Origin of the sequence: Micromonospora sp. NPDC051006 (genome assembly GCF_044456245.1) — a bacterium.
GTDB lineage: Bacteria > Actinomycetota > Actinomycetes > Mycobacteriales > Micromonosporaceae > Micromonospora.
In genome coordinates, this window is sequence record NZ_JBITFP010000009.1 from 117535 (window position 1) to 172984 (window position 55450).

A 55450-nucleotide genomic window follows, 5' to 3' on the forward strand; every position below is an offset into this window, starting at 1 on the left:
GGTCATCGGCTGCGTACTGTCGATCTTCCCGATCGTCTGGTCGTTCATCATCGCCTCGCGGGACAACAGCGCCGTCTACGAGATGCCGCCCACGCCGGGCGGAATGCTCTTCGAGAACATCGAGCGGATGCTCGCCAACGAGGACGCCGCGTTCATCTACGGCCTGGTCAACTCGGCCGTGGTGTCGAGCATCGTCACCGTCTCGGTGATCTTCTTCTCCAGCCTGGCCGGCTTCGCGTTCGCCAAGCTCCGGTTCCGCGGCCGCAACGGTCTGCTCCTGGTGATCGTGCTGACCATGATGGTGCCGACCCAGCTCGGGATCATTCCGCTCTACCTGATGATGGTCGAGCTGGAGTGGACCGGCACCCTGCAGGCCGTCATCGTGCCGTTCCTGGTCCAGGGCTTCGGCGTGTTCATGATGCGCCAGTACGCGATGTCCGCGATCAGCGACGAGCTGATCGAGGCGGCCCGCCTCGACGGCTGTTCGACCTGGCGGATCTACTGGAACGTGGTGCTGCCCGCGCTGCGTCCGGCCGCGGCGATCCTCGGACTGCTGACCTTCATGCAGACCTGGAACGAGTTTCTCTGGCCGTTCATCGTGCTGACCCCGGACACCCCGACGGTGCAGTACTCCCTCAAGATCCTCTCGTCCGGTCTCTACCAGACCGACTACACCGCGCTCTTCGCCGGCACGGCCCTCGCGACCCTGCCGTTGCTGATCGTGTTCGTCCTGTTCGGCCGCCAGATCATCGGCGGGATCATGGAAGGTGCCGTCAAGTCGTGAGCAACCCCGCCAGCCCGCCCGCCGTCGGCGTTCTCGACCACGGGCCGGCGCTGAGGTTTCCGCCCGGCTTCCGGTGGGGCGCGGCGACCGCGGCGTACCAGATCGAGGGGGCGGCCGCCGAGGACGGTCGCACGCCGTCCATCTGGGACACCTTCAGCCACACCGCCGGCCGGGTGGTCGGCGGGCACACCGGCGACGTGGCCTGCGACCACTACCACCGGCTCGGCGAGGACGTCGCGTTGATGGCCGGGCTGGGCCTCAACGCGTACCGGTTCTCGGTTTCCTGGCCCCGGGTGCAGCCCGGCGGCGCCGGCCCCGCCAACCCGGCCGGGCTCGACTTCTACCGCCGGCTCCTCGACGAGCTGCTGGGGCACGGGATCGAGCCGTGGCTGACCCTCTACCACTGGGACCTGCCGCAGCCGCTGGAGGACGCCGGGGGATGGCCGGCCCGGGACACCGCGGCCCGGTTCGCCGACTACACCGCGCTGGTCGCGGAGGCGCTCGGCGACCGGGTGCGGCACTGGACCACCCTCAACGAGCCGTGGTGCTCGGCATTCCTCGGCTACGGCTCCGGGGTGCACGCGCCGGGCCGTACCAACGGCGCCGAGGCGGTCCGGGCCGGGCACCACCTGATGCTCGGCCACGGCCTGGCCGTGCAGGCGCTGCGCGCGGCCCGGCCACAGGCCGAGGTCGGCGTGACGGTCAACCTCTACCCGGTCACGCCGGCGAGCGACGCGCCCGCCGACCGGGACGCGGCGCGGCGGATCGACGCGCTGGCGAACCGGTTCTTCCTCGACCCGCTGCTGCGCGGGGCGTACCCGGCGGACCTGCTGGCCGACCTGCGCGAGGTGACCGACTTCGGCCACGTGCGCGACGGTGACCTGGCCACCATCGCCAGCCCGCTCGACCTGGTCGGCATCAACTACTACAGCCGGCACGTGGTGGCCGCGCCGGTCGCGCCAGCCTCGTCGGCCTCGTCGGCCTCGTCGGCCGAGCCGGGCGGGCCGGCGGCGTCCTGCTGGCCGGGAAGCGAGGACGTCCGGTTCGTCCACCGGGGCGTGCCGGTCACCGACATGAACTGGGAGATCGACGCCCCCGGCCTGGTGGAGACCCTGCGCCGGGTGCACGAGGAGTACACCGACCTGCCGCTCTACGTGACCGAGAACGGCTCGGCCTTCGTCGACGAGGTGGTGGACGGGCGGGTCGACGACATCGACCGTCTGGCGTACTTCGACGCCCATCTGCGTGCCGCGCACGCCGCGATCGGCGCCGGCGTGCCCCTGGCCGGCTACTTCGCCTGGTCATTGATGGATAATTTCGAGTGGGCCTGGGGTTACACCAAGCGGTTCGGCATGATCTACGTCGACTACGACAGCCAGAACCGCATCCCCAAGTCCAGCGCCAGGTGGTACGCCGAGGTGATCCGACGCAACGGTCTGGCCGCACAATAGGCGAGGGCCAGCCACCAACGGGCGGCCCCGACGTCCGCCCCCGCGCGGGTGGACGTCGGGACGACCCGACGTCGGAGGAGCAGACGATGACAACGCAGCGCACCCGGTCGCTCGGGCGCCCGACCCTCGACGCGGTCGCTGCCCGTGCCGGTGTGGGGCGCGGAACGGTCTCCCGCGTGGTCAACGGCTCCCCGCAGGTGAGTCCGGAGGCCCGGGCCGCGGTGCAGCAGGCCATCGCCGAGCTGGGGTACGTGCCGAACCGGGCGGCCCGGGCGCTGGTCACCCAGCGGACCGACTCCGTCGCGCTGGTCGTCTCGGAGTCCGGCGAACGGATCTTCACCGAGCCGTTCTTCGCGGCGATCGTGCGCGGCATCAGCTCCGCCCTGCTGGAGACGCCGATGCAGCTCTGGCTGGCGATGGCCCAGTCGCCGGTGGAGCGGGAGCGGGTCGAGCACCACCTGACCAACCAGCACGTCGACGGCGTACTGCTGCTCTCCCTGCACGACTCCGACCCGCTGCCCACCCTGCTCGAGGAGCGGGGCCTGCCCGCGGTGCTCGGCGGGCGGCCGGCGCGGATGCTGCAACCCGAGGCGCAGCCGGCCTGGTTCGTCGACGTCGACAACGTCGGCGGCGCCCGGCACGCGGTGGAACACCTGGCCGGCCGCGGCCGGCGGCGGATCGCCACCATCGCCGGCCCGCAGGACATGGGCGCCGGCCTCGCCCGCCTGACCGGCTACACCGAGGCCGTCCGGGCCGCCGTGGGCACCGTCAACCCGGACCTCATCACGTACGGCGACTTCAGCGAGGAGAGCGGCGCGGCCTGCATGCGCCGGCTGCTGGAGGTCTGTCCCGAGCTGGACGCGGTCTTCGTCGCCTCCGACCTGATGGCCTTCGGCGCGCTGCGTACCCTGCGCGAGGCCGGTCGACGGGTGCCGGAGGACGTCGCGGTGGTCGGCTTCGATGACGCGCCGATCGCCCGGCAGGCCGACCCGCCGCTGACCACGGTCTTCCAGCCGGTGGAGGAGATGGGTCGGCAGATGGCCCGGCTGCTGGTCGCCCGGATCCGCGGTGACGAACTCCCCGCCCCCCACATTTTGCTCGACACCCAACTGATCGAACGCGCCAGCGCCTGACCCCGCCCCCGCGTCTGCCCCGACCCCGGCCGCTGATCATGAGCTTGCCGGCGACGGATCGGGCATATCGCGCCGCAAACCTCGGGATCGCCGGACGCTCGGCCGAAGATCGCGCTCGATCCTGGATGTAGTGGGGTGCTGCGCGGGCCGAGGCCACTACATCCGGGATGCAGCACGATCTTCCGGGGCGGGGCGGGGCGGGGCGGGGCGGGGCGGTGTGGCTGTTCGGGGTCAGGCGGGGGTGGGGGACCAGCGGCGGAGTTCGCGGCGGGCCAGGGAGGCGCGGTGGACCTCGTCGGGGCCGTCGGCCAGGCGGAGGGTGCGGGTCTGCGCCCAGAGGGCGGCGAGTGGAGTGTCCTGACTGACCCCGGCGCCGCCGTACCCCTGGATGGCCTTGTCGATCACCCACTCGGCCATCGCCGGCGTGGCGATCTTGATGGCCTGGATCTCGGTGTGCGCGCCCTTGTTGCCGACGGTGTCCATCAACCAGGCGGTCTTGAGGACCAGCAGCCGGGCCTGCTCGATGCGGACCCGGGACTCGGCGATCCACTCGCGGACCACACCCTGCTCGGCGAGGGGCCGGCCGAACGCGATCCGCTCGGTGGCTCGCCGGCAGAGCAGCTCCAGCGCCCGCTCGGCCATCCCGATCAGGCGCATGCAGTGGTGGATCCGGCCCGGGCCGAGCCGGGCCTGGGCGATGGCGAAGCCGCCGCCCTCGGCGCCGACCAGGTTCTCCACCGGCACCCGTACGTCGGTGAAGTCGATCTCGGCGTGCCCGCCGTGCGACGCGTCGGAGTAGCCGAAGACCGTCATGCCCCGCCGCACCGTGACGCCCGGGGTGTCCCGGGGGACCAGCACCATGCTCTGCTGGCGGTGCCGCTCGGCGTCCGGGTCGGTCTTGCCCATCACGATGAAGATCTCGCAGCGCGGGTCCATCGCCCCGGACGACCACCACTTCCGCCCGTTGATCACGTAGTGGTCGCCGTCGCGGGTGATCCGGGTGGCGATGTTGGTGGCGTCCGAGGAGGCGACGTCCGGCTCGGTCATGCAGAACGCCGAGCGGATCTCCCCCTCCAGCAGGGGCAGCAGCCAGCGCTCCCGCTGCTGCGCGGAGCCGAACTCGGCGAGCAGCTCCATGTTGCCGGTGTCCGGCGCGGCGCAGTTGAGCGCCTCGGGCGCCAGGTGCGGGCTGCGCCCGGTCAGCTCGGCGAGCGGGGCGTACTGGAGGTTGGTCAGCCCGGCACCGAAGCGCCGGTCGGGGAGGAAGAGGTTCCACAGCCCGCGCTTGCGCGCCTCGACCTTCAGCTCGGCGAGCACCGGAGACCGCGCCCACGGGTCACCGGCCGCGGCAACCTGCTCGGCGTGCACCGGCTCGGCCGGGTAGACGTGCTCGGTGAGGAAGGCGGCCAGCTCGGCCCGCAGCTCCTCGGTGCGGCTGTCGTACGCGAAGTCCATCAGCGCTCCCCGGCGGCGGTCAGCCCGTACGCGACCAGCGGTGCCACCATCTCGCCGATCCGGTCGAATCCCTCGCCGAGCGTCTGCCCGAGCGTGTGCCGATAGTGGATCCCCTCGCAGATCACCGCGAGCTTGAAGCAGCCGAGCGCGATGTGCCAGTGCAGCGGGCCGACGTCGACGTCGCTGCGACCGGCGTAGCGCTCGATCAGCTCGGCGCCGGTGGGGAAGCCGGCTCGCGGGCCGAGCCCGTCGGCGACCGGGTTGCCGGCGGCCGACTCGCTGCCGCCGAGCACGTCCCAGTAGGTCAGCAGCAGGCCCAGGTCGGCCAGCGGGTCGCCGAGGGTCGCCATCTCCCAGTCGAGCACCGCGCGGACCGCCACCGGGTCGACGGTGGCCAGGAGGTTGTCGAGCCGGTAGTCGCCGTGCACGATCCGGCCCGCGTTGGCGCCCTCGGGCACGGTCGCTGCCAGCCGGTCACGCAGTTCGTCGATGCCGGGCAGCGGCCGACTGCGGGAGCGGTCCAGCTGCCCCGCCCACCGGCGCACCTGACGCGCCAGGTAGCCCTCCGGGCGGCCAAAGTCGCCGAGCCCGACCGACGCCGGCTCCACCCGGTGCAGCGCGGCGAGGGTGTCCATCATCGACATCGCCAGTTCCCGACGCCGCTCGTCGCCGAGCGGGTCGGTCTGTGCCCGGGTGCGCAGGACCTCGCCGGCCACCCGCTCCATCAGGTAGAACGGCGCGCCGATCACCTCCGGGTCGGCGCAGAGCAGCAGCGCCCCGGGCACCGGCACGTCGGTCGGAGCCAGCGCGGAGATCACCCGGAACTCCCGGCCCATGTCGTGGGCGGTGGCCAGCACGTGCCCGAGCGGCGGGCGGCGCAGCACCACCTCACGCTCGCCGACGCGCAGCAGGTAGGTGAGGTTGGATTTGCCGCCGGCGATCAACTGGGCCCGCAGCGGGCCGCCGGCCAGGTCGGGCCGGTGGGCGGCGAGGTAGCGGGCGAGCCGGTCGAGATCCAGCCCGGCCGGCGTCGCGGCCTCGCCGCTGTCGCCCGGATCGGTGGCGGCCGATCGGGAGGGGTCGGCACCGGTGGGGGTGGCGGGGGTGGCCCCCGGCCGGAGCGCGTCGACGGCCGGATCGCTCATCCGAATAGTTGATGGCAGCTCCGCCATGTTGTCAAGGTCGGATTTTGCTCCCGGGACATGCCGCGGCAACAGGGACGAAATGGGCAACGAGCAGGCTGGTGCCCAGCCTGCCGGCCACCACCGCCGGCCCGCCGAGCGGAGGGACAACCATGCTGCTGCGTCTTCGGGTCACCCTGCCGGACCGTCCCGGCACCCTCGGTCAGGTGGCCCGCACCCTGGGCGTCTCCGGTGCGGACATCGTCCAGGTGGTGGTGCTGGAACGGCTCGGCGGGCGGGCGGTCGACGACTTCACCGTGGTCTGGCCGGGCGCCGCCCGGGTGGAGCGGATGCTGGCCGGTCTCGGGGCGATCCCGGGCGTCCGGGTGGACGGGGTGTGGCGGGCGATCGGCGCGCCCACCACCACCGGCCAGGACGCCGAGCTGCTGGCCCAGGTCGCGGCGAACCCGGCCGACGGGCTGGCCACCCTGGTCGACGCGGTGCCCGGGCTGCTCGCCGCCGACTGGGCGGTGGCCGCGGTGGTCCCGGTGGACTGGGCGTCCCGAGCCGGTGGCGGGGACGCGACCGTCGGGCACGCCAGCTGGCGGGCCCCCGTACCGCCGCAGCTGCCGGAGGTGACGCCGCTGCGCGCCCGGTCGATGACGACGCCCGACGGCACCCACTACGCGGTCGCGCCGTTCGGGCGGGCCGGCCTGGTCCTGGTGGTGGCCCGCGAGCACACCGACCCGCTCACCGCCGCCGCGTTCCACTCCACCGAGGTCGACCGGCTGGCCCAGCTGGTGCGGGCCAGCGCGGTGATCCTCGGCGACCGGCTCGACCTGGTGGGCACGCCGTCGGTGACCGTCGGCTCCTGAGCCGGTTCGCGCCCGCGACGTGAGCTGTGCCACCGGTCGGCAGCCGTCACCCCGGAGCAATCGGCCGGCAACAGCCGGCGGCCATGGTGGTAGCGGGGAAGGGAGCCAACCATGACGTTGTGGCGGATCCGAGCGACCGTGGACGACCGACCGGGCTATCTGTCGGTGCTCACGGCGAGCCTGGCCCTGCGCGGGGTCAACATCCTCGCCGTGCAGGTGCACACCACCGAGCGAGGCGCGGTCGACGACTTCCTCGTCGACGCGCCGGACGCGCTGGGCGAGGCCGAGCTGGTGGCCGCCGTCGAGCGTGGCCGTGGGCGGGACTGCTGGGTGGCGCGCAGCGAGGCGCGCGGGCTGGCCGACCAGCCCACCCGGGTGCTCGGCCTGGCCAACCGGCTGGTCCGCGACCCGGACGCGACGGGCGAGGTGCTGCGCGCGCTGCTCGGCGCGGACACGGTCACGTGGCGACCGGACGAGGCGGCCAGCGCTGGGATCACCGACACCACGATGCGGCTGGCCGACCCGGGCGGCGGCACGTTCACCCTGCGCCGGGCGGCGCCGGAGTTCACCCCCGCCGAGTACGCCCGCGCCCAGGCGCTGGTCGAGCTGGCGGCGAGCGTGGTGCGCCGGGCCGCCGAGCAGGTCACCGTGGTCCTGCCCGACGGCGCCGAACTGGCCGTACGGCCGGCGGTCGCCGACGACCTGCCGGGCGTGCTCGACCTGCACGACGGCTGCTCGGCGCGCAGCCGGCAGCGCCGTTACCTGGGCGGCGCCGCGCTGCCCGCGCCGGCCCGGCTGCGCCGGCTGCTGGAGCCGGCCCGTGGGTTGACCCTGCTCGCCACGACCACCGGCTCCGACCGGGCGGCGGAGTCGGTGGTCGCCATGGCCAACCTGCTCGGCGAGGGGGACGAGGCCGAGGCGGCGCTGCTGGTGCGTGACGACTGGCAGCGCCGCGGGCTCGGCTCGGCGCTGCTGCGCCGGCTGGTCCGGCACGCCGACCGGTCCGGGTACGCCGCGCTGGTGCTGCACGTGCAGGCGGAGAACGGGCCGATGCTGCGGACCGTGCGCCGGCTGGACCGGCCGACCGCGACCGACCGGGACGGCTCGGTGGTCACCCTCACCGTTGCGCTGGCCGCGCCGGCCCCCGCCCGCCGTTGACCCACCTCGGCCCGGGGCGCGCGCCCCGGGCCGGGCCCTTCGGTGTCAGGTGGTGGGGTAGCTGCTGTAGTCGGGGAAGTTGCCGTAGAGGCGTCCGGCGCCGCCCTGGGTGACGGCGTGCACCAGCAGGTCGCCGCCGACGAACGCGCCCTTCCAGGAGGCGCCCCGGCCGCCGAAGGGCTCGTCGCGGTCGCCCCGGGAGCGGGGCTTGTTGATCCCCACCTTGAACGCCTGGAGGTCCACCGCCAGCTTCGCGGCCTCGTCGGTGTCGTCGCAGGCGAGGCTGGCCACCAGCGCGCCGTTGGAGGCGTTCATCGCCGCCAGCAACTCGTCGGTGGTGTCCACCACGACGATCGTGTCGACCGGGCCGAACGGCTCGGCGTGCATCAGCCGGGACCGCCCGGGCGGGGCGAGCAGCACCGACGGCGCCACGTACGCCGAGGTGTCCTGCCCGTCCAGGAACGGTGCGCCGGCGAGCTTGCCCCGGTGCAGCGGCACCGCGCCACCGCGGACCGCCTCGTCCACCTTGCGGCGCAGCTCGTCGGCCTTGGCGGCGCTGATCAGCGGCCCGAAGTCCAGCTCGGGCAGCGGGTCGCCGGTCGACCAGTCGTCGCCCACCGCGAGGGGGTGTCCGAACCGGACCGAGCGCACGACCGGCAGGTACATGTCGAGGAACTCGTCGACCAGGTCGCGCTGGACCACGAACCGGGGGTACGCGGTGCAGCGCTGCTTGCCGTACTCGAAGCCCTTCTTCAGGTGCCCGGCGAGCAGGTCCCACTGGGAGAAGTTCCAGATCCCCCAGGCGTTGAGCCCTTCCTGCTCGATGAAGTGCCGCTTGTCGGAGTCGAGCAGCGCGGCGGCCACCTTGCCACCGTTGGACCGGCCGCCGACGAAGGCCACCGCGCCGATCTCCGGTGCCCGGACCAGCACCTCGGAGAGCTCCTCGCCGCCGCCGGACACCAACGTCGCGGGCAGCCCGGCCCGGCGCATCAGCGCGTGCGCGACGGTCAGGCAGACGGCGCCACCCTGCGACGGGGTCTTGGCGATGACCGCGTTGCCGGCCAGCAGCTGCACCAGCTCCGCGTGCACCAGGACGCTCATCGGGTAGTTCCACGAGGCGATGTTGCTGACCGGGCCGGGCAGCGGCTCGCGTCCGTCGGCGAGCATCCGGTCGATCTCGCCGACGTACCAGCGGACGCCGTCCAGCGCCCGGTCCACGTCCGCGCAGGCGAGCCGCCACGGCTTGCCGATCTCCCAGACCAGCAGCAGGGCGAGCAGGTCACGGTGGTCGGTGAGCGCGTCCAGGGCGTCGGTGACGCGGGCCTTGCGCTCGGCGAGCGGGGTGTCGGCCCAGTCGCGGTGCGCGGCGGCCGCGTGCGCGACCGCGGCGCGGGCGGTGTCGGCGTCGAGCCGGGCCAGGTTGATCAGGACGGTGTTGTCCACCGGGGTACGGGCCGGCGTCGGTACGCCGACCGCCCGCCACTCGCCCTCGACGAGATTGTGCAGGGTGCTGACGCCGTCGACGGGGGCGCCGAACGCCTCCGGGGTGGCGGCCACCGCGCGGGCGAGGGTGTCGGACCAGGCGGTGCCTTCGGCGAGTCGTAGGGCCATCGCGTTCTCCTCAGGGTTGACCGGGGAGCGGCGGCGTCGATGGCACCGCTGGTGTCGGGTACTGTCCCGCGTTGCGTGACGGCCCAGCAACCGTACGTTCGTACGGCGGGACGCGTCGCGCCGCCGCCTGTGCGGCTCCCGGCCCAGCTCTGTCCATGCTGACCTGGGCGGGACGCGGTGAATCTATTTATACCCGTCGATTATGTGAGCTTCCCCCGGGCGTCGTCGGCCAGTTACCCGTCAGTACGGATCTCCGGTCGTGGCGGATCAACCCGGCCCGGAAACGGCAACCGGCCGCCGGACCGATGTCCGACGGCCGAGCCCCGATGGTGTCTCTCAACTGGTGAAGGTGATCCGGTCGCGCCGACGGCGCAGCCAGGTCAGCGCGAAGCCGCCGCCGATGAGGGCGAGACCGGTCAGCGCGATGCTGGTCGCCGCCACTCCGGTGATCGGCAGGCTGCCGCCGCCACCCCCGCCGCCGTTGCCGCCACCACCGTTGCCGCCGCCACCGTCGCCGCCTCCGGGCGTGGTGGGCGGCGGTGTTCCGGGCGTGGTCGGGGGCGGGCTGTCCGGCGTCTCGCACGGCTGGAGCCAGAACACCTTGTGCTTCGCGTCGGACGATTTGCCGTCCACCAGGTCCACGTCGAGCTTGAGGTGGTAGCCCTGCTTGGGGTGGGCGGTGAGGCCGCCGAGCGCCAGGTCGGTGGCGGAGAGGCGGATCACCTCGTCGTGGTCGTTCTCCGCGCCGCCGGCCGCGTCCGTGCTGATGACGCGGTTGCGGACCGACCAGACCACGATGTCCTTCCCGGACGGCGGCTGGGCGGTCAGCGTGATGTCGGCGGCCTGGTTGGCGTCGAAGTTGAAGAACTCCAGTTCGAAGTCGCACGTCACGTGCGGCTGGTTGTCGACCTTGTCGCTGAACGGAGCGCCGTCGATCTTCACCGTGCCGTTGTCGCCCGGGGGATTGTGGCCGCCCGGCGCCTGGGACAGGGCCGCGGCGTTGGCCCACCCCGGAGCGGCGACGGCGAGGCAGGCAGTGGCGGCGGCCGCGGTGAGGGCGGCGCGCGCCACATGCCGACGTTGAGGCATGAGGAATCCTCCGAGATCGGTAGAGGGGACGGCACATGATCCCATGAGCGGGATCGGCAGGCGACATCGGACGATCGGTCTGAGCTGGGACAACGCGCGGGCTCGACGGCAAAACAAGGCCGAACTTTCCGCCGATCCTCGGTGTGTCGGTGTAACACGTACGAGCCGCCAGACGCTGCGCCGTCTCCGAGTCGACGAGGCGAGATCTTGGACAGTTACCGTTCGCCGTTAACGGCAACTGTCCAAGATTCAGGGATTCAGTCGACGAGTTCGTCGGCGAGCAGGTCCATCAGCAAGCCGTCGTGCCAGCGTCCGTCCGCACCGCGCTCATAGCGGCGCAGCACCCCGACCGGGCGGAAGCCGACCTTGGCGTAGCTGCGGATCGCCGGGGTGTTCGCCGCCGCCGGGTCGATGGTGAACCGGTGGTGGCCGTACGCCTCGATCAGGTGCCGGACCAGGGTGCGGATCGCGTCCGGGCCGAGGCCGCGGCCCTGCACCGCCGGGTCGAGGAAGACGTCCAGGCTGGCGTGCCGGTAGTCCGGGTCCTCCTCGGCGTACCACTGGATGGCGCCGACCACCTGCCCGTCGTGTCCGATGGTGTAGACCGTCAGCGACTCGTCGGTGAGGTCGGCGCGCACCGCGGCGGCCAGGTCGTCGTCGCCGCGCCACCAACGGCGGACCGTCGGGGCGGCCCGGATCGCCGCGAGGGCCGGCACGTCGGCCGCGGTGGCCGGCCGCAGTGTCACCGCGCGACCCCGCAGCTCCGACATCCGGGTCAGCCCCGGATCTCGCCGTGCTCGACGCAGACCGCCGACCAGCCGACCGGCAGCACCTGCACCTTCATCCGGCGACGGCAGTGTGCGCAGAACCGCGGCGGCTCCAGCGCCCGGGCCCGGGCGCACGCGCCGTGCGCGCCGACCCCGGCCGCCTCACCGCAGCGGTCGCACCAGGTCGGCGCCGTGCCGTTCGTCACCGCCGACCCCGCAGCGTCCGTCACCGTCGAACTCCTCACAGCGTCGCGGAGAGCGCCTTGACCGGCATCTTCAACTCGTCCAGCATGGCCAGGTCCTCGGTGGCCGGCCGGCCGAGCGTGGTGAGGTAGTTGCCGACGATCACGGCGTTGATGCCGCCGAGCAGGCCGTCGCGGGTGCCCAGGTCGCCGAGGGTGATCTCCCGGCCGCCGGCGTACCGGAGGATGGTGCGCGGCATGGCCAGCCGGAACGCGGCGATCGCCCGCAGCGCGTCCTTGCCCTCGACCACCGGCTGGTCACCGAGCGGGGTGCCGGGGCGCGGGTTGAGGAAGTTCAGCGGCACCTCGTGCGGGTCAAGTTCGGCGAGCTGCGCGGCGAACTCGGCCCGCTGCTCGACGGTCTCGCCCAGGCCCAGGATGCCGCCGCAGCAGACCTCCATGCCGGAGTCGCGGACCATCCGCAGCGTCTCCCACCGCTCCTCCCAGCTGTGCGTGGTGACCACGTTCGGGAAGAAGGAGCGGCAGGTCTCCAGGTTGTGGTTGTAGCGGTGCACGCCCATGTCGACCAGCTCGTCGACCTGCTCCTTGCTGAGCATGCCGAGCGAGGCGGCGACCTGGATGTCGACCTCGGCCTTGATCGCGGCCACGCCCTCGCGCATCTGCTTCATCAGCCGGGCGTCCGGGCCGCGCACGGCGGCGACGATGCAGAACTCGGTCGCCCCGGTCGCCGCGGTCTGCTTCGCCGCCTCGACCAGCGAGGGGATGTCCAGCCAGACCGAGCGCACCGGCGAGGTGAAGAGCCCGGACTGCGAGCAGAAGTGGCAGTCCTCCGGGCAGCCGCCGGTCTTCAGCGACACGATCCCCTCGACCTCGACCTCCGGACCGCACCAGCGCATCCGCACCTCGTGGGCGAGCTGGAGGGCGGCGGGCAGGTGCTCGTCGGGCAGGTTCAGCACGGCGAGGACGCCGGCCTCATCGAGGCCGACGCCGTCACCCAGGACCTGGGTGACGGCCTGGTCGAGGATCTCTGGCATGGCTCGTACCCTACAAGGCCGGCTGGGCGGCGGACACGAGCGCGCCCGCCGGTGGCCCGGCCGTCGAGGCGGCGAGTCCGGTCCGCGCGCGCTGGCGCCGGTCGGGTCGGCGGCGCCGCGACCGGGCGGTGGGCAGGCTGAAGTTTGGTTGAGGTCAACCACACGTACCGAGTGGATGCGCCGGCCCGCTGGTGGCGGGTGGTAATTTCGCCCGGCGGGACGGTCGGCTCGACCGGCGCGGGCGTTGGGGAGGGTGACGGTGGCGGACTGGCTGGCGGCGCTCGACCGCCGCGCCGAGCTACGGGCGAAGGCCGGGCTGACCCGGCGGCTGCACCCGCGTCCGGCCGGGGAGGCGGTCACCGATCTCGCCGGCAACGACTACCTCGGCCTGGCCACCCATCCGGAGGTCGTCGCCGCGGCCGCGCGGGCGCTCTCGGCGTACGGGCTGGGTGCGACCGGCTCACGGCTGGTTCGCGGTTCCACCGACGCCCACCACGCGCTGGAGGACGCGCTCGCCGACTGGCTCGGCGCCGACCGGGCGCTGGTCTTCTCCTCCGGCTACCTGGCCAACCTCGGCGCGCTGCGCGCCCTGGTGCAGCCCCGTACGCTGCTCGTCTCCGACGCGCACAACCACGCCTCGCTGATTGACGGCTGCCGGATCTCCGGCGCCGAGACGGTGGTCACCCCGCACGCCGACGTGACCGCGGTGGCCGCCGCCCTCGCGGTGGCACCGGGCCGGCCGGCCGTGGTGGTCACCGAGTCGATCTTCTCCGTCGACGGCGACCTCGCCCCGCTGGCCCGGCTGCACGCGGTCGCCCGCCGCTACGGCGCCCTGCTGCTCGTCGACGACGCCCACGCGCTCGGCGTCACCGGCCCGGCCGGCGCGGGCGCGGTGGCCGCGGCCGGGCTCGCCGGCCAGCCGGACGTGGTGGTGACCGCCACCCTGTCCAAGGCGCTCGGCGGCGCGGGCGGCGTGGTCGCCGGTCCGGCCGAGTACGTCCGGCACCTGGTCGAGACCGGGCGGACCTTCATCTTCGACACCGCGCTGCCGCCCGCGGTCGCCGCCGGCGTGCACGCCGCGGTCGTCCTCGCCCGCGCGGGCGACCCGCTCCGCGCCGAACTGGCCGAGCGGGTCGCGCTCGCGGTACGGCGGCTTCGCGACGGCGGTCTGACCGTCTCCACGCCCGACGCCGGGGTGGTCTCGGTGACCGCTCCCGGCCCGGAGGCGGCGACGGCGTGGGCCGCGCACTGCCGGGACCGGGGCGTGGCGGTCGGTTGCTTCCGGCCGCCGTCCACCCCGGACACCCGCTCGCGCCTGCGGCTGACCATCAACGCCGGGGTGCCCCGGGCCGACTTCGACCGGGCCCTGGACATGATTCTGGAGTGTGCGCCATGAGCGCGGGTGTGCCGTGGCGGGGGACAGTCGTGGTGACCGGCACCGACACCGAGGTGGGCAAGACGGTGGTGACCGCGGCGATCACCGCGGCCGCGCAGGCCGCCGGGCTGCGGGTGGCCGTGGTCAAACCCGGCCAGACCGGTACGGCGACGGGTGAACCCGGCGATGTGGACTCGGTGCAGCGGCTGGCCGCCCCGCTCACCGGCCGCACCCTGGCCAGCTACCCGGATCCGCTCGCCCCGCTCACCGCGGCCCGGGTGGCCGAGCTGGAGCCGCTGGAGCTGTACACCGCGGTCGACGCCGTCCGTGAGGAGGCGGAGAAGCACGACCTGGTGCTGGTGGAGGGGGCCGGCGGTCTGCTCGTACCGATGGGTCTGCGTCCCTCCGGCGAGCCGTGGACGGTGGCCGACCTGGCCGTCTCGCTCGGTGCGCCGGCGGTGGTGGTGGCCCGGGCCGGGCTGGGCACGCTCAACCACACCGCGCTGACCATGGAGGCGCTGGACCGCCGCGCGGTGCCCGCCGGGGTGGTCATCGGCGCGTGGCCGAACGCGCCGGAACTGGTGCACTGGACCAACCTCAGCGACCTGCTGCCGAACCTGCTCGGCGCCCTGCCGGCCGGGGCCGGCGCGATGGACCCGGGAGTGTTCCGGCGCTCCGCGCCCGGCTGGCTCACCCCGGCGCTGCACGGCGTGCTGGACGACTGGCGCGCCTGGGCCGAGGAGATCGGCTGAACACCTGACTTTCGTCGGTGCCCGCTCCGTCCGGCGGTGGGTAGCGTGGCCGCCGTGACCAGCTGGAGGTGGGTGCGCGAGGCCCGGCACGCGATGGCCGATCGGCCGCGCGTGGCGCGGGACGTGCTGCTCTGGGCGGTGCTCGCCGCCCCCGTCGGGTACGCCCGGATCACCCCGCCCCACTCGTGGCGCGCGCTGTGGCTGCTGGTCGGCGGGCTGCTGCTGCTCACCGCGGCGGTGGCGGTGAGCCGGAGGCGTCCGCTGGCTGCCCTCGTGCTGGTGGTGCTCGGCTCACTGGTGGACGGCAACTTCGTGTTCGCCATCCCGGTCTTCAGCTACCTGACCGGGCGGCGCAGCGCCGGCGCCGGCCCGGCCGCGGTGGTCTTCGCCCTGATCGCGGCCGGCGGCACGGCGCTCAACCTCGGCCTGCTCGGCTCCGGCCCGGCGACCTGGTTCCTGCTCGCCTCGGTGCTGCTCTTCGCCGGGGTGTTCCCGTGGCTGGTCGGCCGCTACCGGCGGCAGCAGCACGAGCTGGCCGAGGCGGGTCGCCGGCACGCCGACGCCCTGGTCCGCGAGCAGCGCGGCACCGCCGAGCGGATCCGGCTGCGGGAGCGGGCCCGGATCGCGCAGGAGATGCACGACTCGCTGGGACATGAACTCAGCCTGATCGCGCTGCGGGCCGCCGCCCTGGAGGTCGCCGCCGACCTCGACCCGCGGCACCGGGGCGCGGCGGGGGAGTTGCGGGCCAGCGTCGCCACCGCCACCGAGCGGCTGCACGAGATCATCGGTCTGCTCCGCGAGGAGGGCGGCGCCAGCTCCACCCGGCCGTCCGACGAGACGGTCGCCGACCTGGTCGACGGCGCCCGCGAGGCGGGCATGGTGATACACCTCGACGACGCCCTGGACGCGCCGCAGCTGCCGGCGCTGACCGGGCACGCCGCGCACCGGGTGGTACGCGAGGCGCTGACCAACGCGGCCCGGTACGCCCCGGGCGCGCCGGTCGAGGTGCGCCTCTCCCGCGCCGGTGACCGGGTCGAGGTCGCCGTCGTCAACGCCCCGCCGCAGGCCGGGCCGCCGCCCGTCGGCAAGTCGCACGGCAGCGGACTGCTGGCGCTCGGCGAGCGGGTACGCCTCGCCGGCGGGACGGTGGCGGCCGGTCCGTGTCCCGACGGTGGTTTCGCCGTGCGGGCCTGGCTGCCGGTCACCGGCCCGACGCCGAGGCCCGCGACCGGTCCGGCGGACGAGCGGGTGGACTCACCGGTGGTCCCCGATTCGCCGGGGCCGGAGCTGCGCGAGGCCCGCCGGCGGGTCCGGCGCAGTCTGCTGGTGGCGTTCGGCGCGCCGGCGGGGCTCGCGCTCGCCCTGTCGCTGATCTACTACCCCATGGCGACCGCCGGCACGGTGCTCGACCGGGCGACCTTCGACGGGATGCCACTCGGCGCGCCCCGGGCCGACCTGCCGGGGCTGCCCCGCCGCCAGCTCGACCGGCCCACCGGAGCCGACCAGGCCGGCTGCGAGTACTACACCGACGGGAACTTCCCCCTGGCCCAGCCGACCTGGCGACTCTGCTTCGCCGACGGCCGGCTGATCAGCAAGGAGCGGATCGACCAGTGAGCACCGACAGCGCCGAGGACGTCCCGGTCCGGGTCGTCCTGGCCGACGACGAGGCGATGATCCGGGCGGGTGTTCGGGCGATCCTGGCCGCGGACCCGGGGATCGAGGTCGTCGCCGAGGCGGGCGACGGCCGCGCGGCGGTGGAGCTGGTCCGGGCGCACCGACCCCAGGTCGCCCTGTTGGACATCCGGATGCCGAGGTTGGACGGGTTGAGCGCGGCCGCGGAGATCCGCCGCCTGGTGCCGCAGACCGCCACGATCATGCTCACTACCTTCGGCGAGGACGACTTCGTGGCCCGGGCGCTCGGGCACGGGGCGAGCGGCTTCCTGCTCAAGTCCGGCGATCCGCGCGAGCTGATCGCCGGGGTGCACGCGGTCGCCGACGGCGGGGCGTACCTGTCGCCGCGGGTGGCCCGCCGGGTGATTGAGCTGGGCGGCGGACGGCTGGCTCGGCGACCGGCGGCCCGCGAGCGGACGGCCGGCCTGACCGACCGGGAGCGGGAGGTGCTGGCGCTGGTCGGAGCCGGGCTCTCCAACGCCGAGATCGCGCGCCGGCTGTACCTGGTCGAGGGGACCGTGAAGGCCTATTTGACCAGCATCTTCACCCGGCTGGAGGTGCGTAACCGGGTGCAGGCGGCGATCGTCGCTTACGAGGCGGGGCTGGTCGAGCAGTGACCGCGCCCGGTCAGTTCACGTAGTCCTCCAGCAGCGCCGGGGTGAGCCCGGAGCGGTAGATGGCCTTCAGCGCCCCGAGCAGGTCGTCCATCAGCGCCGGCCGGAAGTGCATCAGCAGCACGTCGCCGGGCTGCACCACCTTCGTCGGGGTCTGGTAGCGCACCTTGCCCTTGTCGACGGTCTGGCTCCAGTGGAAGACGGCCTTCATGCCGCAGTCGTGCGCGGCCCGCAGCGTGCTCGCGTCGCGGTTGCCGAACGGTGGGCGGAACAACGTCGGCCGCTTGCCGAACAGCTCCGCCAGCTTCTCCGCCGCCCCGCAGATCTCGTGCTTCTGGAAGGCGTACGACCGGCCCGACAGCGACGTGTGGGTGATCGTGTGGTTCTCCACCACCCCGCCCGCGGCCTCGATCTGCTTGAAGTAGTCGGTGTGCGCCGCCGCGGCCGGGGAGTTCAGGAACATGGTCACCGGGATGCGCGCCTCCCGGATGAAGTCGATCGCGGCGGGCGGCCGGGCCAACCCACCGTCGTCGATGGTGATGAAGGCGACCTTCTGCTCGGTGGGTACCCGGTGCCAGAACGGGGCCGCGCCGCTCGCGGGCAGCGGCACCCGCTGCGGGGGCGGGGCCTCGGGGAAGTCCGGGACCTGGGCCAGGTACCAGGCCAGGCTCTTGTAAGCGGGCGGCACGCCGGCCGACGGCGAGGTCGACGGCGTCCCCGTCCGCCCCGCCGAGGGCTGGGGCGGGGCGGACGGGCCGCGCTGGTCCGCGGTGAAATGGCGAGCGGTGTACGTGGGGCGGGCCGCGCAGCCGGTCACGGCGAGCAGAGCCAGGAGCGGGAGCACGGCAAGGAGGCGACGAGCGGGGGCGGATGGCACGCCGGCAACCTATCGGGCGAAGGTGAAGATCTGTCAGCCGGACGCCCCGGGCCCGGCCGGTTCAGGCGTCCCGGCGGCGCAGCGCGGCCCGGCCGAGCACGAGCGCGGCGAGCGCCCAGCCGGCGAGCAGCAGCAGCCCCACGACCGCCGGATAGGGGTCGGTGTCGCCGGCCAGGAAGTGTCCGCCGGCCACCCCCGGGAAGCCGTCCGCGACCCGGTTGAGCACGGTGATGTCCGGCTCCTGGAGCGAGAGCGGCACGATCATCAGGACGGCGACCAGCACGGTCAATGTGAGCACCGCGCTGCGCAGGGCGGCGCCCAGGCCGAGCGCCAGCACCCCGATCAGCGCCAGGTAGCCGGCGACCGCGAGCACGTCCCGTGCCGTGCCGGCCGCCGGGGCGGTGCCCCACTCGCCGAGCACCGGCCGGGCGACCAGCGCGCCGACACCGCCGACCAGCAGCCCGACCAGGAACGTCACGGTCCCGGTCACCACGGCCTTGGCCAGCAGTACGCGCCCGCGCGACGGCGTGCAGCGCAGCGTCGTACGGATGGTGCCGCTGGTGAACTCGCTGGTGATGGCGAGCAGCCCGAGCGCCAGCACGGCGTACTGGGTCAGCTCCATCGAGCCGATGACGATGTGCCCGACGGTGACGATCCCGGCGTCGTCGGCCGGGTCGTCGTTGGTGTTCGCGTTGGCCGCGTAGATCGCCAGTTGTCCGGCGGCGGCCACGGTCAGCACCAGCGCCGCCAGCAGCGTCCACCAGGTGCTGCGCACCGACCAGAGCTTGGTCCACTCGGCGGCGACCGTGCCGCCGAAGCCGGCGAACCCGGCCGGCCCGGTGGGACGCGTGGTGGGTCGGGTGCGGGTGAGGGTGCTGCTCATCGGGCGGCCTCGCTTCCGGTCGGTACGCCGGCGTACTCGACGCTGTCGGCGGTGAGTTCCATGAAGGCCTCCTCGAGCGAGGCGCCCTGCGGGCTGAGTTCGTGCAGCCGCAGCCCCAGCTCGTAGGCCAGGTCACCGACCCGGTCGACGCCGGCGCCGGTGACGGTCAGCTCGTCCGGGCCGGTCGCGTCGACGCCGGCCCCGGTGGCGGTGAGCCGCCCGGCGAGCGCGGCCAGCCCGTCGGGGTGCGGGCTGCGGACGCGGACCGCGACCGGGCTGCCCGCGACCACCTCGTCGACGGGCGCGTCGGCGAGCAGCCGCCCCCGGCCGATGACGACCAGTTGATCGGCGGTGAGCTGTACCTCGCTCATCAGGTGGCTGGAGACGAAGACGGTGCGGCCCTGCCCGGCCAGGGACCGCATCAGCTGCCGGACCCAGCGCACCCCGTCCGGGTCGAGCCCGTTCACCGGCTCGTCGAACATCAGCACCGCCGGGTCGCCGAGCAGCGCGCCGGCGATGCCGAGCCGCTGGCCCATGCCGAGCGAGAGGGTGCGCCCCGGCTTGGCCGCGGCCCGGTCGTCCAGCCCGACGGCGGCGAGCACCTCGTCGACGCGGCGGGCCGGGATGCCGTTGCTGCGTGCCATCGCCAGCAGGTGCGCCCGGCCCGAGCGGGCCGGGTGGATCGCCGTCGCGTCGAGCAGCGCCCCCACCTCGTACAACGGGTGCCGCAGCTCCCGGTACGACCGGCCGCCGATCAACGCCTGCCCGGCGCTGGGCCGGTCCAGGCCGAGGATCATCCGCATGGTGGTGGACTTGCCGGCTCCGTTCGGGCCGAGGAAGCCGGTGACCCGGCCGGGCGCGATGTCGACGGTCAGGTCGTCGACCGCGGTCGTCCCACCGAACCGTTTCGTCAACCCACGTAGTGTGATCATGCGCTGACGCTAGGCGCGCGGGCCGCCGTTTCGCCGTGCCCGAACGGCACCACGGCACCCTGACTTTCGTCAGCCCCGGGCCGGGTCGAGGGTCGCCGCCGCCTCCGTTCGTTCGCTCGCTCGCTCGCTCGCGATGCGAGCCGGGTCGAGGCGCTGCCGGCTGTCGAACTGCCCCATATCTGGGCCGGTGTCGGGAGCGCCGGGTGGCCGCCGCGTCGGATTCGGGGGCCGTGCCGGGATGGGCCGTTGCGTCGGACCAGCTCCGGGCGGTGCACCATCTCCTGCCCGGTCGGCCACCTACTCGGACATGGGGCAGTTCGACAGGAGCACGTGCCTGGTGTCGGGTCCGCTCGGCTGGCTGCTCGCCCCGGGTGGACCCGTGTCGGCCGGCCGGGGCCGTGCAGATGGTGGCGGTCGCTCGGTCGCGCCGACCCGGCGGACGACGAAGGCGTCGGGCATCCGGAAGGTGAGGTTGTCCGGGCACCACGGCGGTCGGACGACCGTCACCCCGTCCAGCAGCGGCGCGGCCTCGGCCACCACCACGGCCGCCTCCATCCGGGCCAGCACGTCGCCGACGCAGCGGTGCGCGCCGGCCCCGAACGCCAGGTGCCGGCGTGAACCGCGCTGGCCGGGGCGGAACTCGTCGGGCGCGTCCACGGTCGCCGGATCGCGGCCGGCCCGGGCCAGCCAGAGCACGACGCTGCTGCCGGCCGGCACCGTCGTGCCACCCAGCGTGGTGTCCACCGTCGCGACGCGGCGCCAGGTGACGATCGGCGGTTCGAGCCGCAGCCCCTCCTCGACCACGTCGGCGACCGCGACCTCACCGGCGCGCAGCCCGGCCCGCACCGCGGGCTCACCGGCCAGCCGGTGCAGCAGCAGAGTGAGGAACTGCGAGGTGGTCTCCTGCCCGGCCACCAGCAGGAAGAAGAGCGCGCCGACGACCACGTCGGGCGAATGCCCGGCCGCGCGCAGCTGGGCGGCCAGTCCGCCGCCGGTCGCCGCGAAGCCGCGGAGCACCCCGTGGAACCGCCCGACCTCGGTGGCGAGCGCCAGTTGCCGGTCGGCGTCCAACGGCGCCCAGAACAGCTCCAGGGCCGCACGGGCGAACTCCTTGACCGCACCGACCGGCGCGTCCGGCAGTTCGACCAGCCGGGCCAGCACCAGCAGCGGCAGGTCGGCGGCGAGTTCCGCGTAGAGGTCGACCGGCTCGCCGGTGTCGAGCGTCGCGCTCAGCCGGGTGACCCGCTCCCGGACCAGCGCGGTGAGCCAGGGACGCTGCGCGGCGACCCGGGAGGGGTGCAGCGCGTCGGCGACGATGGCCCGGATCTCCGGATGGCTGGCCCCGGAGTTGTTCGCCAGCGTCGGCGGCAGCCGGAACCGGTGTCCGGCCAGCACCCGCAGCGCCGTCACCGGCATCGGGGTCACCGCGTCGAGCGCGTTGTCCGGCCGGAAAGTGACCGGGTCGGTGAGCACCTGGCGGACCAGCGCGTGCCGGGTGACCACGAGATGCTCCACGCCGACGTGGTCCGCCACCCGGGCCACGTCCGGCCACCTGGTGTCGGCGACCTGCGCCCAGCTGCGGAACAGCACGCCGACACGCTAGTCGGCGGCCTTCGGCAGGCCGGGCCGCAGCTGCCAGACCGTGGTGCGCTTCACCCGTACGGTCTCCAACGCCGGCGGGACCGGCACCTCGTAGACGGCCAGCTCGTCGAAGCGGTCCCGGGGCAGGAACGCCCGGCCGGGGTCGCCGACCAGCACCAGCGCCCCGGCGCGGGCGGCGCGCAGCAGGAACCGCAGCACCCGGTTGGCCATCGCCTGGCTGTAGAAGACGTCCCCGGCGAGCACCACCTGCGCGTCGCCGGCGTCGCCGTCGAGGATGTCGGCGAACTCGGCGTCGACGCGTACCGCGTTGGCCTCGGCGTTGAGCGCCACGGCCGCCACCGCCAGCTCGTCCACCTCGACGGCGCGGACGGCGGCCGCGCCGGCGCGGGCGGCGGCGATGGCGACCAGGCCGGAGCCGGAGGCGAGGTCGAGCACCCGGCGCCCGGCGACCAGCTCCGGGTGGTCTGTCACGTAGCGGGCGAGCGCCTGGCCGCCGGCCCAGGCGAAGGCCCAGAACGGCGGCGGCCGGTCGCTGCTGAACTCACCCTCGGTCAACTCCCAGAGCCCGATGGGCTCGTCCGCCTGGTGCAGCCGCACCTCGGGGACGAACGCCACCGGGGTGAGCCGGGCGTGCAGCCGGACGAAGGCGCTGGAGAGTTCGGGCATCCGGCGATTCTCTCCCACCGCGTTTCGCTCGCGTGGAGAGAGTGTCGGGTGACCGGTTCACCACGTTCGGTGAAATCAGCCCTTCTCCTTGGCGACCGGTGCGAAGACACCCGTCTGGCCCGCCCACCCCGGTGCTCCTAGCGTTCCCGGGAGGGACGAGGAGAAGTGAGGCGGTGGTGATCGTGTGGCGGTACGCGCTGCGGCTCGGGGTGGTGCTGGCCTGCGTTACCGGGGCGGCGCTCGCCCAGGCCGGGCCGGCGCAGGCCGCCTTCAGCACCCGGCTGAGCGGGCTGCCGGAACGGTTCACCGCCGGCGGCGAGGTCCGTACCGTCTCCGCCGTGGTGTCCCGCACCGACGGCGGCTGCGTGAAGGTGCGCTGGTCGCTCGTGCTCACCGTGCGGGACATCCGGCTGGACCAGGTGAAGGTGGACCGGGTGGAGGAGGACGGGTCGTTCCCGCTCCAGATCCGCACCGACGGCGACGTGGCCCGGCTGACCGACCGTCAACTCGACCCGGGCACGCTCTGTCCGGGTCGGACGGTCACCGCCCGCTACCGGGTGGCCTTCGCCGAGGACATCGACCGCGGCCGGGTCACCCTCGCCGCGGAGGCGTACGACGCCCGGCTGCGGCTGCTCTCCCGGCAGGCCGCCACCCGGACCGTGGTCGGCGCCGAGGCGACGCCGAGCGAGTCGGCACCGGAACCGACCGGGAGCGTGGCCGAGCCGACCGAGCCGGCGAGCGCGGGGGGCGACGAGGAGACCGGGGCGAGCGAGGAGCCGCTGGCCGCGGAACCGGCGGCCGGAGCGGGCCGGTCGGTGTCCGGGTCCGGGGGCTTCGGGACGGTGCAGGCCGCCTTCCTGCTCGGCGGGCTGCTGCTCTCCCTCGGGCTGGGTCTGCTGCTGCGGCTGCGGCACCTGACCCGTACGTCCGGCGCCGCGGACGAGGACGAGGCGGTGCCGGACGGCCGGTGGCCCAGCCCTGGCGGCTACCGCAGGCGGGAACCCGTCCGCTGGTGAACGGCCGCCGGCCCGGGCGGAATCCGCCCGGGCCGGCGCGAGGTGCGTCGCCGGGGCCGGCCGTGGCCGACCCCGGCGGGAGTCACTTCGAGAACGCCTGGAACTCGGCGATGCGGACCTGGTCGCGTGCCGGGCTGGCGGTCGCGCAGTCGGTCGTGGTCGCAGGGTCGTTGTCCTGCTCACCGGCGTACGCGGGACCGCCCGTGCACTGGCTGTCCAGCACCTCCAGCCGCAGGTGGGTGGCGAGGGTGGTGGGCACCGGGAACGAGCGCAGGTTGATGTCCCGGGTGTACGCCCGGTACGCCCCGCCTGGGAAGGCGTCCGCCGCGCTGGTGTGGATCCGCCGGAAGTTCGCCGGGTTCGCGCAGTCGGTCGTCTTCGCGTTGCAGGCCAGCACCGCGAACGACCGCAGCGCGCTGAGCGCGTTCTGACTGCCGGCGTCGGCGTCCCCGGTGATCGCAGGGCGCAGCATGGCGCTGACGTTCACCCGCTTCACCACCTGCGGCGCGTCCCCGGGCAGCGCCACGGTGACCTGCTTGCCGGTCACCCCGTCCAGCGCGGCCCAGTTCGTCGCCTCGGTGTCGTCGCCGAGCCGGTCCAGGTTGACCCCGTCGCCGCTGATCGTGGCGCCGGAGGCCGTCGAGGCGAGGTTGCGGCTCATCCGCAGGTCGATGTAGCCGTCATGATCGGCCTTGGCGACCACGCTGAGCCGCTGGTGCCCGAACCCAGGCGCCACCGCGAGCAGGTCGTACGTGCCGGCCACCAGCTCCACGGTGTCCGGCAGCGGGGTAGCCGGGTCGGTGTCCGCGATCGGCGTCGCCCGGGCCTCGTACACCCCGACGTAGAGCCGGATCGGCGCCTCGGCGCTGTCCCCCCGGGGGCGGAGGGTGAACGTCGCGTTGCCGCCCTGCGGCGCGGCGAAGCTCGGCGTCGGGTCGGTGTCCGCGGCGCCGTTGGTGACGGCGTCCCGGCCCATCCCGGAGCGGGCGAACTCGGCCCAGATCAGGTCCTGGTTCGCGCCGCCGAAGCGGAGCTGGTCGGCGGTCAGCATGTTGTCACGCATGTCGAGCATGCTGACCTGGCTCGCCGCCTGCAGCAGGAACGAGTCGAAGACCAGCTGCGACCAGCGCCGGTTGCCCGGGCACTTGTCCGCGGCCACCTTGCCCTGCGCGCACTCCAGCTGCCGCTGGGGCGTGCCGAGGCCGTACCGCTTCACCAGGGCGGAGCGGACGCGGTAGTTGGTCGCGCCCCAGATCTCCCCGTCGGCGTGCACGGCCGGGCCGCCGGTGTTGTAGCCGACGTCGGAGTAGTTCAGCGGGCTGCGGCTGAGGTCGTAATTCCGGATGCCGCTGACCAGGTTGCCGGTGACGTAGCCGCCGATGATGAACGGCGTCTCGCCGGGGGCGCGCAGGTTGTGCTGGAACAGGTACTCGGCGGCGAGCAGGTCGCTCCACGACTCACCCATCGACCCGCCCTGGTGGCCGCCGATCCCGCTGTCCGGGCCGGCGATCATCCGGTTGCTGATCGCGTGGGTGTACTCGTGGCCGATCACCGTCATGTCGTAGTCGCCGTCGACGCAGGGCGGGTAGGGCCCGCCGGCCTGCGGCTGCCACAGGTACATGTTCGTGGTGGGCGGCAGGCCGTCGCGCGGCGTGCCCTGGTTGGCGTTGTTCCGGTTGCCGCTGAGCGCGCCCTGCTGGGCCCGACCCTGCTCGGCGTCGTTGCCCAGGCCGTCCGGGGTCAGGTTGACCGCCTGCAGGTTCCAGGCCGACTCGGTGAAGCCCAACTGGTATGCCCAGTCGTGCATCCGGTTGTGCATGGCGAAGAGGTTGCTGATCGCGGCGTCCGCGTCGTTGCGCTGGGCGGAGGTGAAGACCTCCGGGTTGCACTTCGACTGGTGCCACTGGTCGGTGAACGGGTACTCGTAGCGCCGCTCCGGGCTGGTCGTGGCCGGCACGGCCGGGGTGCCAGCGCCCCAGGAGACCACGTTGTTGGCGGAGTTGCCGCGCGAGGTGAAGGTCGGCGTGCCGGTGGCCAGGTCGACGTCCCACGGCTGGCCGCTGGCCGGGTCGCGGAACGCGGCCTGGCAGCCGGGCGCGGGGTCGCCGCACCAGCGGACCCGCGGGTCCTGACCCGGGCCGAGGTCCCGGGGCGGGGTGGCCGGGAAGACCGCCCAGCTCGGATTGTCCGAGTCGAAGTCGACCAGGTCCTCGCGGACCAGCACCCGCCCGGTGATCCCGTCGACGTACGTGGTGAACGCCGCCGGGTGGTCGGTGTCCGATCCGATGAGGGTGACCTCGTAGGCGCTGCGCGGACCCTCCAACGGGGTGGGTACGGCGACCGCGCGGACACTGTGGCTGGCCACGCCGGCGGCGTCCAGCCCGGCGTCGGCGAGCGCGGCCGCGTACGCCTGCTCCTCGGTGAGGGTGGCCGGCGCGGGGGCCGCGGAGTCCCGGGCGAGCGAGGAGCTGACCGAGATGACCTTCCCGCCGGTGACCGCGACGGTGACCAGACCGTCGTGCCCGGCGGGCAGGTCGCCGAAGCGCTGTCGGAGGGTGACGACCGCGCCGCTGCCGATCGGGCGGACCAGCACCCTCTCCATCTCGGCCACCGCTGCGGCGTCCAGCCCGAAGAGGTCGCGCTTGTCGGCGAGGTAGGCGCGGGCGGCGGCCTCCGGGTCGGCGGGCAGTCCGGTGGCGAGCGGTGCGCTGCTGGGGCCGAGCGCGTGCGGGGTGCCCAGCCGGTTCCACCGGACGTCCGGGTCGGCCTGGCGGGCGAGCCCGCGCTGGCGGGCGTCCGGGGCCGCCGTGCCGGCCCGGTTGTCGACGTCGGCGTGCTGGTGTCCCTCCGCGAACGGGCCGGAGCGACGTTCGGCGGACGCGGCACCGGCCGGCGCCGCGGCGCCGACTCCGGTGGGCAGCAGGGCGGCGACCACCGCGCTCGCCGCCAGGACGGGAATGAGCCGGCGTCTAGGCCGGCTCATCCAGGTTGACCACTCCGGGTGCGGCACAGGACCTCCTCGTGGGAGCGGGATGGCCGGCACACCGCCGGCCCCACGCTGCGCGATCACGCATGCGCATCTGTGGATACCAGCCCACTCGGTCGGGGGACAAGGCCCAGGCCACTGCGGGATGAGATGCCGCCGCTCCGCCGCCTCCTGCGGAGGGGGTCCGGTTCAGTCGGCGGGGGCCCAGTTCGGGTCACGGCCGAAGGCGGCGAGGAGCCGATCCTGCTCGTCGGCGCCCGGGGGCAGCCCGACTTCGGAGCGGACCAGCTGGTCGCGCCGGTAGTCGCCGACCCGCCCGGTGAACCAGCGCGCGCATTCGCGGACCGCGTCGGGGTCGAGCCGGGGCTCGGCGCCGATGGCCACGGCGAGGTCCCAGCCGTGGATGAGGTGCTCGGCGAGGAGTTGGTGCAGGTACTCGGCGGCCGGCGTCTCCCCGGCGGAGAGGTGCACGGTGCGCTCGATCGCCCCGGGGTGGGTGGCGGCGATCTCGGCCTGCGCCGCGGCGTCGCGGGCGGCGGCGATCGGGTCGTCGCCGAGCTGGTCGCCGTCGAACCGGTCACCGACCTCCGCGATGGTGCGGCCGGCGAGCAGTGGGACGCTCCACCGGTCCTCGCTGACCACGTGGTTGACCAGCGTCCGGACGTCCCAGTCGGGGCAGGGGGTCGGCTCCGACCACTGCCCGGGGCCCACCTGGTCCACCCGGTCGGTGAACTCGGCCAGGCTGCGGCGGTACGTCTCCAGCAGGTCCATGCCGTCGATTGTTCCGGCCATCTGGGCGAGATAAGCGATTTTGCCTGCTTCGTACCAGGTTGGCCAGTCGCGATCCACCGGGTCGGTCAACAGGCTCGCCCGCGTCGTCGGGTCGGCCCGTCCGCTCGTGGCGGCGTCAGTCCAGCTCGGTCGGGTCCAGCCCCAGCTCCCGGGCGGTGACCAGGCGTACCCACTCGGTGAACTGTCGCCGGGAGATGACCCGGTCGTGCACCGCCAGCTGCACGGCCAGCCCGTCCATCACCGCACTGATCCGCCAGGCGGCACCCGCCGGGTCGGCGCAGTCAAAGGTGCCCTCCCGTACGCCGTCGGCGATGACCTCGGCGAGGTCCTCCCGCCACCGCAGGTCGAGCCGCCGGGAGACCCGCTCCAGCTCGGGCGTGCGCAGCGACTCCGACCAGCCGTCGATCCACATCGACCAGGACGTCGGGCGCCCGGCCGGGGTGTAGAGCTTGATGATCCGGCGGAGCTTGGTCAGCGGCGGGGCGGCGGAGCGGACCACCGCGTCCAGCCGGGCCAGGTCCTGCTCGACCGCGTACGCGAAGGCCTGGGCGAGCAACCGTTCCTTGGTCGCGAAGTGGTAGAAGACCAGGGCCTGGCTCACCCCTGCGGCCTGCGCGACGTCGGCCGTCCGGGTGTTGGCCAGGCCGCGTTCCGCGATCACGTCACAGGCCGTGCGCAGCAGGGCATCCAGGCGGATCTCGGCCGCACGTCTCGTCACGACGGTTACCGTAACCCATCGGCATGAACACGGGCAGTTACCGTGATGGCCTGAATCGCTGCGAGAACAGTCGGAAGCCGGACACTTCTCACCGGCTCTGGCCAGGTCATCCTCCTCCCATCATCGGCTCGTCGGACTTCAGTCCAGTCTCCTAGGAAGCCTTAGGGAGGTCGCCCCTCCGCACGGGCTGCGGGGAATCGGCCGGAACGGGACGGGACGCGCCGAGAGGCACCCCGAGTTGGCAACCGTTCCGCGGCTCGGCTAGAGTTCTCATCCGTCACCGGGAAACGCCGATGACACGCGGACGTAGCGCAGCTGGTAGCGCATCACCTTGCCAAGGTGAGGGTCGCGGGTTCGAATCCCGTCGTCCGCTCGGAGCTGCCGCCACGCATGACGGGGGCAACCTCGGTGGGGTGGCCGAGAGGCGAGGCAACGGCCTGCAAAGCCGTGTACGCGGGTTCAAATCCCGTCCCCACCTCGGCAAGACGAACAGACGCGGGCGATTGGCGCAGTGGGAGCGCGCTTCCTTGACACGGAAGAGGTCACTGGTTCAAACCCAGTATCGCCCACCAGATAGGCACAGCTGGACGGCTCGTTACCGGTAACCGGTAGCGGGCCGTTTTGGTTTCCGCGCCGGCACCGCACGCCGCCGGGCAGAATTCGGTTGGCGCCTTATGAAACTGTAACGGTGGGACCACTATCGGTGCTCCGCCGAAAAACTGCCGATTGCGCTATCGGGTCGTCCAATCAATTCGCTTATTGCCGACCCGGCTTATTCGGGTGAGATTCTTCACGCAGGCGTCCGCGTCACAGTTGCCAACCGGCTTTCCGGCATCGACGCCGAGCGACGCGCGCCCTGATCGGCGGGGGTCGCAATCCCTTTGTTGGCTTGGGAATCGGCGCGATCCGGCGCCATCCGGCGTCCTCTCCGGAAAGCGCGACGTCCGTGGGCGTCGACTCGTCGCCGTGCAAGAGACGCGATCTTGTCACGCCTATCCTGAGGACGGGGGGAGTGTCCACGGCCATCGCGGCAGGTGGCGGCGTGGGCAGCCAGACGGACCCCGAGGTTCAGGGAAAGGCAAAGAAAAATGACGGGTCCCGCCACGCGGAACTGGGACGGCCTGACGGTCCCGGCCTCCGGCACCTATCTGCTCGACCAGGCGCACAAGCGGATCGGTTTTGTCGGCCGGCACATGATGGTGAGTCCGGTGCGTGGCGAGTTCACCGAGGCGGAGGCCCAGATCGTCGTGGACGACGACCCGTTGCGCTCTTCGGTGACCGCCACCATGCGCTCGGCGAGCATCGTCACTGGGCACGACGATCGGGACGTGCACCTGAAGAGCGCCGATTTCCTCGATGTGGAGCGCTATCCCACGCTCGAATATCGCAGCACCGGGGTCAAACTGCAGGACCAGACCGACTCGATTTTCTACTGGGCGCGGCTGCGCAGCAGCAACCGGCTGGTGGGTCGCCGCGGCGGAGTCGACCTCGCGTCGCAGCCGGCCCGCACCTCGGGGCGGTTCGTGCTCACCGGAGAGTTGACCATCAAGGACATCACCCGGCCCGTCGATCTTCAGGTGGAGTACGGCGGGGCCCGGCGTGACCCCTATGGGCAGGACATCTTCGGGTTCACCGCGCGAGCCGAGATCGAGCGCGAGGACTACGGGCTGCTCTGGAACGTCGCGCTGGAGGGCGGCGGCGTGCTGGTCGGCAAGAACGTGCGTATCGAGATCGCCGGCGAGGCGATCCGCCAGTCGTGACCGCGGCCGCGGGTCAGAACGACAGCAGCCGGAACGTGCCCACGGTGCGGAAGCCGAGGCGCCCGTAGAGCGACTCACCGGCGGCGCTCGAGGTGAGAGCGGCGGTGCGTACGCCCCGCTCGCGGGCCAGGTCGAGCGCCGCCGCCGTCATCGCCGCGCCGACGCCCCGGCGGCGGTGCTCGGGCTGGGTGCCGACGAAGTAGAGCGTGACCAGGCCGTGGCTGAGCCAGGCGACCGCCGTCCCGGCGATCCGTCCGTCGTCGAAGCGCCCGGCCAGCCTGATCACCGTGCCGTCTGCGGTGAACGCCTTCTCCCGGTCGATCGCGGTCGGCACGCCCTCCGGCGGGACTCCGGAGACCCGGGCGTAGGCGGGGACGAACTCGTGCGGGTCGGTGCTCTCGCTGATCCGCAGCCCGGCCGGCGTGGGCGCGACGGTCGCCTGGTCGATCGTCGTGGTCATGATCGGCAGGCGGGCGACCTCGACGGCGCCGAGGGAGAGCAGGCCCTCGGCCGTGCCGGGGTCGCTGTCCGGGCCCGCCCACCAGATCCGCGACACGCCGTGCAGGCGGTGGCGGGCCTCGACGAGCGCGTCGCGCGGCGCACATCCGGTCACGCGCAGCACGCCGTTCAGGGGCGCGTGCGGCACCTCGCTGCGGTAGGTCAGCAGGTCCGGGCCCCCGACGGTGCCGATGTTCCAGCCGAGGAGATAGGCCCGGTGCGCGGCGAGCACCGTGTCGAGGGACTCCATGAGTTGGATCTTAACGCGGGGTCGAACCCGGCTGACCAGCGACAACGCGTCGTCTCGCGCCGGGTCGCCAAGGAATACGCGGCCTCAGCCGGCGGCGGAGAGCAGCGCCTCGGCGAGGTCGGTACGGGAGCTGAGCAGTGCCCGGCCCCGCCGGTGGGTCACCACCAGACCGGCCGCACGTAACGAGGTGAGGTGCTGGGAGACCCCGCCGGGTGACATCCCGGTGCGCCGGGCCAGCTCGGTGGTGCTCACCGGCGAGGCCAACTCGGTGAGCAGCCGGGCCCGCCCCCGGCCGATCACCGCGGCCAGCGCGTCCGGGACGGCGCCCGGGCGCTCCCAGAGCGCGCCGAGGCCGCGGGCCGGATAGGCGAGCTGCGGTACGTCCCCGGCGGAGACGCTCAACACCGACGGCCAGACGAAGACCGAGGGGACCAGCACCAGACCCGGCCCGCTCGCAACGTCCGGGGCCAGGCAGTGCCGCTGCGCGATCAGCAGCGTGTCATCCTCCCAGCGGACCTGCTGGTGCAGGTCGTTGAGGAGCCCGGCCGCGCCGTCCTCGGCCAGCCGGCGGGCGCGGGCGGCGATCTCGGTGTCGAGCAGCAGCCGCAGCCGGGGCCACTGCGGGGCGAGGGCGATCCGCCAGTACGCCTCGATCTCCTCGGCCAGCCGGCGCAGCCCGGCCGGCGGGTCGGCGTACAGGGCGGCGACGGCCGGGGCGCGGTCACCCGGGCAGAGGTCCAGGTGGGCCCGGACGGTGTCCGCCGGGGTGGCGCGCAGGGCGTCGAGTTCGGCGGCCAGGTCCGCGTTGAGCCCGGCGGGCGGCGGGGTGAGGAAGTCGGCCAGGTAGCCGGGCGGCGCCGGCACGAGCTGCCAGAGCAGCCCGCCGTCGGGGCCGACCAGCCCGGCACCGGTCAGCTGCAGACGGACCCGGCGTACCCACGGCAGGTGGATCGCGTGGTCCCCGGGGTCGCGCAGCACCCGGACGCTCGCGACGACCTCCCACAGGCAGGAGACCGCGAACCGGATGCGGGCGACGGCGCCCGCCGACAGGCCGATCGCTACCACGGCACCCCCGGTGGATTCAGCTGGGACTGAAACATTACTGCGGCGCGGTGGGGTGGCCGAGACTTGCCGGGTGAGCGAACACCACACCCGAGCCGAACTGTTCCGATCCCTGCACACCCCCGGGTCGCCGCTGGTCCTCGTCAACGCCTGGGACGCCGCGAGCGCCCGGATCGTGGCGGCTGCGGGGGCCCGCGCGGTGGCCACCACCAGCGCCGGCGTCGCCTGGAGCCTGGGCGCCGCCGACGGCGACGTCCTCGGTCGCGACGCGGCCGTCGACCTCGTACGCCGGGTGGCCGCCGCGGTGCCGCTGCCGGTCACCGCCGACATCGAGTCCGGGTTCGGCGCGACGCCGGACGAGGTCGCCGCGACCGTACGGGCGGTGATCGCGGCCGGTGCCGTCGGCGTGAACGTCGAGGACGCCCGGCGCGACGCCGGAACGCCGCTACGCGACCTGCCCGACCAGTGCGCCCGGCTCGCCGCCGTCCGGGCCGCGGCCGACGCGGCCGACCTGCCGCTCTACCTCAACGCCCGGATCGACACGTTCCTCAGCGGCACCGGGGGCGTCGACGAGACCGTGGCCCGGGCCAGCGCCTACCTCGCGGCCGGCGCGGACGGCATCTTCGTGCCCGGGGTGGTCGACCCGGAGACCGTGGGCGCGCTGGTGCGGGCGATCCCGGCCCCGCTGAACGTGCTCGCCGGCCCGGGTGCGCCGCCGATCGCGGAGTTCGCCCGGCTGGGCGTGGCCCGGGTGAGCCTCGGCTCGGCGATCGCCGAGGCCGCGTACACGGTCGTCCGCCGGGCGGCGGACGAGGCGTTCGGCGCGGGCACGTACGGCGCGCTGGCGGATGCCCTCGACTACGGCACGCTCAACGCGCTGATGCGCTGAGCGGCGGCCCGGTCCCGGATGGCCGCTACCGTGCCGGGCCGTCGGGCCGGGCGATCAGGCGCGGCGGGCCGGCCACCTAGGTCGAGGTGGCCGGCCCGGGCGGGTCAGCGTTCGGTGCCACCGGCGAGGGCCGGCGGTGTGGTCACAGCGGAGGGGCGACGTCCCGCCGCTCCTCGACCCGCCGGTACTCGACCGGCTCGCTGGTGGTGACCACCTCGCGTCGGCGACCCCAGACGAGCGTGGTCATGATGAGACCGAGCACGCCGGCCGCCATCAGGATCCAGCCGACGACGTCGAGGTTGATGCCGCCAAGGCTCGCGTCGAGCGCGAAGGTGAGGATCGCGCCGACCGCGATCAGGAAGATGCTGGTGCCGATACCCACGACAGCCTCCTTCTCCTGGGGATGTGGATGTGGTGCGCTGTCGAAGGGCTTCAGTACCCCGCCGTTGAGCAGCGCAACCATGCCCGGCCGGGTCGCCGCGCCGGGCGATCTTGGCATCGGGTAGAGTTCCACCCGTCGCCGGCTGACGCCGGCGGCACGCGGACGTAGCGCAGCTGGTAGCGCATCACCTTGCCAAGGTGAGGGTCGCGGGTTCGAATCCCGTCGTCCGCTCGCGACCCGCCCCGACATGTGCCCGGCTTACCGGGCGTCGGCGGTGACCACGGGCGATTGGCGCAGTGGGAGCGCGCTTCCTTGACACGGAAGAGGTCACTGGTTCAAACCCAGTATCGCCCACCACCTGTACCGACACTTTGATCGGCTCGTCACCGGACCTGCGGTGACGAGCCGTTCTGCTTGTGCCGACTGCTGCCGACGGCTCCGGGTGTTCTGCCGACGGCAGATCCGCTCACCGTGAACATCGCGCCGATCCGTGCCCGTCAGCGGGCACAGTGGCCGGATGAGACTTCTGGTGCTGGGTGGTACGGGCTTCGTGGGCGGCGCGACGGTGGCGGAGGGGCTGCGCCGGGGTTGGTCGGTGACGGTCTTCAACCGGGGGATGCACGGGACGGTGCCGGCGGGCGTACACCGGCTGCGGGGTGACCGGACCGCGCCCGGCGGCCTGGCCGCACTGGCCGGCGGCGAGTGGGACCTGGTGGTGGACACCTGGGACGGCGCGCCGCGCGTCGCCGGCGACGCGGCCCGCGCGCTGGCCGGGTCGGTCGGGCACTACGTGTACGTGTCCAGCGGTTCGGTCTACGCCGAGCCGGTCGAGCCGGGCTCGGACGAGGACGCGCCACTGGTCGAGGCCGCCGCGGACGCTCACGACGGTGACTATCCGCGCAACAAGGCCGGCGCCGAGCGGGCGCTGCGCGAGGTCCTCGGCGAGCGGGTCCTGCTCGCCCGGGCCGGGTTGATCCTCGGCCCCGGGGAGGACATCGGCCGGTTGCCGTGGTGGCTCGGGCGGATCGCCCGGGGCGGCGACGTGCTGGCCCCCGGCCCGGTCGACCTGCCGCTGCAGTACATCGACGTGCGCGACCTGGCGGCCTGGCTGCTGGACGCGGGCGCGCGGGGGCGCGGCGGAGCGTTCAACGTGGTGAGCCGGACCGGCCACGCCACCATGGGCGAGCTGCTCGACGCCTGCGTCGCCGTGACCGGCTCGGACGCCCGGCTGCGCTGGACCGCGCCGGAGCCGATCCTGGCCGCCGGCGTGGTGCCCTGGAACGATCTGCCCATCTGGGTGCCGCTGGGCCACGAGTACCGCTGGTTGCAGGAGCGCGACGTCGAGCGCGCGCACGCCGCGGGACTGACCTGCCGCCCGCTGGCTGAGACGGTCGCCGACACCTGGCGGTGGCTGGGCGAGGTGGGCACCGTGCCGCCGCGCGCCGGCCGCCCGGCCCGGTCCCCGGTCGGCCTGGACCCGACCCGCGAGGCGGCGCTGCTCGCGGCCATGCCTGCGGCCTGACCGGTCCGGGGTTGACCGGCAGGACGAATGCGCGGCGGGCCGACCGACGGGGGCGGTCCGCCGCGGTGGCGGAACACACCACGGCGCGGCCGGTCCGGCTCAGGGCGCCGGCAGGTCGAGCACCTCGTCGACCGGGCGGCGCGGGGTCGGCCAGCCCGGCTGGCCGTACCCGATCCGCAGCACCATCTGCGGGGTGCCGAAGCGGCCCAGCGAGAGCCGCAGCTGCTCGCGCGCGGTGTGCACCTCGATCGGTTGGGAGAGCAGCGACGCGCTCAGCCCGGCGTCGGTCGCGGCGAGCAGCACCCGCTGCAACGCCTGCCCGGCGATCACCTGGTCGATCGCCGTGTTGCCGACCGAGCCGAGCACCGCCACCAGCGGCTCCGGTTCGAAGTCCCGCCCGGGCGCCCGGTCCCGCCCGCCGAAGCCGCGGGACGGCAGCGGGTCGTGCGGCTCGCCCCGCGGCCCGCCGGAGGCGACCGGCACCCCGTCGGGCGCGGGCGTCACGCGGACCCACTCGTCGCGTTCGGCCCGGTAGCCCGGGTCGCGTTCGAGTACCCGGTGGGCGCCGCGGGCGATCTCGGCGAACGCCGCCACCGCGCTCACCCCGATCAGCAGCTCCAGCCAGCACTGTTCGGCGCGGGCCGCCTCGCCGAGCCGCCAGCGGGCGTCGGCGGGCACCGGGTCCGGCCAGAACGGCGCGCGGTTGCTGAACCGGCGGGGAATCGCCGCGTACAGAGCCTGCTCGGCGGGGGTGGGTCGGCGCGGGGTCTCGGGGTGCAGCCGGGCCAGCACGTCCGGCTCGGCCGGGTACGGGCGCAGCCGCACCGAGGCGGGGATACCCGCCACGGCGAGCGCGAGCCGCAGGTTGAACAGCGCCGCACCGCAGGCGATCCGGACGCCCCAGCCGCTCGGGTCGGTGGCCGGCAACCGGCGCGCCGGGTCCGCCAGCACCTCGATCCCGCCGTCGCGCAGCCGGAACCGCCAGGGCTGGCTGTTGTGCAGGGAGGGCGCCCGGACGGCGTCCGCGGCGGCAGCCCGCAGCTGCGCGGCGGTGTAGCGGGTCTCCATGATGCTGCTCCCTCGGGGCTCGCCGAGCTGGTCGTCGCGGCCGGTGACGATGCGCCGGCCGGATGGTGCAGCTCCACGGTGCGCCCGGCGGCCGGCGGCGGGCAGGGCCGGACGTCCCGACCGACCGGGACCGACCGACCCGCCGCAGGTCAGCCGGGTCGGGACCTTCGGCCCGTGCGGCACCCGGTGGGCAGCGGGTAGAAACGAGGGATGATCCGGGTGTTCCTGCTCGACGACCACGAGGTCGTCCGTCGTGGCCTTGCCGACCTGCTGACCAGCAGCGGCGACATCGAGGTGGTCGGTGAGTCCGGCTCCGCGCCGGAGGCGACCCGCCGCATCCCGGCGCTACGGCCGGACGTGATGATCCTCGACGCACGGTTGCCCGATGGCAACGGCATCGACGTGTGCCGGGACGTCCGCGCCGTCGACTCCGGCATCAAGGGGCTGATCCTCACCTCCTACGAGGACGACGAGGCGTTGTTCGCCGCGATCATGGCGGGCGCGGCCGGATACGTGCTCAAGCAGATCCGCGGCACCGACCTGGTCGACGCGGTACGCCGGGTGGCGGCCGGTCAGTCGCTGCTCGACCCGGCGATCACCACCCGGGTGCTGGAGCGCATCCGCAGCGGGGTGGAGCAGCCGCGGGAGCTGAAGTCCCTCACCGACCAGGAGCGGCGGATCCTGGAGTACGTGGCCGAGGGGCTCACCAACCGGGAGATCGCCGGGAAGATGTTCCTGGCCGAGAAGACGGTGAAGAACTACGTGTCCAGCGTGCTGGCCAAGCTCGGGCTGGAGCGCCGCACCCAGGCCGCCGTGCTCGCCACCCGCCTGCTCGGCCAGCGCCGCTGAGCGGCGCCGAACGGAGCGGTCCCCGCTCGGGCTGAGCGCGGTGGCGACGCCCTGTGCGCGCGATACCTCAGAGGCATCAATATGCCGCTGAGGTATCTCGCTCCGGCGCACCCCGCCCGGTCACGCCGGTTCGACCCGGCCTCAGTCGCGCAACGGGGCCGACCAGCGCAGCTCGGTGCCGCGCGGGTGCGCCGCCCGCAGCGTGAACTCGCCGCCGTGCCGCTCGGCGCGTTCGCGCAGGTTGACCAGGCCACCGCGGGCGGCGGACGGTTCGCAGCCCACCCCGTCGTCGGTGACGGTGACCGTCACCTCGCCGGCGTCCACCCGGACGGCGACGGCCACGTGGTGCGCCTGCGCGTGGCGGACCGCGTTGGAGAGCGCCTCCCGCAGCACGGCGGTGAGCTCGGATCGCAGCGCGTCGGGTACGGCGCTGTCGACCGGCCCGGTCAGCTCCAGGCTGGGCCGGAAGCCCAGCGACTCGGCGGCGAGCTCGACGGCCTCGCGGATCTCGGTGCGCAGCGCGGCGGTCATCGGGGTACGCAACTCGAAGATGGTGCGGCGGATGTCCTTGATGGTGGCGTCCAGGTCGTCGACCGCGGTGTTGATCCGCTTGGCAAGCTCGGGTCGGGCGCTCATCGGGGCGGCGCTCTGCAGTTGCAGGCCGGTGGCGAAGAGCCGCTGGATCACCACGTCGTGCAGGTCCCGGGCGATCCGCTCGCGGTCCTCCAGCACCACCAGCAGCTCCCGCTCCTCCTGGCCGCGAGCCCGCTCCATGGCCAGCGCCGCCTGCCCGGCGAAGCTGCCCAGCATGGCCACGTCGTCGTCGGTCGCCACGCCGCCCCGCTCCGGCCGGTGCGCGATCACCAGCACCCCGTGCAGGGTGTCGGCGGTGGTCAGCGGGGCGATCACCGCTGGCCCGGTGCGCAGCAACGCGGGCCACGGCGCGGCGTGGGCCAGGTCGTCCACCTGGTCGTGGCGGCCGGCGGCGGCGGCCGCGCCGAAGCTGGTCTCCGCGGCCGGCAGGACGGCCCCGACCAGCGCCCGGGCGGGCTCGTCGGCGCCGTCGACCACCTCGACCGTGAAGACCTCGGCCTCGGGGTCGTACAGCAGCACCAGCGCGAGCTCCGCCTCGGCCACCTCGCGGGCGCGGCGGGCCACCAACGCCAGCGCGTCGGTGCGGCGCACCTCACCGAGCAGCACCGAGGTGATCTCCGCGGTGGCGGACAGCCAGCGTTCCCGCCGGTGGGCCAGCGCGTAGAGCCTGGCGTTCTCGATCGCCACGCCGGCGGCCGCGGCGAGCGCGACGACGATCTCCTCGTCGTCCTCGGTGAACTCCGCGCCGCCTTCCTTCTCGGCCAGGTAGAGGTTGCCGAAGATCCGCTCGCGGATGCGTACCGGCACGCCCAGGAAGCTGTGCATCGGCGGGTGGTTCGCCGGGAAGCCGTAGGAGCGCGGATGTTTGGTGATGTCGGGCATCCGCAGCGGGCGCGGCTCGTCGATCAGCAGGCCCAGCACTCCGCGACCGTGCGGCAGGTCTCCGATCTTCGCGTGCAGCTCGGGGGAGATGCCGTGCACGATGAAGTCGTGCAGCAGCCGGTCCGGGCCGACCACGCCGAGCGCGCCGTAGCGGGCGCCGACCAGCTCGCAGGCGGCCTGCACGATCCGCCCCAGGGTGCTGCGCAGGTCGAGGTCGGTGCCGATGCCGACCACGGCGTCGAGCAGGGCGCGTAGCCGTTCCCGGCTGGCGACCACCTCGCCGACCCGGTCCAGCATCTCCTGGAGCAGCTCGTCGAGGTGCACCCGCGACAGCGGGCTCAACCCGAGTGACGGCGTCGGTCGGGACTCGGGCCGGGGGTGCGGGGTGCGCGGTGCCACCGGGCGATGCTATCGCCAGCCGGGATCCGCGTGACCCGCCTCAGCCGTGCTCGCCGCGTACCGCGGAGGTGTCCACCACCTGGTCGGCGGCGAGCCGCGGGGTGTGCGGCGGGCCGGCGTGCGCCGGGTCCGCGATCCCCAGCCGCAGCACGAGGTACGGGAAGCCGATCCCGGCGAGCAGTTCACGCAGGATCTGCCGGGTGCTGTCGACCTCCACCACCCCGCTGAGCGGCACCATCGAGACGCCGAGCCGGGTGGCGGTCAGCCAGCTGGCGGAGAGCCCTTCGCCGGCGCGCAGCCAGCTCTCCGGCTCGTCCTCGTCGCCGAAGAGCAGGGCGTACGCGGCCGCGCGGTCGTGCCCGGGGCCGACCGGCAGGCTGCCGGAGCGGCCGAAGTCGCGGGCCGGGACGGTGGTCTGCGGCGCCTGCTCGGGCAGCACCTCCGGCGGCAGCCCGGTGCCGGTGCCCGCCCGGCTGGTCCAGTACGCCAGCTCCTCGCGTGTCTCCGGGTCCTCCGCCTCGACGATGTCGGCGTGCGAGGCGGCGGCGGCCAGCTCCATCACCTGGTCGGAGTCGAGGATCTGAAACCTGCTGCCCTCGGCGGTAACCGCGTGGGTGATCTCCTCGATCGCGCTGTCGGCCACCGGCTCCTCGCTCACCGGGCGGCGGTCGGTGTGCCGGATCCGCATGCACTGCACCAGCCGCATCGCGTCCGGGTCGAGGTCGGTGCGGGAGAAGCCGCTCAGCCGGGCCAGCAGCTCCGGCTCGGCCGGGTCGGGCAGCCGCTCCACCATCGCAATCCAACCCTCGGCGGCGAGCGCCGTCCGGGCGTGGTGCAGGGCGATTCCGCAGCTGAGCACCAGCAGCCGCGCCTCCGGGTCGGCCGCGGCGAGCTGCCGGCTGCGGGCCATCCGCAGCTCCAGCGCGTCGGGCAGCACCCGCCACTGCCAGGGCTGGGTGTTGTGCACCGAGGGAGCCTGGCCGGCGGTCGTGGCCGCCTCCACCAGCGCGGTGGTCGGCGGTCGGTCCGTCGGGCTCTGCTGGCTCATCGTCCACCTTCTCCTTTGCGCCCATTCCCGTCACCCCACGTGCGGCGGGCCCCTGCTTCGATCATCCTGCGCCCTCGCGCCGGCCGCCGCACGACCCGCAGGTCCCGTCCGGACGGGCCGTTGGACCCTGCGGCGTCAGCGTTCACGGACGACCGCGACCGGGCAGAGCGAGTGCTGGATGAGCTGCTGACTGACCGAGCCGAGCAGCATGCCGCGCAGCCCGCCGCGCCCACGGCTGCCGACCGCCACCAGTTGCGCGCCCCGGCTCGCCTCGACCAGCAGCGACGCCGGACCGCCGGCGGCCACCTCGACGCTGATCACCAGCTCCGGGAAGCTCTGCCGCCACGGGGTGAGCGAACCGTCCACGGCGGCCCGTTCGGCCGCGGTGGCCTCGTCCGCGTCGGTCGCCGCCCCGCCGCCGGGGCCGCGCCAGGGCGGTTCCGGCGGTGACCAGGCCCGGATCACCCGTAGCGGAACCCGCCGCTGCGCCGCCCACTCGACCGCGAAACCCAGCGCCGCCAGTGACACGTCGGAGCCGTCCACCCCGACCACCACCGGGCCGTCCGCGGGCGCCGCCGGGGCGGTCTCGGACGGTGTGCGGACCACCACCACCGGGCAGTGGGCGTGCGCGGTGACCGCGACCGCGGTCGAGCCGGCGAGCAGCCCCCCGAACCCGCCGTGGCCGCGGCTGCCGAGCACCAGCAGAGCGGCCTGCGCCGAGTGTTCCTGAAGCACCAGCGCGGGCGGTCCGTCGAACACCTCGCCGGTGACGTCCAGGTCCGGGTGCGCGGCAGCGGCCTCGGCCGCCGCCCGGCGGACCAGCTCCTCGACCTCGCGCCGGGCGGTCTCGTCGGGCCAGGCGCCGGGGGCGACGCCCGGGCCCAGCCAGCCGACCACGGTGAGCCACTCGAAGACGTACGCCAGCCGGACCGGGCGACCGCTGCGGCTCGCCTCGTCCAACGCCCATTCCAGGGCGAAGGCGGCGTCCGGGGAGCCGTCGTAGCCGACCAGGATCTGCTCGCCGGTCACTGCCCGCTCCGCAGGCCCGGCTCGGTCTCGCGGATCCACCGCCACTCCGACACCCGGGGGTCGTCCTCGCCGTACCGGCGGGTGTAGTCCCGGCAGGACTGCCGTTCGTCGACCATCTGCTGGCGCAGGTGCGCGGCGCGGGCGGCCAGCCCCGGCACCCGGTCGATGACGTCGATGACCAGGTGGAAGCGGTCCAGGTCGTTGAGCATCACCATGTCGAACGGCGTGGTGGTGGTGCCCTCCTCCTTGTAGCCGCGTACGTGCAGGTTGTCGTGGTTGGTGCGGCGGTAGGTGAGCCGGTGGATCAGCCACGGATATCCGTGGTAGGCGAAGATGATCGGCCGGTCGGCGGTGAAGATGGTGTCGAACTCGTTGTCCGGCAGGCCGTGCGGGTGCTCGGTGGGTGGCTGCAGGCGCATCAGGTCGACAACGTTGACCAGCCGTACCTTCAGGTCCGGCAGGTGCCGGCGGAGCAGGTCCGCCGCCGCGAGCGCCTCCAGGGTCGGCACGTCGCCGCAGCAGGCGAGCACCACGTCCGGCTCGCTGCCCTCGTCGGTGCTGGCCCACTCCCAGATGCCCAGGCCCCGCCGGGTGTGCTGGATGGCCTCCGACATGGTCAGCCAGTTCGGGGCGGGCTGCTTGCCGGCCACCACCACGTTGATGTAGTGCCGGCTGCGCAGGCAGTGGTCCATGGTGGAGAGCAGCGTGTTGGCGTCCGGAGGCAGGTAGACCCGCACGACCTCGGCCTTCTTGTTGACCACGTGGTCGATGAAGCCCGGGTCCTGGTGGGAGAAGCCGTTGTGGTCCTGTCGCCAGACGTGGCTGGAGAGCAGGTAGTTCAGCGAGGCGAGGGGCTGCCGCCAGGGGATGGCCCGGGTCACCTTCAACCACTTGGCGTGCTGGTTGACCATCGAGTCGACGATGTGGATGAACGCCTCGTAGCTGGTGAACACGCCGTGCCGGCCGGTCAGCAGGTAGCCCTCGAGCCAGCCCTGGCACAGGTGCTCGGAGAGCACCTCCATCACCCGCCCGTCGGGGGAGAGGTGGTCGTCGCCGGGAACCGTGGCGGCCACCCAGGCCCGGCCGGTGACCTCGAAGGCGGCGCCGAGGCGGTTGGAGGCGACCTCGTCCGGGCCGAACAGGCGGAACGACTCCGGGTTCGCGGCGATCACGTCGCGGAGCCAACCGCCGAGCGCCCCGGTGGCGCCGGCCATCGGTTCGCCCGGCCGGGGGACCTCGATGGCGTAGTCGCGGAAGTCGGGCAAATTCAGGTCCCGCAGCACCACCCCGCCGTTGGTCACCGGGTTGGCGCTCATCCGCCGGTCGCCGCGGGGCGGCAACGCGAGCAGCTCGGCGACGGGCGCGCCGGTGGCGTCGAAGAGCTCCTCGGGCCGGTAGCTGCGCAGCCAGGTCTCCAGCTCGGCCAGGTGCGTCGGGTTCGTGCGTACCTCGGAGAGCGGCACCTGGTGCGCGCGGTAGGTGCCCTCGACCTGCTTGCCGTCGACGTCCCGCGGACCGGTCCAGCCCTTCGGCGTACGCATGATGATCATCGGCCAGCGGGGACGTTCGACGGCGCCGCCGGAGCGGGCCCGGCGCTGGATCGCGGCGATCTCGTCCAGCGCCCGGTCCAGCGTGGCGGCGAGCGTCTGGTGCACCTGCGCCGGGTCGTCACCGGCGACCACGTACGGCTGGTAGCCGAACCCGTGCATCAGCTCCAGCAGGTCCGGCTCAGGGATCCGCGAGAAGACGGTGGGGCTGGCGATCTTGTAGCCGTTGAGGTGCAGGATCGGCAGGACCGCGCCGTCGCGGGCCGGGTTGAGGAAGACGTTGGAGAGCCAGCTGCCGGCCAGCGGCCCGGTCTCCGCCTCACCGTCGCCGATCACGCAGGCGACCAGGAGGTCCGGGTGGTCGAACGCGGCGCCGTAGGCGTGGCTGAGCGCGTACCCCAGCTCGCCGCCCTCGTGGATGGAGCCCGGCACCTCCGCCGCGACGTGGCTGGGGATGCCACCGGGAAAGGAGAACTGGCGGAACAGCCGGGCCATGCCGGCCTCGTCGCGGTCGATGCCGTGGTAACGCTCGCTCCAGGTGCCCTCCAGCCAGGTGTTCGCCACGATGGCCGGGCCGCCGTGGCCGGGGCCGGTGATGAACATGGCGTTCAGGTCACGGCCCACGATGACCCGGTTGAGGTGAGCGTAGAGCAGGTTCAGCCCGGGGCTGGTGCCCCAGTGCCCGAGCAGCCGGGGCTTGATGTCGTCGGGGGTCAGCGGGTCGCGCAGCAGTGGGTTGTCCAGCAGGTAGATCTGCCCGACGGTGAGGTAGTTCGCCGCCCGCCAGTAGGCGTCCAGCCGGCGCAGCTCGTCGTCGGTGAGCGGAGGGTTCGCGTCGAGAGCGGTGTCCATGATGCTGAGCCTCTCGCGGGTAGGGAGTGGGGCATCCGACGTCCAGCCTCGCCAAGGCCGGCGGCCCGGGTCAGGGCCGTTGGTCCCGGTCCGGGCGGGCGTCGGACCCGGTCAGCGGCGCCTCGGCCAACCCCCGGACGACCATCACCGGGGCCGGGGAGTGGTAGAGCAACGACTGGGCGACCGTGCCCAGCATGCCGCGGCCCGGCTCGTCACCACGGGCGGCGACCAGCGCCACCTGCGCCGATCGGGAGGTGTCGACCAGCACCTGGCCGGGATCCCCCTCGACGACGCGGCACTCGGCCGCCACATCGGTGCGACGGGCGGCGTAGCGGTCCATCACCTCGGTGACCGCGTCGGTGACGGCCTGGGTGTCCTCGTCGGGCTCCACCACCCGCAGCGCCAGCAGCTCCGCGCAGCGCAGGGCGGCGCACTCGAGGGCCCACTCCAGGGCGAGGTTCGAGCTGGGTGAGCCGTCCACCCCGACCAGCACCGGGCCCTTCGGCGGCGGCTCGCCGCGTACCACCATCAGCGGGCAGCCGGCCCGCGCGGCGAGCTGCACGGCCGGCGCGTCGGACGGGACGCACTCGGCGCTGCCGGCCATTCCGCCGTCCCCGACGGCGAGCAGGAAGGCCGCCTCGGACCGGCGGATCAGGGTGGGCAGCATGGCGCCCTCGACGATCTCGCTGCGGACGGTCAGGCCCACCTCGATCTGGTGGGCCAGCTGAGCGGCCCGCGTGATCAGATCCTCGGCCTGGTCGCGGGGTGCGGCGACACTGTCCGCGGCGAAGGCCGCCTGCCAGTCGAAGGTGTGCAACAGGTGCAGCGGTCGACGGTGCGCGGCGGCCTCCTGCGCGGCCAGCCGGACGACGCCGAGGTCGCGGTCCGAACCGAGGCCGACCAGCACCGCTGCATCGGCGGATGCGGCCATCCGACATCACCTCCCGGGCGTCGCGCCCGGCACGACCAGCTCCCTCGACCGAGGGTAGTCGTGCGGTCGTGGCGGCGGGCCGGATCGGGCAGCGCCGCCGACGCTGGTCGGACCGGCTCGTCAACAAAGGTTGACAGGAGCGGTGCTGTCAACGTATGTTGACGACATGAGTCAGGCGACGGAACTCGCGGCGGCAGCGAGCAGCACCGACCCCCGGGTCGGGCTTCGCGCCGTCCGCGCGCTACGCCGGTTGCTCGAGCGGCTCGAGGTCGTCCAGGTGGACAACGCCCGTCGACAGGGCTGGTCCTGGCAGGAGATCGCCGACGCGCTCGAGGTCAGCCGGCAGGCGGTCCACAAGAAGCACGCCGGGCGACCGGCGGTCAACCAGTCCTGGGAGGCGTGATGTTCGAACGGTTCACCGACCGGGCGCGCGGCGTGGTCCGGCGGGCGGTGCAGGAGGCCCGGTTCGAGGGCCAACGGCCGGTCGGCACCGAGCACCTGCTGCTCGCGCTGCTCGCCGACGAGGCCGGGCTGGCCAGCCGGGTGCTCGCCGACGCCGGAGTGCGCGCCGACGACCTGCGCGAGCGCATCCGCCGACACACCGCCGACGGCGGGGCCGGCCTGGGCGACGCGGACGCCGCCGCGCTGCGCGAGATCGGCATCGACCTGGCCGCGATCGTGGCCCGGATCGAGCAGTCCTTCGGCCCGGACGCGCTGCGCGAGGCCGTGCCGGCGCCTCGGCGGTGGTGGCGGCGCGGGCGGCGATACCTGGGCGGGCCCTTCTCGCCCCGGTCGAAGAAGGCCCTCGAGCTGTCGCTGCGCGAGGCGTTGCGGCTGCGCCACCGCCACATCGGCACCGAGCACATCCTGCTCGGGCTGCTCCGGGAGGGGCAGGGGCTCGGTGCCCTGGTGCTCAGCGAGGCCGGGGTCGACCTCGACGATCTGCGCCGAAGGGTGGAGAGCGCACTGCGCACGGCGGCCTGACCATCCGGTGATCAGCGGATCCGGGGCGGTGCGCCCCGGCGGGATCGGGCGAGCGGGCCAATCAGCCACGGCCGCGTTGAAACCTTTCTGTGGCACTTCCGACCCGGGCCGCTCACGGGCTCGCTGAAGCGGCTCCGGTCCTGCACACTGACGCCGTGGATGCTGGACAGGACAGCCGGCCGTCGGGCCGCGACGGTGGGCTGCGTTCCGCCGTGGTGGTCAACCCGGTGAAGGTCGCCGATCTCGACGAGCTGCGCCGCACCGTGAACGACGCCCTGGCCGCCGCCGGTTGGCCCGAGCCGCAGTGGTTCGAGACCACGGTCGACGACCCGGGCCGCGGCCAGACCGAGCAGGCCGTCAAGGCCGGCGTCGACGTGGTCTTCGCCTGCGGCGGCGACGGCACCGTGATGTCCTGCGTCAGCGCGCTCGTCGGCACCGACGTGGCGCTGGCCGTGCTGCCGCAGGGCACCGGCAACCTGCTCGCGGCCAACCTGGGCCTCTCCACCGACCTGGCCGCCGGGCTGCAGGTGGCCGTCGACCGGGGTCGGCGGCGGCTCGACGTCGGCGAGGTCGACGGGCGGTACTTCACGGTGATGGCCGGCATGGGCTTCGACGCCCAGATGCTCGCCGCCACCTCCGAGACGACCAAGGCGCGCATCGGCTGGCCCGCGTACGTGGTGGGAGCCGCGCGACACCTGCGCGACCGCCCCATGCGGGTCTCGATCCGGATCGACGACCGCCCGCCGGTGCGCCGCCGCGCCCGCTCGGTGCTGATCGCCAACGTCGGCCGGTTGCAGGGCGGGGTCCGGCTGCTCACCGAGGCCGAACCGGACGACGGTTGGCTGGACGTGGCCGTGCTCACCCCCAACAACCTGCGGCACTGGGCGGCGCTCGGCTGGGCGGTGATCCGCCGACGCGGCCGGGTGCCCCGGATGGAGGTCTTCCGTGGCCGGCGGGTGGTGATCACCAGCACCCGGACCCAGCCCCGGGAACTCGACGGCGACCTGATCGAACCGGGCCGCCGGCTGCGCGCGGTGATCCGGCCCGAGGCGCTCTGGCTCTGTGTGCCGCAGCCCGAGCGGGCGCCGGATCTCGCCGTCGACGCGGAGGGTGCCGCCGAGCGGGGTGAGCAGCTGATCGAGGAGTCGCGCCGTGAGTAGCACCCGGATGGTGCCCGAGACCCGGCTGATGTCGAACGAGGAGCTCTCCGCCGACGACGCCTGGCACACCCTGCGCCGCGAGGGCGGCTGGCACCTGCTGCGCGACGCGTTCATCCGGTTCCGCTACGGCGACGGGTTCAGCCACTCCCGGGCCTTCGCGCTCCAGCTCTGCCTCGCCGTGGTGCCGTTCCTGATCGCCCTCACCGGCCTGATCACCGAACTCGGCGTCGAGGAGGGCGGCCAGGTGGTCGCCGACACCGTGCTGGCGCTCACCCCCGGGCAGAGCGAGCAGGTGGTGGCCGAGCTGCTCGGCGAGGGCGAACGCGTCGAGGACGCCGGGGAGCTGGCGCTGACCCTCGGTCTGCTCACCGGCCTGGTCGCGCTGACCACGACGATGGCCCAGATCGAGCGGGGCGCCAACCGGATCTACGGCGTGGAGCGGGACCGTCCGGCGCTCTGGAAGTACCTGCGAGCCGCGGTGCTCGCGGTCACCGCCGGCGTGCCCGCGCTGGCCGGCTTCCTGATCCTGGTCGGCGGCGGGGCGATGGGTGACTCGGTGCGGGAGCACTACGAGTGGGGTGAGACGGCCAACGGCATCTGGGACGTCATCCGCTTTCCGCTCAGCCTCGGGCTGACCGTGCTCGCCGTGGCGGTGCTCTTCCGGCACGCGCCGCGCCGCCGGCAGCCCGGCCTCTCCTGGCTGTTCTTCGGCGCCGGCATCGCCACCGCGCTGTGGTGGCTGGCCAGCCTGCTGCTCGCCGCGTACGTGCGGTTCAGTGACGGCTTCGGGCAGACCTACGGCGCGCTCACCGGCATGATGGCGCTGCTGCTCTGGGCCAACCTCACCGGCATGGCGCTCTTCGGCGGGCTGGCCTTCGCCGCCCAGCTGGAGGCGTTGCGGATCGGGGTGCAGGAGCCGGCCCAGCCGGACCTGTGGGAGCCCGAGGCCGAACGCGCTGAGGTGCTCGACACCGGCGAGATGACCGCGCTCTGACCCGACCCGGCCCGCTCCCGGTGTACGGCCCGCGCTGATCGGGTAAAGCGCCACGCCATGGGCGACAAGGGAGGTGCGGGGTGACCGCGGTCAAAGAGGTGCTGCGGCGACCGCTCGGGCATTTCACGGAGCGGAGCGTCGCCGGGCTGGTCGCCGTCACCGGCGCCGGCGTCGCGTTCGGCCTGCTGCTGATGCTGGTCCGGTTCCGGTGGAGCCCGTTGCAGGACGCCGACCACGCCGTCGCCGAGTGGTTCAACCAACTCGTGTCGCGGCACGGCCCGCTCGTCACCGTCCTGCAGGCGGTCACCGACCTCGGTGGACGACCGATCCTGATCTGGCTGGTCACCATCGCCGTGATCGGCCTGCTGATCCGCCGACAGCCCCGGCTGGCGGTTTATCTGATCATCACGGGCGTTGGCGGGCTGATCCTCGACCCGTCGCTCAAGACGCTGGTCGGCCGGCTTCGTCCGGTGGTCGACGTGCCGGTGGCCAGCGCACCGGGCAACAGCTTCCCCAGCGGGCACGCGCTGGGCTCGTTCGTCGCGTACGGGGCGCTGCTGCTGGTCTTCCTGCCCGCGCTGGCGCCCCGGTGGCGCAAGCCCGCCATCGCCCTGGTCGCCACGCTGGTGGCGCTGATCGGGCTGACCCGGATCGCGCTGGGCGTGCACTTCGTCTCCGACGTGCTCGCCGGCTGGCTGCTCGGCGCGGCCTGGCTCGGCGTCACCGCCTACGCCTTCCGGCTCTGGCGGCGTGAGCGTGGCCGGCCGGTGCCGCCGCTGACCGAGGGGCTGGAGCCGGAGGCGGGGCGCGACATCGCCGCCGCCCCGGCCGAGGAGCACGTGCTGGAGCATCCGCGCTCCGCGGTGGCGGAGCTGCTGGTCGGCTGGGTGCTGGTCTTCGGCGCGCTCTACGGCTTCGGCATGTTCGTCAGCTACTACGCCGGCGGGACGTTCCTGGCCACCCTCGACACCGAGGTGCCGCGCTGGTTCGCCGAGCGGCACACCGAGGTGCTGACCGAGGTGAGCTGGTGGTGGAGCAAGTTCGGCGACACCCACGCGATCCTGCTGATCTCGCTGGTGTTCTGCCCGCTGGTGCTGGCGGTGTGGCGACGCTGGCGGCCGGTGCTCTTCGTGGCGCTGGCCATGGTCGGCGAGTTGACCCTCTTCCTCGCCTCGGCCCGGGCGGTCGACCGGCCGCGCCCGCCGGTGGAGAACCTGGACGGGCCGATGCCCACCTCCTCGTTCCCCTCCGGGCACATCGCGGCGACGATCTGCATCTGGCTGGCGATCGCCGTCATCGTGCTGCCACGCACCGACCGCTGGTGGCGCTGGATCTTCGTGGCCCTGGCGGTGATCATGCCGGTCGGGGTGGCCGTCTCCCGGATGTACCGGGGCATGCACCACCCCACCGACTTCATGGGCGCGATCCTGCTCAGCGCGCTCTGGATCGGGCTGCTCTACTGGGTGATCCGCCCCAACGCCGACCTGCGGGAGGGCAACCGGCCGAGCATCGAGTCGGAGGACGTCGACACCCTCGACGACGAGCTGGCCAAGGCCGGTCGGGTGGAGTGAGCGCGTCGTGCTGCGGGTGATGACCTGGAACATCCGAACCGGCGGGCGGGACGGCGACGGCCACGACCGGCGGGACGCGATCGTCGAGGTGATCAACGCCCAGCGGCCGGACGTGCTGGCCCTGCAGGAGCTGCGCGGCTTCGACGCGGAGGTGCTCGCCGGGTTCGCCGACCGGCTGGGTCTGCGGCCGCACCTGGCCCGCAGCTGCCTCGGGCAGCCGGTCGCGGTGCTGGTCCGGCCGCCGCTGCGTACCCTCGCGGCCGGGTCGCTGCGCCGGCCGTTCCACCACGCCGCCGCGCGGGTGGTGCTGGCCACCGACGCCGGGCCGCTCACCGTGCTCGGCACCCATCTCAACCCGTACTCGGGTGGCTGGCGTCGCATCGAGGTCGACTGGCTGGCCCGGGCGGTCCGGCGGGCGGCGGGCGGGTTGGTGCTGCTCGGCGGGGACCTGAACGCCCTCGACCCGGCGACCGACCACGCCGGACGGCTCGACCGGCTGCCGCCCGCGTACCGCCGTCGGCACCTGCGCCGCGACGGCCGCACGGTGGACACCCGTGCGGTCGCGGTGCTGCTCGGGGCCGGCCTGGTCGACCTGTACCGGGCGGCGGGCGGTCCGGACGAGGCCGACGGGCTGACCGTCCCGACCCGGCACGGCGGCGCCGAGTTCGCCGGGATGCGGCTGGACTACCTGCTCGGCACCCCGGCGCTGGCCGCGCGGACGCGGGACTGCCGGGTGGTCCGGGGCGGCGCCTCCGATCACGCCTCCGACCACTACCCGGTGCTCGCCGAGGTGGCGCTGGATCCGGCCTGAGGGCGACGCCCGGGCACCGGTGCAACCGGATCGGGCTCCGGCCGCATCCGTACGGTGACAGCACCGGCAGCCGGAACGGGAGTGGTCGATGCAGGCCGTGCAGCGGCAGGAGTACGTGGATTTCGTCACGGGGGCGACGGGGAAGCTGCGGCGCACCGCGTACCTGCTGACCGGCGACGCGCACCGGGCCGACGACGTGGTGCAGCAGACCCTGACCCAACTGTTCGTGAAGTGGAGCCGGGTGCGGCGGGCCGACGACATCGGCGCGTACGTGCACCGGATGCTGGTCAACGCCTTCCGGCAGGAGCGGCGGTCCCGCTGGTGGGGCGTGCAACTGCTCGACCGGACACCCGAACCGGTGCCCCGGGGCGACCCGGGCGGCACGGGGGAGGCCGCGGCGGACGCGGTGGCGGTGCGGACCGCGCTCGCCGCGGTGCCGCCCGGTCAGCGGGTGGTGCTGGTGCTGCGGTTCTACGCCGACCTCAGCGTCGAGCAGACCGCCGAGGTGCTGGGCTGTTCGACCGGGAACGTGAAGAGCCAGACCGCGCGCGGGCTGGCCGCGCTGCGCCGCCAGCTGCCGTTGGACGCCGAGGCGAAGGGGGAGGTCCGATGATCGATCGGGAGGAGACGCTCGTCCGGCGGCTGCTGGCCGACGCCGCCGAGGACCTGCCGGCTGAGGGAGTGCCGACGGACGTCCTGCTGGCCGAGGGGGAGCGGGCGGTCCGGCGCCGCCAGCGGCGGGCGGTCGGCGCGGCGGCGGTGGCGACGGTGGTCGCGGTGCTCGGCGCGGCCGTCCTGTTGCAGGGGGTACGCCCGCAGGCGCAACCGTCCCCCGGGGACGGCCGATCCCCGTCCCCTACCGCCACCGGCGGACCGCCCACGGTCGCGCCGGACCATTTCGACCCGGCCCAGCGGCTCTTCCGACTCGACTGGCTGCCAGAGGGGATGTCGATCCGGCATGAGTCATACGAGCGTTACGGCCAGTGGGTAACCGTAATGGAACCCGAACAGGCGCAGAGGGCGGGGGGCTCTGTGGGGGTGGAAGACATCGTCTCGGTCATGATCAACGCGGCTGGGGTGGACCCGTTCGTGAACTGGGCCGAGTCCGACGCGCTGACCGGTGGTGGACGCGTCGCGGCAACACCCTTACCCGGCGTCCCTGCCGCCTCCGTCAGGGGCAAGCCGGCCTACCTGCACACCAGCCCGGGTGGTCGGGAGACCCGACTTTCCTGGCAATACGCGCCCGATGCCTGGGCGGCGGTGAGCGTGAGGGGTGTGGAACGGCCGGCGGAGACCGCCCGGCGGGTCGCCGACGGTCTGGTCTGGGACCGACAGCCCGTCACGCTGCCCTTCCTGCCCGTGGCGCCACCGGAGGGTGCCATGCTTCACCGCGCGGTTGTCACGGTTCGTGACGGCCGATGGGATAGTGCTCAGCTTGGATACCTGGCCCCCTCCCGGCCCGAGGCCCCGAGAGCGGTCGAGGATTTCACGGTCGGGATGACACGGGAGTTTCGGGGCAAGGTCGCAGGCAGCATCACGGTCCACGGACGACAAGGCTGGGTCGACGCCGTGCCGAGCGGGATCGGGGCCTACCGGGTCGGGGAGTTGCCGGGTGTCTGCCAGACATGTGTGAGCGAGGTCTCCGCACTCTCCAGCGCCGGGATTCAGGCGCTCGGCGGGCGCGACGGCGCTCTGGCGCTCGCCGCGATGGTACGGACGGTCGGCGATCCCGCCGACTTGACCACATGGCGGCCCCTGTAGTCGCTGTTCGCCGACCATCGGATTCGATCAAGACGGGTTGTCTTGCCGTCGCTGGTTACGGTGACCGCATGATCGACACTCCGTCGCCGCCCGGCCCGCCGGCCCGGCCGGAGACGGCACCACCGCCGCTGATCGCCGCCGTGGCGCGGGGGATCGCGCTGGTCGTGGTGGTGCCGGTCCGGCTGGTCTGGGAACTCGTCGCCGCGGCCGGCGGGTTGCTGCATCGCTGGCTGCTCGCGCCGGTCGGCCGGTTCCTGGCGCGCTGGCTGCTCCGTCCACTCGGCTGGCTGCTGCACCACCTGCTCTGGCTGCCGCTGACCTGGCTCGGGCGCGGCCTGGCGTGGCTGCTCCGGGTGCTGGTCCGGGTGCCCCTGCGCGCACTGGCCCGGGCGCTGGGCTGGCTCGGCCGGACGCTGCTGTGGCGGCCACTGGTCTGGCTGGCGTACCACCTGCTCTGGCTGCCGGCGGCCTGGCTGGCCCGGCTGCTCGCGCCGGTCGGGCTGCTGGTCGCGGCCGGGCTCGCGGTGCTGGGCCGGTGGCTGTGGCGCGGCGTCGTGGCCGTCGCCGGGGTGCTGTTCGACGCGCTCGGCTGGGCGTGGCGAGTGGCGGGTCGGTTGCTGTGGTGGTGCTACCTGGTGACGCTGCGACCGGTGCTGCTCGCCGTGGGCTGGCTGTGGCGGCACGCGGTCGCGCCGGTCGGGCGGGCGGTGGCCGCCGCCTGGCGGGCGACCGTCACGCCGGCGGCCCGCTGGCTGCGCGACGCCGTGGTACGGCCGACCCGGCAGGCCACCCGCGAGGTGTTCATCGCGCTCGGTCTGCGCCGCTGAGGCGCCAGCCCCGGACCCGCCGGTCCGGCCCCTGTCGCTGAGCGGGCGGCGCCGGCGTCAGAACACCAGGTTGAGCAGGACGGTCAGCACCACCGAAGCGAGAATCGAAAAGAGGATCATCAGCAGGCAGCCGAGGCCCCCGCCGAGTGGGCGAATCTCCACGTTGCCGAAGCGCATCTGTCTCACCTTCGTCATTCTCGGGCCGCAGGGCGGGAGTCGGATCGAGCAGTCCGCGGATGGCCGCGGCGACCTGCGTCGGGGCGGTGGTGACCACGTTGTGCGCCGCGCCCGGCACGACGAGCGTCCGGGCGTGCGGCACCAGCCGGGCGACCTGGTCCCGCCAGGCCGCCGGCGCGACCGGGTCCCGCGCGCCGGCCACCACCAGCGTCGGCGCGGCGATCCGCACGAGGTCCGCCTCGATGGCGTTGCGTACCGAGTGCGACAGGGTCGCGGCGACCCGCCAGGGCCGGGCGTCCCACACGTCGCGCAGGAGGATCGGCGCCTGCGCCTTCGCCTCGCGCCGGGTGTCCACCAGCCAGCGGCCGATCTGGGCACGCCGCGATCGGGCCGCCGGATCGCTGGTCGGCCCGGCCAGGACGAGCGCGCGGACCGCGTCCGGGTGCCGGGCGGCGAGCGCGGCCGCGACCTCCGCGCCGAACGAGTGCCCGAGCACGCAGGCCGGCGGCAGTCCGTAGGCGGCGAGCCAGGCGGCCAGGTGCGCGGCGTGCCGCGCCACGTCGTACGCCCGCCTCGGGCGTTCGCTGAGCCCGAAGCCGGGTAGGTCCGGCACGTACACCGGATGGGTGGCGGCCAGCGCGACGGCCAGCGGGGTCAGGTAGCGGTGTGACACGGCCAGGCCGTGCACCAGCACCACCGGCGGGGCGCCGGTGCCCGGGTCGGCCCCGCGTCGGGTGTGGGTGCATACGCCGTCGACCAGCCGCCATTCGCTGCTCAGCCCGGCGGCGGGCCGGGGCGCGGCGAGCGCCAGCCGCAGCTGCGCGATGGGGAACCGGCCGGCCGATGTGGGCCGGGTCGGCTCCGAACCGGTTCGGGGGCGCGGTGGCCACGCCCTGGCCCGTCCCGACTCGTCGAGCCGCGCCTCCCGCAACCGGTTCACAGTTCGCGTAGCCGGGGCAGGAGTTGCTCCTGCGCCCAGTCCAGGAACATCGGCTGGCTCTCGCCGCCCACCTGCAGCAACGCCACGTGGGTGAAGCCGGCGTCGACGAACTTCCGGAACGCCTCGACGTGCTGCTCGACGTCCGGGCCGCAGGGGATGCCCTCGGCGACGTCCTCCTCCCGCACGAACTGGGTGGCGGCGGTGAACGCCTCCGTCCCGGGCAGGTCGGCGTTGACCTTCCAACCGAGGCCGAACCAGCGGAACTGGTCGTGCACGATCTTGCGGCACTCCGCCTCGTCGGGGCCGTAGCAGATGGCCACCTGCCCGTAGCGGGGCTTGCCGGCGCCGCCCGCGTCGTCGTAGAGCTGGATGATCCGCCGGTCGGGCTCGGTGGAGATCATGCCGCTGGCGTACTCGGCGGCGAGGGTGGCCGACTGCGGGCCGGAGGCGGCGACCGCCATCGGCACCGGGGTCTCCGGCCGGTCCCAGACGTACGCGTCGGGCACGTCGAAGTGGTTGCCGGAGAAGGTCAACGTCTCGCCGTTCAGCAGCGGACGGATGATCTGCAACGCCTCCTCGAACATCTCGTGCCGCTGTTGCACGTGCGGCCAGCCGCCGACCACGTGCTCGTTGAGGTTCTCCCCGGCGCCCAGCCCGAGGGTGAACCGGCCGTCCGAGAGCACCCCGATCGTGCTGGCCTTCTGCGCGACCACGGCCGGGTGGTAGCGGCGGATCGGGCAGGTCACGAAGGACATCAGCTCGGCCCGGGAGGTGGCGTGCGCGACCGCGCCGAGCACCGACCAGGCGTACGGGGAGTGGCCCTGGGAATCCAGCCACGGGTAGTAGTGGTCGGAGGTGACCAACTGGTCGAAGCCGGCCGCCTCGGCGCGCACCGCGTGGTCGACCAGCTGCTTCGGGCCGGCCTGCTCGCACATCAGGGTGTAGCCGACGTTGACCATCGTGGTGTCTCCCTCCACCGGCGGATCGTCCCCGATTACCCCGGACGGCCCGGGTCAATCCTCCGCGTCCGGTTGCCGCCGTCGATGCATCGACCTACGCTGATCCCTGCGCCGTGGGATCCGGGCGGCGGCTGTCGGGCTGCAGCCGCCTTTTCCTCACACGTCCCACCTCGGCCGGGCACCGGGGCTGCTCCCTGAGGAAGGCCATGAAGACAAGACTCTCCGCCGCCGGCGCGGCGCTGCTCGCGTGTCTGCTCGCCGTGCTGGCGTTCGGGCAGCCCGCGCACGCCGCAGCCGGCTTCTCCGTCGCCGACGGCAGGCTCTACGACGCCAACGGCACCGAGTTCGTGATGCGCGGGGTCAACCACGCGCACACCTGGTACCCGCAGCGGACCAGCTCGTTCGCCGACGTCAAGGCGCTCGGCGCGAACACCGTGCGGGTGGTGCTCGCCAGCGGTGACCGGTGGCCCCGCAACAGCAACGCCGACGTCGCCAACGTCATCGCGCTCTGCAAGGCCAACCGGCTGATCTGTGTACTGGAGGTGCACGACACCACCGGCTACGGGGAGCAGAGCGGGGCGATCAGCCTCGGCCGGGCGGTCGACTACTGGCTCAGCATCGCCGACGTCCTCGCCGGTGAGGAGGAGTACGTCATCGTCAACATCGGCAACGAGCCGTACGGCAACCAGAACTACGCCTCCTGGGCCACCGACACCGCGAACGCGGTCAATCGGCTGCGCGCCGCCGGCCTGACCCACACGATCATGGTGGACGCACCGAACTGGGGTCAGGACTGGTCCTTCACCATGCGGGACAACGCCGCCGCCGTCTTCGCCGCCGACCCGGCCCGCAACACGGTCTTCTCCATCCACATGTACGGGGTCTTCGACACGGCCGCGGAGATCACCGACTATCTCGGCCGGTTCCGCGCGGCGGGGCTGCCCATCGTGGTCGGCGAGTTCGGCTACAACCACTCCGACGGCGACCCCGACGAGGACACCGTCCTGGCCTACAGCCAGGCCAACGGGATCGGCTGGCTGGGCTGGTCGTGGAGCGGCAACGGCGGCGGGGTCGAGTACCTCGACATGGCCACCGGTTTCAACCCGGCTGCTCTGACCAGTTGGGGTCAACGGGTCTTCAATGGCGTCAACGGCATCCGGCAGACCGCCCGGGAGGCCAGCGTCTTCGGCGACGCCCCGCCGACCACGCCGCCCCCCACCACGCCACCTCCGGCGGGCGGCTGCACCGCGATGTACACGATCGTGAACCAGTGGCAGGGCGGCTTCCAGGGCGAGGTCCGGGTCACCGCCGGCGCGACTGCCGTCACCGGCTGGACCACCCGGTGGGCCTTCGCCGACGGGCAGGGCGTCACCCAGTCCTGGAACACCGCGCTGACCAGCAGCGGGTCGAGCGTCACCGCGCGCAACGTGGCGTGGAACGGCCGGCTGGCCGCCGGGGCGAGCACCAGCTTCGGCTTCCTGGGCAGCGCGACCGGCGGCAACACCCGCCCCACGGTGAGCTGCGCCGCGAGCTGACCGACCGCCACCGGTGGCCGACCCGCCCGGGGCCGGCCACCGGTATGGCGTACGAGCGTCAGTGCGCGCCGGTCAGGTTCACGATGATCACGCCCGCGATGATCAGCCCGATGCCGGCGAGCTTCACCGCGCCGACCGGCTCGCCGAGGAAGACCGCGCCGATCGCCACGATCGTCGCCGTGCCCAGCCCCGACCAGAGGGCGTACGCCACGCCGACCGGTATCTCCTTCACCGCCTGCGAGAGCAGCACGAAGGCCACCAGGTAGCCGCCCACGCAGCCGAGGGTCGGCCAGAGCCGGGTGAACCCGGCGGTGCTCTTGAGCAGGCTGGTGGCCAGCACCTCCGCCGCGATCGCGATGCTCAGCAGGACGTACGCCACGTGCCACCTCGTCAGTCGTCGGTCGGTGCGCCCTGGCCGGCGGCCAGGCGCGCGGCGCGCATGGTCAGGTAGCGCTGCTCCGGCAGGCTGCTCGTCCGGCCGGCCGCGGCCCGGTAGTCGGCCACCGCGGCCGCCCGGTCGCCGGCCATCTCGAGCAGGTGCGCGCGGGCGGCGTGCAGCCGGTGGTGTCCGGCCAGCCGCGGATCGTCGGCCAGCTCGGTGAGG

At 73.8% G+C, this 55450-nt stretch carries 51 protein-coding genes, 5 tRNA genes and 1 pseudogene (2 of these 57 running past the window's edge); 29 read left to right on the forward strand and 28 right to left on the reverse strand.

Going from position 1 to position 55450, the window contains the following annotated elements; genetic code table 11:
• The 3 genes from ACIBBA_RS16820 to ACIBBA_RS16830 form a co-directional block, all read left to right on the forward strand.
• A protein-coding gene (locus tag ACIBBA_RS16820) for a carbohydrate ABC transporter permease (RefSeq protein ID WP_396698260.1) crosses the window boundary here: on the forward strand, positions 1–784 show its 3' portion. It extends 17 nt beyond the left edge of the window; only the last 784 of its 801 coding nucleotides appear in the window; the start codon falls outside the window, past its left edge; the stop codon is at positions 782–784.
• A complete protein-coding gene (locus ACIBBA_RS16825) occupies positions 781–2235 on the forward strand; it encodes a GH1 family beta-glucosidase (protein WP_396698099.1) in 1455 nt (484 codons plus the stop codon). The genes ACIBBA_RS16820 and ACIBBA_RS16825 overlap by 4 nt, the downstream gene beginning before the upstream one ends.
• An 86-nt stretch (positions 2236–2321) precedes the next feature.
• On the forward strand, positions 2322–3368 hold the full coding sequence (locus ACIBBA_RS16830; RefSeq protein WP_396698101.1) for a LacI family DNA-binding transcriptional regulator: 1047 nt from the start codon (positions 2322–2324) through the stop codon (positions 3366–3368).
• A 231-nt stretch (positions 3369–3599) separates the two neighbouring features.
• On the opposite strand, the gene ACIBBA_RS16835 is transcribed toward ACIBBA_RS16830, so the two are convergent.
• Positions 3600–4823, reverse strand: a complete 1224-nt coding sequence (locus ACIBBA_RS16835; protein ID WP_357053467.1) for an acyl-CoA dehydrogenase family protein — start codon at positions 4821–4823, stop codon at positions 3600–3602.
• Complete coding sequence (locus ACIBBA_RS16840; RefSeq protein WP_396698104.1) at positions 4823–5968, reverse strand: phosphotransferase family protein; 1146 nt, start codon at positions 5966–5968, stop codon at positions 4823–4825. The genes ACIBBA_RS16835 and ACIBBA_RS16840 overlap by 1 nt, the downstream gene beginning before the upstream one ends.
• A gap of 149 nt (positions 5969–6117) precedes the next feature.
• Here ACIBBA_RS16840 and ACIBBA_RS16845 point away from each other — a divergent pair, with 149 nt between their 5' ends.
• Both ACIBBA_RS16845 and ACIBBA_RS16850 read left to right on the forward strand, forming a co-directional pair.
• The gene (locus ACIBBA_RS16845) at positions 6118–6819 is read left to right on the forward strand and encodes an amino acid-binding protein (RefSeq protein ID WP_396698106.1); all 702 of its coding nucleotides are present in this window, start codon (positions 6118–6120) and stop codon (positions 6817–6819) included.
• Positions 6820–6930: 111 nt separating this feature from the next.
• Positions 6931–7977, forward strand: a complete 1047-nt coding sequence (locus ACIBBA_RS16850) for a GNAT family N-acetyltransferase (protein WP_396698108.1) — start codon at positions 6931–6933, stop codon at positions 7975–7977.
• Between the two features lie 45 nt (positions 7978–8022).
• Here ACIBBA_RS16850 and ACIBBA_RS16855 read toward each other — a convergent pair whose 3' ends face one another.
• The 5 genes from ACIBBA_RS16855 to bioB form a co-directional block, all read right to left on the reverse strand.
• Positions 8023–9588, reverse strand: a complete 1566-nt coding sequence (locus ACIBBA_RS16855) for an aldehyde dehydrogenase family protein (RefSeq protein ID WP_396698110.1) — start codon at positions 9586–9588, stop codon at positions 8023–8025.
• A gap of 336 nt (positions 9589–9924) precedes the next feature.
• Positions 9925–10677 (reverse strand): LPXTG cell wall anchor domain-containing protein, encoded by a 753-nt coding sequence (locus ACIBBA_RS16860; protein WP_396698112.1) that lies wholly within the window; start codon positions 10675–10677, stop codon positions 9925–9927.
• Between the two features lie 257 nt (positions 10678–10934).
• A complete protein-coding gene (locus ACIBBA_RS16865; protein WP_396698114.1) occupies positions 10935–11447 on the reverse strand; it encodes a GNAT family N-acetyltransferase in 513 nt (170 codons plus the stop codon).
• Between the two features lie 5 nt (positions 11448–11452).
• Positions 11453–11674 (reverse strand): hypothetical protein, encoded by a 222-nt coding sequence (locus tag ACIBBA_RS16870; RefSeq protein WP_396698116.1) that lies wholly within the window; start codon positions 11672–11674, stop codon positions 11453–11455.
• Positions 11675–11685: 11 nt separating this feature from the next.
• Positions 11686–12681: a biotin synthase BioB gene (gene bioB / locus ACIBBA_RS16875; RefSeq protein WP_396698118.1), complete on the reverse strand. Its 996-nt coding sequence runs from the start codon at positions 12679–12681 to the stop codon at positions 11686–11688.
• A gap of 259 nt (positions 12682–12940) precedes the next feature.
• Between bioB and ACIBBA_RS16880 the strand changes: the two genes are divergently transcribed.
• From ACIBBA_RS16880 to ACIBBA_RS16895, 4 genes are read left to right on the forward strand one after another with little or no spacing between them, the layout of a single operon-like run.
• Positions 12941–14077 carry an 8-amino-7-oxononanoate synthase gene (locus ACIBBA_RS16880; protein ID WP_396698120.1) on the forward strand — a complete coding sequence of 379 codons (1137 nt, stop codon included), beginning with the start codon at positions 12941–12943 and terminating at the stop codon, positions 14075–14077.
• The gene (gene bioD / locus ACIBBA_RS16885) at positions 14074–14808 is read left to right on the forward strand and encodes a dethiobiotin synthase (protein ID WP_357053496.1); all 735 of its coding nucleotides are present in this window, start codon (positions 14074–14076) and stop codon (positions 14806–14808) included. Before ACIBBA_RS16880 ends, bioD begins: the two co-directional genes overlap by 4 nt.
• Positions 14809–14862: 54 nt before the next feature.
• Positions 14863–16422, forward strand: a complete 1560-nt coding sequence (locus ACIBBA_RS16890) for a sensor histidine kinase (protein ID WP_396698123.1) — start codon at positions 14863–14865, stop codon at positions 16420–16422.
• The gene (locus ACIBBA_RS16895) at positions 16419–17096 is read left to right on the forward strand and encodes a response regulator (RefSeq protein ID WP_396698125.1); all 678 of its coding nucleotides are present in this window, start codon (positions 16419–16421) and stop codon (positions 17094–17096) included. Before ACIBBA_RS16890 ends, ACIBBA_RS16895 begins: the two co-directional genes overlap by 4 nt.
• Before the next feature lie 10 nt (positions 17097–17106).
• Here the strand turns inward: ACIBBA_RS16895 and ACIBBA_RS16900 are convergent, their stop codons facing one another.
• The 5 genes and pseudogenes from ACIBBA_RS16900 to ACIBBA_RS16920 form a co-directional block, all read right to left on the reverse strand.
• A complete protein-coding gene (locus tag ACIBBA_RS16900; RefSeq protein WP_396698127.1) occupies positions 17107–17937 on the reverse strand; it encodes a polysaccharide deacetylase family protein in 831 nt (276 codons plus the stop codon).
• A gap of 94 nt (positions 17938–18031) precedes the next feature.
• On the reverse strand, positions 18032–18853 hold the full coding sequence (locus tag ACIBBA_RS16905; RefSeq protein ID WP_396698129.1) for an ABC transporter permease subunit: 822 nt from the start codon (positions 18851–18853) through the stop codon (positions 18032–18034).
• The gene (locus tag ACIBBA_RS16910) at positions 18850–19785 is read right to left on the reverse strand and encodes an ABC transporter ATP-binding protein (RefSeq protein WP_396698132.1); all 936 of its coding nucleotides are present in this window, start codon (positions 19783–19785) and stop codon (positions 18850–18852) included. The genes ACIBBA_RS16905 and ACIBBA_RS16910 overlap by 4 nt, the downstream gene beginning before the upstream one ends.
• Positions 19786–20217: 432 nt before the next feature.
• Positions 20218–21383, reverse strand: a pseudogene (locus ACIBBA_RS16915) (cytochrome P450); the annotation flags it as partial.
• 1 nt (position 21384) lies between these two features.
• Positions 21385–22053 carry a class I SAM-dependent methyltransferase gene (locus tag ACIBBA_RS16920; RefSeq protein WP_396698134.1) on the reverse strand — a complete coding sequence of 223 codons (669 nt, stop codon included), beginning with the start codon at positions 22051–22053 and terminating at the stop codon, positions 21385–21387.
• Between the two features lie 173 nt (positions 22054–22226).
• On the opposite strand from ACIBBA_RS16920, the gene ACIBBA_RS16925 reads away from it, so the two are divergent.
• Complete coding sequence (locus ACIBBA_RS16925; RefSeq protein ID WP_396698136.1) at positions 22227–23069, forward strand: hypothetical protein; 843 nt, start codon at positions 22227–22229, stop codon at positions 23067–23069.
• A gap of 82 nt (positions 23070–23151) precedes the next feature.
• Here the strand turns inward: ACIBBA_RS16925 and ACIBBA_RS16930 are convergent, their stop codons facing one another.
• From ACIBBA_RS16930 to ACIBBA_RS16940, 3 genes are all read right to left on the reverse strand, one after another.
• Positions 23152–26079, reverse strand: coding sequence for a M36 family metallopeptidase (locus ACIBBA_RS16930; RefSeq protein WP_396698138.1), 2928 nt, complete (start codon positions 26077–26079; stop codon positions 23152–23154).
• 165 nt (positions 26080–26244) lie between these two features.
• On the reverse strand, positions 26245–26847 hold the full coding sequence (locus tag ACIBBA_RS16935) for a TIGR03086 family metal-binding protein (RefSeq protein ID WP_396698140.1): 603 nt from the start codon (positions 26845–26847) through the stop codon (positions 26245–26247).
• Between the two features lie 115 nt (positions 26848–26962).
• A complete protein-coding gene (locus ACIBBA_RS16940; RefSeq protein WP_357053530.1) occupies positions 26963–27565 on the reverse strand; it encodes a TetR/AcrR family transcriptional regulator in 603 nt (200 codons plus the stop codon).
• 300 nt (positions 27566–27865) lie between these two features.
• On the opposite strand from ACIBBA_RS16940, the gene ACIBBA_RS16945 reads away from it, so the two are divergent.
• The 4 genes from ACIBBA_RS16945 (at position 27866) to ACIBBA_RS16960 (ending at position 29325) form a co-directional block, all read left to right on the forward strand.
• Positions 27866–27938: transfer RNA gene (locus ACIBBA_RS16945), tRNA-Gly, on the forward strand.
• 34 nt (positions 27939–27972) lie between these two features.
• Positions 27973–28043 (forward strand) — tRNA-Cys (locus ACIBBA_RS16950).
• Positions 28044–28062: 19 nt separating this feature from the next.
• A tRNA-Val gene (locus tag ACIBBA_RS16955) sits at positions 28063–28137 on the forward strand.
• Positions 28138–28653: 516 nt separating this feature from the next.
• Positions 28654–29325: a YceI family protein gene (locus ACIBBA_RS16960; protein ID WP_396698142.1), complete on the forward strand. Its 672-nt coding sequence runs from the start codon at positions 28654–28656 to the stop codon at positions 29323–29325.
• Positions 29326–29338: 13 nt separating this feature from the next.
• Here ACIBBA_RS16960 and ACIBBA_RS16965 read toward each other — a convergent pair whose 3' ends face one another.
• Both ACIBBA_RS16965 and ACIBBA_RS16970 read right to left on the reverse strand, forming a co-directional pair.
• Positions 29339–30073, reverse strand: a complete 735-nt coding sequence (locus ACIBBA_RS16965; protein WP_396698144.1) for a GNAT family N-acetyltransferase — start codon at positions 30071–30073, stop codon at positions 29339–29341.
• 84 nt (positions 30074–30157) lie between these two features.
• Entirely contained in the window at positions 30158–31138 is a 981-nt protein-coding gene (locus ACIBBA_RS16970) for a DUF5937 family protein (RefSeq protein ID WP_396698146.1), read from the reverse strand.
• A 70-nt stretch (positions 31139–31208) separates the two neighbouring features.
• On the opposite strand from ACIBBA_RS16970, the gene ACIBBA_RS16975 reads away from it, so the two are divergent.
• A complete protein-coding gene (locus tag ACIBBA_RS16975; RefSeq protein ID WP_396698148.1) occupies positions 31209–32024 on the forward strand; it encodes an isocitrate lyase/phosphoenolpyruvate mutase family protein in 816 nt (271 codons plus the stop codon).
• Positions 32025–32166: 142 nt separating this feature from the next.
• On the opposite strand, the gene ACIBBA_RS16980 is transcribed toward ACIBBA_RS16975, so the two are convergent.
• Positions 32167–32406, reverse strand: a complete 240-nt coding sequence (locus ACIBBA_RS16980; protein WP_396698150.1) for a DUF6458 family protein — start codon at positions 32404–32406, stop codon at positions 32167–32169.
• A 158-nt stretch (positions 32407–32564) separates the two neighbouring features.
• On the opposite strand from ACIBBA_RS16980, the gene ACIBBA_RS16985 reads away from it, so the two are divergent.
• The 3 genes from ACIBBA_RS16985 (at position 32565) to ACIBBA_RS16995 (ending at position 33928) form a co-directional block, all read left to right on the forward strand.
• A tRNA-Gly gene (locus ACIBBA_RS16985) sits at positions 32565–32637 on the forward strand.
• Between the two features lie 51 nt (positions 32638–32688).
• Positions 32689–32763: transfer RNA gene (locus ACIBBA_RS16990), tRNA-Val, on the forward strand.
• A 160-nt stretch (positions 32764–32923) separates the two neighbouring features.
• Positions 32924–33928 carry an NAD-dependent epimerase/dehydratase family protein gene (locus ACIBBA_RS16995; protein ID WP_396698152.1) on the forward strand — a complete coding sequence of 335 codons (1005 nt, stop codon included), beginning with the start codon at positions 32924–32926 and terminating at the stop codon, positions 33926–33928.
• A gap of 99 nt (positions 33929–34027) precedes the next feature.
• On the opposite strand, the gene ACIBBA_RS17000 is transcribed toward ACIBBA_RS16995, so the two are convergent.
• Positions 34028–34996, reverse strand: coding sequence for an Acg family FMN-binding oxidoreductase (locus ACIBBA_RS17000; protein ID WP_396698154.1), 969 nt, complete (start codon positions 34994–34996; stop codon positions 34028–34030).
• Between the two features lie 210 nt (positions 34997–35206).
• On the opposite strand from ACIBBA_RS17000, the gene ACIBBA_RS17005 reads away from it, so the two are divergent.
• Positions 35207–35845 carry a response regulator gene (locus tag ACIBBA_RS17005; RefSeq protein WP_396698156.1) on the forward strand — a complete coding sequence of 213 codons (639 nt, stop codon included), beginning with the start codon at positions 35207–35209 and terminating at the stop codon, positions 35843–35845.
• A 141-nt stretch (positions 35846–35986) separates the two neighbouring features.
• On the opposite strand, the gene ACIBBA_RS17010 is transcribed toward ACIBBA_RS17005, so the two are convergent.
• The 5 genes from ACIBBA_RS17010 to ACIBBA_RS17030 all read right to left on the reverse strand — a co-directional run bounded on the left by ACIBBA_RS17010 (position 35987) and on the right by ACIBBA_RS17030 (position 43127).
• Entirely contained in the window at positions 35987–37663 is a 1677-nt protein-coding gene (locus ACIBBA_RS17010) for a GAF domain-containing protein (protein WP_396698262.1), read from the reverse strand.
• Between the two features lie 97 nt (positions 37664–37760).
• Positions 37761–38768, reverse strand: a complete 1008-nt coding sequence (locus ACIBBA_RS17015; protein ID WP_396698158.1) for an Acg family FMN-binding oxidoreductase — start codon at positions 38766–38768, stop codon at positions 37761–37763.
• Positions 38769–38903: 135 nt separating this feature from the next.
• Complete coding sequence (locus ACIBBA_RS17020) at positions 38904–39842, reverse strand: universal stress protein (protein WP_396698160.1); 939 nt, start codon at positions 39840–39842, stop codon at positions 38904–38906.
• On the reverse strand, positions 39794–42196 hold the full coding sequence (locus tag ACIBBA_RS17025) for a phosphoketolase (RefSeq protein WP_396698162.1): 2403 nt from the start codon (positions 42194–42196) through the stop codon (positions 39794–39796). The genes ACIBBA_RS17020 and ACIBBA_RS17025 overlap by 49 nt, the downstream gene beginning before the upstream one ends.
• Positions 42197–42266: 70 nt before the next feature.
• Positions 42267–43127, reverse strand: a complete 861-nt coding sequence (locus ACIBBA_RS17030; protein WP_396698164.1) for a universal stress protein — start codon at positions 43125–43127, stop codon at positions 42267–42269.
• Between the two features lie 166 nt (positions 43128–43293).
• On the opposite strand from ACIBBA_RS17030, the gene ACIBBA_RS17035 reads away from it, so the two are divergent.
• The 9 genes from ACIBBA_RS17035 (at position 43294) to ACIBBA_RS17075 (ending at position 51235) form a co-directional block, all read left to right on the forward strand.
• Positions 43294–43530, forward strand: coding sequence for a helix-turn-helix domain-containing protein (locus ACIBBA_RS17035; RefSeq protein WP_396698166.1), 237 nt, complete (start codon positions 43294–43296; stop codon positions 43528–43530).
• Complete coding sequence (locus ACIBBA_RS17040) at positions 43530–44111, forward strand: Clp protease N-terminal domain-containing protein (protein ID WP_396698168.1); 582 nt, start codon at positions 43530–43532, stop codon at positions 44109–44111. The genes ACIBBA_RS17035 and ACIBBA_RS17040 overlap by 1 nt, the downstream gene beginning before the upstream one ends.
• A gap of 155 nt (positions 44112–44266) precedes the next feature.
• Entirely contained in the window at positions 44267–45271 is a 1005-nt protein-coding gene (locus ACIBBA_RS17045) for a diacylglycerol/lipid kinase family protein (protein ID WP_396698170.1), read from the forward strand.
• Positions 45264–46265: a YihY/virulence factor BrkB family protein gene (locus ACIBBA_RS17050; protein ID WP_396698172.1), complete on the forward strand. Its 1002-nt coding sequence runs from the start codon at positions 45264–45266 to the stop codon at positions 46263–46265. The genes ACIBBA_RS17045 and ACIBBA_RS17050 overlap by 8 nt, the downstream gene beginning before the upstream one ends.
• Positions 46266–46345: 80 nt before the next feature.
• Entirely contained in the window at positions 46346–47836 is a 1491-nt protein-coding gene (locus ACIBBA_RS17055; RefSeq protein WP_396698174.1) for a phosphatase PAP2 family protein, read from the forward strand.
• A gap of 7 nt (positions 47837–47843) precedes the next feature.
• Entirely contained in the window at positions 47844–48647 is an 804-nt protein-coding gene (locus tag ACIBBA_RS17060; RefSeq protein ID WP_396698177.1) for an endonuclease/exonuclease/phosphatase family protein, read from the forward strand.
• An 88-nt stretch (positions 48648–48735) separates the two neighbouring features.
• Complete coding sequence (locus tag ACIBBA_RS17065) at positions 48736–49260, forward strand: SigE family RNA polymerase sigma factor (protein ID WP_350875345.1); 525 nt, start codon at positions 48736–48738, stop codon at positions 49258–49260.
• 68 nt (positions 49261–49328) lie between these two features.
• Complete coding sequence (locus tag ACIBBA_RS17070) at positions 49329–50408, forward strand: hypothetical protein (protein ID WP_396698179.1); 1080 nt, start codon at positions 49329–49331, stop codon at positions 50406–50408.
• Positions 50409–50476: 68 nt separating this feature from the next.
• Positions 50477–51235, forward strand: a complete 759-nt coding sequence (locus ACIBBA_RS17075; protein WP_396698181.1) for a hypothetical protein — start codon at positions 50477–50479, stop codon at positions 51233–51235.
• On the opposite strand, the gene ACIBBA_RS17080 is transcribed toward ACIBBA_RS17075, so the two are convergent.
• Both ACIBBA_RS17080 and ACIBBA_RS17085 read right to left on the reverse strand, forming a co-directional pair.
• The gene (locus ACIBBA_RS17080) at positions 51210–52343 is read right to left on the reverse strand and encodes an alpha/beta fold hydrolase (protein ID WP_396698183.1); all 1134 of its coding nucleotides are present in this window, start codon (positions 52341–52343) and stop codon (positions 51210–51212) included. The genes ACIBBA_RS17075 and ACIBBA_RS17080 overlap by 26 nt on opposite strands.
• A gap of 5 nt (positions 52344–52348) precedes the next feature.
• Positions 52349–53311: a TIGR03557 family F420-dependent LLM class oxidoreductase gene (locus ACIBBA_RS17085; RefSeq protein WP_396698264.1), complete on the reverse strand. Its 963-nt coding sequence runs from the start codon at positions 53309–53311 to the stop codon at positions 52349–52351.
• A 206-nt stretch (positions 53312–53517) separates the two neighbouring features.
• On the opposite strand from ACIBBA_RS17085, the gene ACIBBA_RS17090 reads away from it, so the two are divergent.
• Positions 53518–54846: a cellulase family glycosylhydrolase gene (locus ACIBBA_RS17090; protein ID WP_396698185.1), complete on the forward strand. Its 1329-nt coding sequence runs from the start codon at positions 53518–53520 to the stop codon at positions 54844–54846.
• A 58-nt stretch (positions 54847–54904) separates the two neighbouring features.
• Here ACIBBA_RS17090 and ACIBBA_RS17095 read toward each other — a convergent pair whose 3' ends face one another.
• Together ACIBBA_RS17095 and ACIBBA_RS17100 are read right to left on the reverse strand one after the other, a co-directional pair.
• A complete protein-coding gene (locus ACIBBA_RS17095; RefSeq protein ID WP_396698187.1) occupies positions 54905–55225 on the reverse strand; it encodes a DMT family transporter in 321 nt (106 codons plus the stop codon).
• An 11-nt stretch (positions 55226–55236) separates the two neighbouring features.
• Positions 55237–55450 carry the 3' end of an RNA polymerase sigma factor gene (locus tag ACIBBA_RS17100; protein ID WP_396698266.1) on the reverse strand. 1058 nt of this gene lie beyond the right edge of the window, so 214 of the gene's 1272 nt are visible here — the last part of the coding sequence; its start codon lies off the right edge, out of view; its stop codon occupies positions 55237–55239.

What these genes read in the sequence shown, in the direction of transcription:
- ACIBBA_RS17040 (WP_396698168.1), top strand. Translation starts at nt 43,530, where the DNA reads ATGTTCGAACGGTTCACCGACCGGGCGCGCGGCGTGGTCCGGCGGGCG.
- ACIBBA_RS17075 (WP_396698181.1), top strand. Translation starts at nt 50,477, where the DNA reads ATGATCGACACTCCGTCGCCGCCCGGCCCGCCGGCCCGGCCGGAGACG.
- bioB (WP_396698118.1), bottom strand. Translation starts at nt 12,681, where the DNA reads ATGCCAGAGATCCTCGACCAGGCCGTCACCCAGGTCCTGGGTGACGGC.
- ACIBBA_RS16845 (WP_396698106.1), top strand. Translation starts at nt 6,118, where the DNA reads ATGCTGCTGCGTCTTCGGGTCACCCTGCCGGACCGTCCCGGCACCCTC.
- ACIBBA_RS16860 (WP_396698112.1), bottom strand. Translation starts at nt 10,677, where the DNA reads ATGCCTCAACGTCGGCATGTGGCGCGCGCCGCCCTCACCGCGGCCGCC.
- ACIBBA_RS16835 (WP_357053467.1), bottom strand. Translation starts at nt 4,823, where the DNA reads ATGGACTTCGCGTACGACAGCCGCACCGAGGAGCTGCGGGCCGAGCTG.
- ACIBBA_RS16850 (WP_396698108.1), top strand. Translation starts at nt 6,931, where the DNA reads ATGACGTTGTGGCGGATCCGAGCGACCGTGGACGACCGACCGGGCTAT.
- ACIBBA_RS16995 (WP_396698152.1), top strand. Translation starts at nt 32,924, where the DNA reads ATGAGACTTCTGGTGCTGGGTGGTACGGGCTTCGTGGGCGGCGCGACG.
- ACIBBA_RS17000 (WP_396698154.1), bottom strand. Translation starts at nt 34,996, where the DNA reads ATGGAGACCCGCTACACCGCCGCGCAGCTGCGGGCTGCCGCCGCGGAC.
- ACIBBA_RS17030 (WP_396698164.1), bottom strand. Translation starts at nt 43,127, where the DNA reads ATGGCCGCATCCGCCGATGCAGCGGTGCTGGTCGGCCTCGGTTCGGAC.
- ACIBBA_RS17025 (WP_396698162.1), bottom strand. Translation starts at nt 42,196, where the DNA reads ATGGACACCGCTCTCGACGCGAACCCTCCGCTCACCGACGACGAGCTG.
- ACIBBA_RS16830 (WP_396698101.1), top strand. Translation starts at nt 2,322, where the DNA reads ATGACAACGCAGCGCACCCGGTCGCTCGGGCGCCCGACCCTCGACGCG.
- ACIBBA_RS17065 (WP_350875345.1), top strand. Translation starts at nt 48,736, where the DNA reads ATGCAGGCCGTGCAGCGGCAGGAGTACGTGGATTTCGTCACGGGGGCG.
- ACIBBA_RS17005 (WP_396698156.1), top strand. Translation starts at nt 35,207, where the DNA reads ATGATCCGGGTGTTCCTGCTCGACGACCACGAGGTCGTCCGTCGTGGC.
- ACIBBA_RS16920 (WP_396698134.1), bottom strand. Translation starts at nt 22,053, where the DNA reads ATGCCCGAACTCTCCAGCGCCTTCGTCCGGCTGCACGCCCGGCTCACC.
- ACIBBA_RS16865 (WP_396698114.1), bottom strand. Translation starts at nt 11,447, where the DNA reads ATGTCGGAGCTGCGGGGTCGCGCGGTGACACTGCGGCCGGCCACCGCG.
- ACIBBA_RS17015 (WP_396698158.1), bottom strand. Translation starts at nt 38,768, where the DNA reads ATGAGCCAGCAGAGCCCGACGGACCGACCGCCGACCACCGCGCTGGTG.
- ACIBBA_RS16965 (WP_396698144.1), bottom strand. Translation starts at nt 30,073, where the DNA reads ATGGAGTCCCTCGACACGGTGCTCGCCGCGCACCGGGCCTATCTCCTC.
- ACIBBA_RS16840 (WP_396698104.1), bottom strand. Translation starts at nt 5,968, where the DNA reads ATGAGCGATCCGGCCGTCGACGCGCTCCGGCCGGGGGCCACCCCCGCC.
- ACIBBA_RS17090 (WP_396698185.1), top strand. Translation starts at nt 53,518, where the DNA reads ATGAAGACAAGACTCTCCGCCGCCGGCGCGGCGCTGCTCGCGTGTCTG.
- ACIBBA_RS17035 (WP_396698166.1), top strand. Translation starts at nt 43,294, where the DNA reads ATGAGTCAGGCGACGGAACTCGCGGCGGCAGCGAGCAGCACCGACCCC.
- ACIBBA_RS16910 (WP_396698132.1), bottom strand. Translation starts at nt 19,785, where the DNA reads ATGATCACACTACGTGGGTTGACGAAACGGTTCGGTGGGACGACCGCG.
- ACIBBA_RS16960 (WP_396698142.1), top strand. Translation starts at nt 28,654, where the DNA reads ATGACGGGTCCCGCCACGCGGAACTGGGACGGCCTGACGGTCCCGGCC.
- ACIBBA_RS17085 (WP_396698264.1), bottom strand. Translation starts at nt 53,311, where the DNA reads ATGGTCAACGTCGGCTACACCCTGATGTGCGAGCAGGCCGGCCCGAAG.
- ACIBBA_RS16935 (WP_396698140.1), bottom strand. Translation starts at nt 26,847, where the DNA reads ATGGCCGGAACAATCGACGGCATGGACCTGCTGGAGACGTACCGCCGC.
- ACIBBA_RS16905 (WP_396698129.1), bottom strand. Translation starts at nt 18,853, where the DNA reads ATGAGCAGCACCCTCACCCGCACCCGACCCACCACGCGTCCCACCGGG.
- bioD (WP_357053496.1), top strand. Translation starts at nt 14,074, where the DNA reads ATGAGCGCGGGTGTGCCGTGGCGGGGGACAGTCGTGGTGACCGGCACC.
- ACIBBA_RS16855 (WP_396698110.1), bottom strand. Translation starts at nt 9,588, where the DNA reads ATGGCCCTACGACTCGCCGAAGGCACCGCCTGGTCCGACACCCTCGCC.